53 protein-coding genes, 1 tRNA gene, 1 rRNA gene, 1 pseudogene and 2 other annotated features (1 of these 58 running past the window's edge) are annotated in these 57,671 nt (G+C 26.6%); of the genes and pseudogenes, 12 read left to right on the top strand and 44 right to left on the bottom strand.

The genetic code is table 11. The features are described from left to right. The 4 genes from ACYUDJ_RS03590 to ileS all read right to left on the bottom strand — a co-directional run. Window positions 1-911, bottom strand: the 5' portion of a protein-coding gene (locus tag ACYUDJ_RS03590) for a mannose-1-phosphate guanylyltransferase (RefSeq protein ID WP_042385966.1). Its footprint begins 157 nt before the window's first position; only the first 911 of its 1,068 coding nucleotides appear in the window; it begins with the start codon at window positions 909-911; its stop codon lies off the left edge, out of view. 76 nt (window positions 912-987) lie between these two features. Continuing rightward, window positions 988-5,040 (bottom strand): AAA domain-containing protein, encoded by a 4,053-nt coding sequence (locus tag ACYUDJ_RS03585; RefSeq protein WP_460289524.1) that lies wholly within the window; start codon window positions 5,038-5,040, stop codon window positions 988-990. Window positions 5,041-5,255: 215 nt separating this feature from the next. After that, window positions 5,256-6,254 carry a LacI family DNA-binding transcriptional regulator gene (locus ACYUDJ_RS03580; protein ID WP_043030907.1) on the bottom strand — a complete coding sequence of 333 codons (999 nt, stop codon included), beginning with the start codon at window positions 6,252-6,254 and terminating at the stop codon, window positions 5,256-5,258. A gap of 149 nt (window positions 6,255-6,403) precedes the next feature. After that, on the bottom strand, window positions 6,404-9,520 hold the full coding sequence (gene ileS, locus ACYUDJ_RS03575; protein WP_003487958.1) for an isoleucine--tRNA ligase: 3,117 nt from the start codon (window positions 9,518-9,520) through the stop codon (window positions 6,404-6,406). Between the two features lie 65 nt (window positions 9,521-9,585). Then, window positions 9,586-9,829 (bottom strand) — a binding site (T-box leader). 138 nt (window positions 9,830-9,967) lie between these two features. Here ileS and ACYUDJ_RS03570 point away from each other — a divergent pair. The 4 genes from ACYUDJ_RS03570 (at window position 9,968) to ACYUDJ_RS03555 (ending at window position 13,062) form a co-directional block, all read left to right on the top strand. Next, a complete protein-coding gene (locus tag ACYUDJ_RS03570) occupies window positions 9,968-10,603 on the top strand; it encodes an MBL fold metallo-hydrolase (RefSeq protein WP_043030905.1) in 636 nt (211 codons plus the stop codon). 346 nt (window positions 10,604-10,949) lie between these two features. After that, window positions 10,950-11,294, top strand: a complete 345-nt coding sequence (locus tag ACYUDJ_RS03565) for a PadR family transcriptional regulator (RefSeq protein ID WP_003487962.1) — start codon at window positions 10,950-10,952, stop codon at window positions 11,292-11,294. Further along, window positions 11,291-11,968, top strand: coding sequence for a DUF1048 domain-containing protein (locus tag ACYUDJ_RS03560; RefSeq protein ID WP_043030903.1), 678 nt, complete (start codon window positions 11,291-11,293; stop codon window positions 11,966-11,968). Before ACYUDJ_RS03565 ends, ACYUDJ_RS03560 begins: the two co-directional genes overlap by 4 nt. A 575-nt stretch (window positions 11,969-12,543) precedes the next feature. Then, window positions 12,544-13,062, top strand: coding sequence for a hypothetical protein (locus tag ACYUDJ_RS03555; RefSeq protein WP_275477946.1), 519 nt, complete (start codon window positions 12,544-12,546; stop codon window positions 13,060-13,062). 229 nt (window positions 13,063-13,291) lie between these two features. On the opposite strand, the gene nrdG is transcribed toward ACYUDJ_RS03555, so the two are convergent. The 4 genes from nrdG to ACYUDJ_RS03535 form a co-directional block, all read right to left on the bottom strand. Further along, on the bottom strand, window positions 13,292-13,807 hold the full coding sequence (nrdG, locus tag ACYUDJ_RS03550; RefSeq protein WP_003487969.1) for an anaerobic ribonucleoside-triphosphate reductase activating protein: 516 nt from the start codon (window positions 13,805-13,807) through the stop codon (window positions 13,292-13,294). A gap of 18 nt (window positions 13,808-13,825) precedes the next feature. Next, the gene (locus ACYUDJ_RS03545) at window positions 13,826-15,967 is read right to left on the bottom strand and encodes an anaerobic ribonucleoside triphosphate reductase (protein ID WP_003487971.1); all 2,142 of its coding nucleotides are present in this window, start codon (window positions 15,965-15,967) and stop codon (window positions 13,826-13,828) included. Between the two features lie 289 nt (window positions 15,968-16,256). Next, window positions 16,257-16,985, bottom strand: a complete 729-nt coding sequence (locus ACYUDJ_RS03540) for an MgtC/SapB family protein (protein ID WP_042385969.1) — start codon at window positions 16,983-16,985, stop codon at window positions 16,257-16,259. 56 nt (window positions 16,986-17,041) lie between these two features. Then, window positions 17,042-18,112, bottom strand: coding sequence for a sensor domain-containing diguanylate cyclase (locus ACYUDJ_RS03535; RefSeq protein WP_003487974.1), 1,071 nt, complete (start codon window positions 18,110-18,112; stop codon window positions 17,042-17,044). A gap of 77 nt (window positions 18,113-18,189) precedes the next feature. Between ACYUDJ_RS03535 and ACYUDJ_RS03530 the strand changes: the two genes are divergently transcribed. After that, window positions 18,190-18,366, top strand: coding sequence for a hypothetical protein (locus tag ACYUDJ_RS03530; protein ID WP_003487975.1), 177 nt, complete (start codon window positions 18,190-18,192; stop codon window positions 18,364-18,366). 393 nt (window positions 18,367-18,759) lie between these two features. Here ACYUDJ_RS03530 and ACYUDJ_RS03525 read toward each other — a convergent pair whose 3' ends face one another. From ACYUDJ_RS03525 to ACYUDJ_RS03450, 16 genes and pseudogenes are all read right to left on the bottom strand, one after another. Beyond that, complete coding sequence (locus ACYUDJ_RS03525) at window positions 18,760-18,951, bottom strand: ferredoxin (protein WP_003487977.1); 192 nt, start codon at window positions 18,949-18,951, stop codon at window positions 18,760-18,762. A 136-nt stretch (window positions 18,952-19,087) separates the two neighbouring features. Beyond that, window positions 19,088-19,930 (bottom strand): Mrp/NBP35 family ATP-binding protein, encoded by an 843-nt coding sequence (locus tag ACYUDJ_RS03520; protein ID WP_003487979.1) that lies wholly within the window; start codon window positions 19,928-19,930, stop codon window positions 19,088-19,090. Between the two features lie 82 nt (window positions 19,931-20,012). Then, window positions 20,013-21,221 carry an ABC transporter permease gene (locus ACYUDJ_RS03515; protein ID WP_043030900.1) on the bottom strand — a complete coding sequence of 403 codons (1,209 nt, stop codon included), beginning with the start codon at window positions 21,219-21,221 and terminating at the stop codon, window positions 20,013-20,015. Further along, window positions 21,218-21,913 (bottom strand): ABC transporter ATP-binding protein, encoded by a 696-nt coding sequence (locus ACYUDJ_RS03510; RefSeq protein WP_003487983.1) that lies wholly within the window; start codon window positions 21,911-21,913, stop codon window positions 21,218-21,220. Before ACYUDJ_RS03510 ends, ACYUDJ_RS03515 begins: the two co-directional genes overlap by 4 nt. Window positions 21,914-21,923: 10 nt before the next feature. Then, window positions 21,924-22,985, bottom strand: coding sequence for an efflux RND transporter periplasmic adaptor subunit (locus ACYUDJ_RS03505; protein ID WP_003487985.1), 1,062 nt, complete (start codon window positions 22,983-22,985; stop codon window positions 21,924-21,926). Window positions 22,986-23,152: 167 nt separating this feature from the next. Continuing rightward, complete coding sequence (locus ACYUDJ_RS03500; RefSeq protein WP_042385972.1) at window positions 23,153-23,986, bottom strand: hypothetical protein; 834 nt, start codon at window positions 23,984-23,986, stop codon at window positions 23,153-23,155. 167 nt (window positions 23,987-24,153) lie between these two features. Continuing rightward, window positions 24,154-24,741 (bottom strand): hypothetical protein, encoded by a 588-nt coding sequence (locus ACYUDJ_RS03495; protein WP_003487991.1) that lies wholly within the window; start codon window positions 24,739-24,741, stop codon window positions 24,154-24,156. A gap of 161 nt (window positions 24,742-24,902) precedes the next feature. Further along, on the bottom strand, window positions 24,903-26,195 hold the full coding sequence (locus ACYUDJ_RS03490) for a hypothetical protein (RefSeq protein WP_003487993.1): 1,293 nt from the start codon (window positions 26,193-26,195) through the stop codon (window positions 24,903-24,905). A 78-nt stretch (window positions 26,196-26,273) separates the two neighbouring features. Next, complete coding sequence (gene rsmA / locus ACYUDJ_RS03485) at window positions 26,274-27,101, bottom strand: 16S rRNA (adenine(1518)-N(6)/adenine(1519)-N(6))-dimethyltransferase RsmA (RefSeq protein WP_162266804.1); 828 nt, start codon at window positions 27,099-27,101, stop codon at window positions 26,274-26,276. Window position 27,102: 1 nt separating this feature from the next. Beyond that, the gene (gene rnmV, locus ACYUDJ_RS03480) at window positions 27,103-27,648 is read right to left on the bottom strand and encodes a ribonuclease M5 (protein WP_003356126.1); all 546 of its coding nucleotides are present in this window, start codon (window positions 27,646-27,648) and stop codon (window positions 27,103-27,105) included. Between the two features lie 72 nt (window positions 27,649-27,720). Continuing rightward, the gene (locus ACYUDJ_RS03475; RefSeq protein WP_003487998.1) at window positions 27,721-28,779 is read right to left on the bottom strand and encodes a 3D domain-containing protein; all 1,059 of its coding nucleotides are present in this window, start codon (window positions 28,777-28,779) and stop codon (window positions 27,721-27,723) included. Window positions 28,780-29,006: 227 nt separating this feature from the next. After that, entirely contained in the window at window positions 29,007-29,801 is a 795-nt protein-coding gene (locus ACYUDJ_RS03470; RefSeq protein WP_003487999.1) for a TatD family hydrolase, read from the bottom strand. A 150-nt stretch (window positions 29,802-29,951) separates the two neighbouring features. Next, entirely contained in the window at window positions 29,952-31,457 is a 1,506-nt protein-coding gene (locus ACYUDJ_RS03465) for a DUF445 family protein (RefSeq protein WP_003488000.1), read from the bottom strand. A 164-nt stretch (window positions 31,458-31,621) separates the two neighbouring features. Continuing rightward, a pseudogene (metG, locus tag ACYUDJ_RS03460) lies at window positions 31,622-33,571 on the bottom strand (methionine--tRNA ligase); the annotation flags it as partial. 46 nt (window positions 33,572-33,617) lie between these two features. Continuing rightward, window positions 33,618-33,860 (bottom strand) — a binding site (T-box leader). A 78-nt stretch (window positions 33,861-33,938) separates the two neighbouring features. Continuing rightward, window positions 33,939-34,373 (bottom strand): MarR family winged helix-turn-helix transcriptional regulator, encoded by a 435-nt coding sequence (locus ACYUDJ_RS03455; protein ID WP_003488002.1) that lies wholly within the window; start codon window positions 34,371-34,373, stop codon window positions 33,939-33,941. A 28-nt stretch (window positions 34,374-34,401) separates the two neighbouring features. Further along, window positions 34,402-34,974, bottom strand: a complete 573-nt coding sequence (locus ACYUDJ_RS03450) for a uracil-DNA glycosylase (RefSeq protein WP_042385976.1) — start codon at window positions 34,972-34,974, stop codon at window positions 34,402-34,404. A gap of 136 nt (window positions 34,975-35,110) precedes the next feature. On the opposite strand from ACYUDJ_RS03450, the gene ACYUDJ_RS03445 reads away from it, so the two are divergent. Further along, window positions 35,111-36,448 (top strand): MATE family efflux transporter, encoded by a 1,338-nt coding sequence (locus ACYUDJ_RS03445; protein ID WP_042385978.1) that lies wholly within the window; start codon window positions 35,111-35,113, stop codon window positions 36,446-36,448. An 89-nt stretch (window positions 36,449-36,537) separates the two neighbouring features. On the opposite strand, the gene ACYUDJ_RS03440 is transcribed toward ACYUDJ_RS03445, so the two are convergent. Continuing rightward, entirely contained in the window at window positions 36,538-37,056 is a 519-nt protein-coding gene (locus tag ACYUDJ_RS03440; protein ID WP_043030892.1) for a spore maturation protein, read from the bottom strand. 12 nt (window positions 37,057-37,068) lie between these two features. After that, complete coding sequence (locus ACYUDJ_RS03435; RefSeq protein WP_003488006.1) at window positions 37,069-37,644, bottom strand: nucleoside recognition domain-containing protein; 576 nt, start codon at window positions 37,642-37,644, stop codon at window positions 37,069-37,071. 119 nt (window positions 37,645-37,763) lie between these two features. Between ACYUDJ_RS03435 and ACYUDJ_RS03430 the strand changes: the two genes are divergently transcribed. Further along, entirely contained in the window at window positions 37,764-38,006 is a 243-nt protein-coding gene (locus ACYUDJ_RS03430) for a hypothetical protein (protein WP_003488007.1), read from the top strand. 276 nt (window positions 38,007-38,282) lie between these two features. On the opposite strand, the gene ACYUDJ_RS03425 is transcribed toward ACYUDJ_RS03430, so the two are convergent. Further along, on the bottom strand, window positions 38,283-39,152 hold the full coding sequence (locus ACYUDJ_RS03425; RefSeq protein WP_080333471.1) for a polysaccharide deacetylase family protein: 870 nt from the start codon (window positions 39,150-39,152) through the stop codon (window positions 38,283-38,285). A 735-nt stretch (window positions 39,153-39,887) separates the two neighbouring features. On the opposite strand from ACYUDJ_RS03425, the gene ispF reads away from it, so the two are divergent. Then, entirely contained in the window at window positions 39,888-40,355 is a 468-nt protein-coding gene (gene ispF / locus ACYUDJ_RS03420) for a 2-C-methyl-D-erythritol 2,4-cyclodiphosphate synthase (RefSeq protein WP_043030890.1), read from the top strand. Between the two features lie 85 nt (window positions 40,356-40,440). Here ispF and arcA read toward each other — a convergent pair whose 3' ends face one another. Then, window positions 40,441-41,652 (bottom strand): arginine deiminase, encoded by a 1,212-nt coding sequence (arcA, locus tag ACYUDJ_RS03415; protein ID WP_043030888.1) that lies wholly within the window; start codon window positions 41,650-41,652, stop codon window positions 40,441-40,443. A 443-nt stretch (window positions 41,653-42,095) separates the two neighbouring features. Next, window positions 42,096-42,719 (bottom strand): DUF1836 domain-containing protein, encoded by a 624-nt coding sequence (locus ACYUDJ_RS03410; protein ID WP_042386447.1) that lies wholly within the window; start codon window positions 42,717-42,719, stop codon window positions 42,096-42,098. Between the two features lie 823 nt (window positions 42,720-43,542). Between ACYUDJ_RS03410 and ACYUDJ_RS03405 the strand changes: the two genes are divergently transcribed. Beyond that, a complete protein-coding gene (locus ACYUDJ_RS03405; RefSeq protein WP_003388120.1) occupies window positions 43,543-43,788 on the top strand; it encodes an AbrB/MazE/SpoVT family DNA-binding domain-containing protein in 246 nt (81 codons plus the stop codon). 90 nt (window positions 43,789-43,878) lie between these two features. On the opposite strand, the gene ACYUDJ_RS03400 is transcribed toward ACYUDJ_RS03405, so the two are convergent. From ACYUDJ_RS03400 to ACYUDJ_RS03350, 11 genes are all read right to left on the bottom strand, one after another. Continuing rightward, on the bottom strand, window positions 43,879-44,970 hold the full coding sequence (locus ACYUDJ_RS03400; RefSeq protein WP_043030886.1) for a C40 family peptidase: 1,092 nt from the start codon (window positions 44,968-44,970) through the stop codon (window positions 43,879-43,881). A gap of 155 nt (window positions 44,971-45,125) precedes the next feature. Then, complete coding sequence (rsmI, locus tag ACYUDJ_RS03395) at window positions 45,126-45,980, bottom strand: 16S rRNA (cytidine(1402)-2'-O)-methyltransferase (protein WP_003488014.1); 855 nt, start codon at window positions 45,978-45,980, stop codon at window positions 45,126-45,128. A gap of 19 nt (window positions 45,981-45,999) precedes the next feature. Further along, complete coding sequence (locus ACYUDJ_RS03390; RefSeq protein WP_003488015.1) at window positions 46,000-46,740, bottom strand: tRNA1(Val) (adenine(37)-N6)-methyltransferase; 741 nt, start codon at window positions 46,738-46,740, stop codon at window positions 46,000-46,002. 119 nt (window positions 46,741-46,859) lie between these two features. Continuing rightward, on the bottom strand, window positions 46,860-47,030 hold the full coding sequence (locus ACYUDJ_RS03385; protein WP_003363046.1) for a DUF362 domain-containing protein: 171 nt from the start codon (window positions 47,028-47,030) through the stop codon (window positions 46,860-46,862). 81 nt (window positions 47,031-47,111) lie between these two features. After that, window positions 47,112-47,315, bottom strand: coding sequence for a heavy-metal-associated domain-containing protein (locus ACYUDJ_RS03380; RefSeq protein ID WP_003488016.1), 204 nt, complete (start codon window positions 47,313-47,315; stop codon window positions 47,112-47,114). 11 nt (window positions 47,316-47,326) lie between these two features. Continuing rightward, complete coding sequence (locus ACYUDJ_RS03375; protein ID WP_003488017.1) at window positions 47,327-48,241, bottom strand: PSP1 domain-containing protein; 915 nt, start codon at window positions 48,239-48,241, stop codon at window positions 47,327-47,329. 1 nt (window position 48,242) lies between these two features. Further along, complete coding sequence (locus ACYUDJ_RS03370) at window positions 48,243-49,187, bottom strand: DNA polymerase III subunit delta' (RefSeq protein ID WP_003488018.1); 945 nt, start codon at window positions 49,185-49,187, stop codon at window positions 48,243-48,245. A 15-nt stretch (window positions 49,188-49,202) separates the two neighbouring features. Continuing rightward, on the bottom strand, window positions 49,203-49,532 hold the full coding sequence (locus tag ACYUDJ_RS03365; RefSeq protein ID WP_003488019.1) for a cyclic-di-AMP receptor: 330 nt from the start codon (window positions 49,530-49,532) through the stop codon (window positions 49,203-49,205). A gap of 80 nt (window positions 49,533-49,612) precedes the next feature. Continuing rightward, window positions 49,613-50,308, bottom strand: a complete 696-nt coding sequence (locus tag ACYUDJ_RS03360; RefSeq protein WP_042385983.1) for a dTMP kinase — start codon at window positions 50,306-50,308, stop codon at window positions 49,613-49,615. A 23-nt stretch (window positions 50,309-50,331) separates the two neighbouring features. Continuing rightward, the gene (locus tag ACYUDJ_RS03355; protein ID WP_460289523.1) at window positions 50,332-51,777 is read right to left on the bottom strand and encodes an aminotransferase class I/II-fold pyridoxal phosphate-dependent enzyme; all 1,446 of its coding nucleotides are present in this window, start codon (window positions 51,775-51,777) and stop codon (window positions 50,332-50,334) included. Further along, entirely contained in the window at window positions 51,756-51,968 is a 213-nt protein-coding gene (locus tag ACYUDJ_RS03350; RefSeq protein ID WP_003491739.1) for a sigma factor G inhibitor Gin, read from the bottom strand. The genes ACYUDJ_RS03355 and ACYUDJ_RS03350 overlap by 22 nt, the downstream gene beginning before the upstream one ends. A gap of 558 nt (window positions 51,969-52,526) precedes the next feature. Here ACYUDJ_RS03350 and ACYUDJ_RS03345 point away from each other — a divergent pair. After that, a complete protein-coding gene (locus ACYUDJ_RS03345) occupies window positions 52,527-53,687 on the top strand; it encodes a zinc-binding metallopeptidase family protein (RefSeq protein WP_003488023.1) in 1,161 nt (386 codons plus the stop codon). Window positions 53,688-53,691: 4 nt separating this feature from the next. On the opposite strand, the gene ACYUDJ_RS03340 is transcribed toward ACYUDJ_RS03345, so the two are convergent. Then, on the bottom strand, window positions 53,692-54,195 hold the full coding sequence (locus tag ACYUDJ_RS03340) for a hypothetical protein (protein WP_003488024.1): 504 nt from the start codon (window positions 54,193-54,195) through the stop codon (window positions 53,692-53,694). A gap of 353 nt (window positions 54,196-54,548) precedes the next feature. Between ACYUDJ_RS03340 and ACYUDJ_RS03335 the strand changes: the two genes are divergently transcribed. Both ACYUDJ_RS03335 and ACYUDJ_RS03330 read left to right on the top strand, forming a co-directional pair. After that, on the top strand, window positions 54,549-55,490 hold the full coding sequence (locus ACYUDJ_RS03335; RefSeq protein ID WP_042385986.1) for a magnesium transporter CorA family protein: 942 nt from the start codon (window positions 54,549-54,551) through the stop codon (window positions 55,488-55,490). 36 nt (window positions 55,491-55,526) lie between these two features. Next, window positions 55,527-56,435, top strand: coding sequence for a S66 peptidase family protein (locus tag ACYUDJ_RS03330; protein WP_003488027.1), 909 nt, complete (start codon window positions 55,527-55,529; stop codon window positions 56,433-56,435). 30 nt (window positions 56,436-56,465) lie between these two features. On the opposite strand, the gene ACYUDJ_RS03325 is transcribed toward ACYUDJ_RS03330, so the two are convergent. From ACYUDJ_RS03325 to rrf, 3 genes are all read right to left on the bottom strand, one after another. After that, window positions 56,466-56,539, bottom strand: a tRNA-Cys gene (locus tag ACYUDJ_RS03325). An 81-nt stretch (window positions 56,540-56,620) separates the two neighbouring features. Next, on the bottom strand, window positions 56,621-57,364 hold the full coding sequence (locus ACYUDJ_RS03320; RefSeq protein ID WP_043030879.1) for an NAD-dependent protein deacylase: 744 nt from the start codon (window positions 57,362-57,364) through the stop codon (window positions 56,621-56,623). 145 nt (window positions 57,365-57,509) lie between these two features. Continuing rightward, window positions 57,510-57,626 (bottom strand): 5S ribosomal RNA (rrf, locus tag ACYUDJ_RS03315). Window positions 57,627-57,671: the final 45 nt, after the last annotated feature.

The raw sequence follows: 57,671 nt of genomic DNA, 5'->3' as shown, positions 1-57,671 counted from the left end.
ATTACAGAACAATTTTCACTTTCCTTTAAATAACTATTCCCACATATACTATTATTTCTACAGCTATTTAAAAATCTACTAAGAGCAGTGAAGCTTCCCATATCATCCCATTTAAAATTACTTTTTATAACATATGCTTTTCTGGTCTTTTGCATAATACCAAAATCTACAGAAATTCCTTCTATTACTTCATATTCTTCTCTAATTACTTTTTGTTCTTTATCTGTATCTATATTAGTATATATTCTCATCATGCTTTTATATATTTTAGGTAAATATTTTTCCATTTCCCTTAAATAAACGTCTGCTCTCCAGATAAACATTCCACTATTCCATAAATATTCTTCACTAGATACTAAATCTCTTGCTATTTCTAAATTAGGCTTTTCTAAGAATCTTTCTACTTTATAAGTAAAGCTTTGGCTATTGACCTTATCACCCATTTTTATATATCCGTATCCGGTTTCTGGTCTTAAAGGCTTTATACCTATAGTTACTAATCCCCTTCTTTTTTCTACTATATCTACCCCTTGTTTTATCACATCAGTAAATTCTTTTTCATTTTCTATATAATGATCCGAAGGTAACACTATCATAGATGCATCTTTATCTTTTTTTAAAAGTTTTACCGCTGAGAGACCTATACAGGTAGCAGTTTCTCTATTATAGGGTTCTGCAAATATATTTTCCTTTTTTATTTCTGGTAATTCTTCGTATATTTTGTCCATATATTCTTCATTAGTTACTATATATATATTATCATTATTTACTAATGGTTTTATTCTATCTACGGTCGCCCTTAAAAAACTTTTATTATTTATTAACTTTAAAAACTGCTTTGGGTTTTCTGATCGTGATAATGGGTATAGCCTTGTTCCTTTTCCACCTGCAAGTATTAATGCATATAACACAGAATCCTCTCCCAATAATGCTATATTCATATATTATGTATAAAATATAGCATTGGTGAAAAAAGATTATATATATTTAAACTACTAACAAATTATTTTTTAATATTTCTTTAGGATCATCTTTATATAACCCACTTTCCATTAAGAATTTATGGAGTTTTTCAATTTCCACTTCTGGATTTCTATAAAATTTACTACCTCTTATTTTATAAAAAGCCCATCCTAATCTAGTTAAATCCATTTCCAAATCCAAAACTTTTTCTACATTGTTATTTTCATATAAATTTCCATCATCACATATTATGGCTATTCTATTATGTTTACCTTCTAGTATAAAATCTATAATATACTTTCCTAATTTAATATTTGATTTTATATCACCCTTTAAATTCCTAATATTGTTATATATATCCTTCTGAAATTTAGTTTGCATAACATAATTTATATTGGGTAATTTGCTTTTATAATTTTTATAATTATTGCAATAATCTATTAACTTATATCTTACACAATTATTATTTATATTTTTGTAATCTATGGAGTAAAAAAGAAATATTTGATTTCTAGCTCTGCTTACTGCTACATTAAATCTTTTTATATCTGTTTCCTTTGTCAATGCAGTATATTTCATATTATCTCCAACTACCATAGATAAAAATATTATATCCCTTTCATCGCCTTGAAAAGAATAGGCATCTCCGCAAATTAATTTTCTTCTTTTTATTTCTTCTTTACTTAAATTATTTCTTAATAAATTTTCTATAAATTCACTCTGAGCATCTCCTAATAACGATATAACTCCCATTGTCATTCCATTATATTTGCTATCTCTACAACATTCTAGTAATTTATTTACTAGTGCTTCCGCCTCATTAATATTTATTTGCTTACTTTTTTCTCTATATCCATCTTCAACTTTTATACATTTAATAGGTGAATTAAACGCCTCTCTTATTTTTGGATATCTAAGAGGTACTATTAAGTCTCCATAACAAAGTTTATTACTAAACTGAACTATTTCTGGCACACATCTAAAATGCTCCTTAAGCATTATTCTATCTTTAAAAGTTCTAAGAGCTGTATCATATAAGCTTGTCTGCAAATCAAACCATTGATTATGAGGTATACCATCAAGATATTTGTCAATAAAATTATTTATCATACCTTGATCCATTCCCACTACTTCTGGACTAATCTGTTTGTCATCTCCAACTATTATTGCCTTCTTAGCTCTCATTAGTGCAGATATTGCAAATATATTACTTTGACTACTTTCATCAAATATTACTACATCAAACTGATTTTTAGATGGTTTTATATTCTCTATTACCTTTTCTAAAGGCATAATCCAAACTGGAATTATAGACTTACATTTTTCCATTTCTTCTTTTGCTATATTGCTATACTGTAATACAAACTTCCCCCTTCCCTTTCCAATTCGTTTAACAGCTTGTACCCATGAAAATAGGCTTCTTTTTTGCTCTTCATTAATATTTAATATTATATTCTTCCATGCTTTTTTGCTAATTATTTGATTTATTATTTGCTTTTCCTTATTTTTTTCTTCTATTAATTGCCCTTGCAGTTTCTTTTCATCTATCTTTTCTAATTTTTCAAATAAATTATTATATTGTGCCCATTTCCATGCATTTTCCCAATTATTAAATTTATAATTCTCTTTATAATTTTCCAATATAAATTCTAATGTTCTAGGACAACTTTCTTCCAGCTTTTTATACACATAATTTATTTCATCTATATCGGATTTCATTGACATAATTTTTTCTATATAACTATAAGCTTCTTTTATATAATCTATATTTTCTTTATCTATACCCTTTATTATAGAATTTAAACTTTCAAAATTTCTAACCTGTTTTTTTATTATTTCCATAAAAGCTTTTAAATCATTATACTCATTTATTGCTTTTATACATTCTATACACTGTATAAAATATTCATATGTGTTTATTTCATACCAATTTATATTAATAGGTATTCTTATTCGTCCTAACAGTTTTATTATTTTATCTCTGTATTCTCTATTCCAATTCATTATAGTATCTATATTATTACTTATGTGCTCTATTGAAATTAAATTATCTATATTATAATTAAAATCCTCTTGTATATAACTATTTATTATATTTTCCCATAACCTATTTAAAAAATTATATATATTTTTTTCTTCTATATAGTCATTTATAATATTTAATTGCTCTATGCTTTTTATATTTTCTCCATTTATATAACAATTTTTAAAAATATAATCATATTTGCTATTAAAAACTTTAAATATTTTGCTAACTTTCTTTTTTCCCCTAATTTTTGAATATACTCTTTTATAATCCTTTATAAAAACATCCATATCTTTTATTTCTTTTATCTCTATAGAATATTGGTTTATATTTCTTCTTATTTCTATTAATTTCTCTTTAGAACTATTTAAATTAAGTAAAAAATTATTTATTGAATCTCTAAAAATTTCGCTTGAATAATATAGTTTAAACATTTTTCCTAGGATAGGTTCTTGTATTATACTCTTCATTTTTTCAAGGCAATTGTATAAAAAATCTAACAAAATATCATAATTGCATTTACATTCTGCAGGTATATACCATCCCTTTATTTTATTTTTATAGAAATTTAAATTACTTTCTAAATATATCATTCTATCTAACTTATTTTCTACTTCCTTATATGATGGAATCTTATTACATATAAAAATCAACTCATTAATATTCTCTATATATTCTTTCCCGTTGTTTTTTAATACTGATATTAATTTATTAAATTGTTCTTCATTAACAGGTTTTATATCTTCATACCTTATATTATCTTTTATCCAGCCATATTTATATTGGTTTTCATTTAACCATGATCCTATATGAATTAATTTATAATAGTTTCCTTTGCAATGTATTTTTTTATTTTCCATAAATTCAATTTCTTTTAATTTATTATATAGAACCTGCTGATTTTTCTTACATTCCTTTCTTTCATTATTTAAAATATATATATCATCTATTATCTCACTTGGATTTTTGCATAAATTATCAGATATATTTTTAATACATTGTTCTAATTCATACTCTCCATTACTATCATCTAATAAATTTACGCATAAGGGTTTTATATCTTCAGGTATTTTATTTATTAATACTCTTAATGCCCTACTGGTTTCACTAGTAACCAATACCTTTTTACCATGAGCTAAAAAATGGCATATAAGATTTGCTATAGTATGACTTTTTCCTGTCCCTGGCGGTCCTTGAACTAATATAGCTTCATTTTCACAAATTTTCTTTGCTATGGAAATTTGCTCCTCATTAGCCTCTAAAGGAAATAATATATCATCTTTACATTCCTTCCATTGATTTTTATGAATACAATCATCTTCTATTTCCTTTTCCTCTACTAAAGCTTCAATAGTTTTAGGTATATCATAGCCATTATCTATTTCTTCTACCATTGATTCAATTTCTTTACTCCATAAACTATTATCCCTTTTTCTTATTATAAGTATAGGACAATTATATATAATAGGTTTTTCTGTTAGTTGTACTCTATTTAAATCCCCTATGTCTTTAAATACTATTTCCGAATCATCATTTAATAATAATTGTATTTTATTTTTTATATTATCATAATCCATTATATCTATTTTTTCTTTTTCCAAACTATTTTTTTGAGACATTATTTTTTTAAACAAATTTTTATTTAAAAAATCACAAATCTCTATTTCTAATTTTATTTTACTAGGAATTTTTAAACTTAATATATTTTCCTTATCTATAAAATCTACTTTAACCTTTGAAGTTATCATAGGATGAATTATATTTTTATTTGTTTTCAATCCTAATATAGCTTGTCCTAATATTATTTCATTTTCATTCTCTCCATCTAGGTATTGTTTATAAATCTCATCATATATTTTCCCAGCTTCCCTGGATATTTTTATATTTACATTATCCTCCTTATCTCTACTTACATTACAATAATTATTTTTAAGTATATCTTTTTTAGTATATAGGGCTTCATATGTTCTAACATCACTTGAGCATTTATTCATTTTCTTTATTCTCAAAAGATAATAAAATATATTTTTTATCTTCTCTGAACACTTCATATGTACACCTCCACTAATTTAAAAGAATAATATATTAACTTTTATGTTAAATTATACCATTTATTATTGGTATATTCAAAAAAATCGTAGTACAAATTACTATTAAAAATTCTTTAATTTTGTTGTTTCCTTTAAGCTTTTAACCATTTTGATAAAATAAAAAAAGATGTGCTATTTATCTACACATCTTTTTTATAAAATATATTAATAACTATCTATTTTTTACATGAATCTCTTTCTACTATTTTGTGCTGCAATACATAATCATCCTTCTCTAATTCTTCTTTGTTTATTATTTTTATAAGCATTCTCATTCCCACAGAACCCATATCATACATTGGCTGACCTACAGTTGTTAATTTAGGATAAAAAACATTAGAGGAATATATGTTGTTAAAGCCCATAACATCTATATTATCTGGAACTTTTATATTTTTATCCCTTAATGCATTTATTGCTCCCATAGCTATTTCATCATCAGCACAGAAAATAGCATCTACTTTTTCCTTTTCTATTATTTTATTTATCCCCTCATAACCATCTCTAACTTTCATGCCTCCTAAATAAACCAAGTTTTTATTTTCTTTAATATTATTTTTTCTTAATGCTAATTTATATCCTTCATATCTTAAAGCAGCTGCATTTGCCATATCTTCATGCAATCCTATGTAAGCTATATTATTATTACCTTTATTAATTAAATATTCTGTAGCATCTAAAGATGCTTTTAAATTATCTATAGTTACACTTGGTAGCTTTTCTTCACTATCTTTTGTTTCTACTAAAACCACTGGCAATTGTAAACTTTTAATTAGTTCTAATATATTTTTTTCTAAAGAATTACTCATATATAAAACACCATCTGCCATTTTTTCTCTTAAAACTCTTAGGTATTCCATTTCTTTTTCTGGATCTAAATCTGTATTACACAGCATTATATTGTAATCATATATGTTAGCTACATCTTCAGCTCCCCTTACTATTTCTGGATAAAATTGATTTGATATATCTGGTATTATTATGCCTATAGTTTTAGATTTTTGTGTTTTTAGACTTCTAGCCACTATATTAGGTCTATATCCTAATTTGTCTATTGCATCTAATACCTTCTTTTTAGTATCTTCATTTACAACATCTATATTATTTAATACTCTTGAAACAGTAGCTATAGAAACCTGTGCCTCTTTAGCTACATCTTTAATGGAAATCGCCATTTAAATCACTCCCTATTATTTATTGAAATCTAACATATTTATCTCTATGAAATTTCCTCTTGTTTAGTAGTTTTCCCTTATTATACTTATTATAATAAAAAATGTGCATAGAATAAACAATTTTTATTCTATGCACAAAATTATATGTGCTATTTAACAACTTCCATTGCTATATTGTAATCTTCTCCGTTTATTTTACATTCAATATAATCTCTATTTTCATCATAACTAACTTTTACTGATAAAGTTTCTGCTTTTATTTCATCTTCATATTTTTTAACTATAGCATTTAAAGTATTGTTTCCTGATACATATAAATTAATTTTATCTGCTACTTCAAAGCCACTTTCTTTTCTCATATTTTGAACTTTACTAAGTATTTCTCTTAAGAAACCTTCTTCTTTTAATTCTTCTGTAATATGTGTATCTAATACTACGCCTATTTCTCCTTCGCCAGCAAAAGCAAATCCCTCTAGTCCTTGCATTGTTACAAGTAAATTTTCTGCTGTAAGTTCTATTTGATCTTCAAAACCTTCAACATTTATGAATACGGATTTACCATTGTTTATACTTTGAGCTAATTCCATTTGATTCATAGCACTTATTTCTTTTCTGATAGCAGGTATAAATCTTCCATATTTTTTACCTAGTACAGGTAAATTAGGCTTTATTTCAAAGTTAACATAGTTAGAAAGATCTGCTCCAGATAAAATTTCTTTTGTATTAAGTTCTTCTCTTATTATATCCTCATAGTATTCTGGAAGCTCTCTTGTACTAACTAACATTTTTTGAAGAGGCTGTCTGTTCTTTATATTTACTGAATTTCTAGCACTACGTCCTAACTTAACTATTTTATAAGCTAAGTCCATTTTTTCTTCTAAGTCTTTATCCATAGTACTCTCATTGTAAGATGGCCATTTACATAAATGAATACTTTCTTTTGCATCTTTATTTAAATTTACAACTAAATTTTGATACATTTCTTCTGTAACAAATGGTACAAATGGTGCTGCTACTTTTATTACTGTAGTTAAAACTCTATATAATGTTGTATATGCTCCAATTTTATCATCTGTAAGTTCTGTACTCCAAAATCTTGATCTATTACGTCTTACATACCAATTTGAAAGTTCATCTACAAATTCTTCAAGTTCCAATGCAGCTTGAGTTATTCTATAATTATCTAAATGTTCTTCTACATTCTTAATTAAAGAATTAAGTTTAGATAATATCCATTTATCCATTACATGCTCTGATTTAAATTCCTTATATTCTAATGGATTAAAATTGTCTAGATCTGCATATAAAACATAGAATGAATATACGTTCCATAATGTACTTAAGAATTTCCTTTGAGTTTCTTTTACATCTTCTTCTGAAAATCTTGTTGGTAACCATGGTGCACTAGCTGTGTAAAAATGCCATCTTGTAGCATCTGCTCCTTCATTTTCTAATACATCAAATGGCTCAACTACATTTCCTTTTGATTTTGACATTTTAACTCCATGTTTATCTAGTACGTGGCCTAAAACTATACAGTTTTCATAAGAGCTCTTTCCAAATAATGCTGTAGATATAGCAAGTAATGTATAAAACCATCCCCTAGTTTGGTCTACAGCTTCTGATATAAATTGAGCTGGAAATGTATTTTCAAATACTTCTTTATTTTCAAATGGATAATGATGTTGTGCAAAAGGCATAGAACCTGAATCAAACCAACAGTCTATAACTTCATTTGTTCTAGTCATTTCCTTTCCACAGTGTGGACAATTTAATTTAACTGCATCTATATATGGCTTATGAAGCTCTATATTCTCTGGAACATTTATTCCTTTTTCTTTTAATTCTTTTATGCTTCCTATACATTCTCTGTGACCACATTCACATTCCCATATTGGAAGAGGTGTACCCCAATATCTATCTCTAGAAATACCCCAATCTATTACATTCTCTACGAATTTTCCAAATCTACCTGTTCTTATATTGTCTGGATACCAATGTATAGTATTATTATTTTTCACTAAATCATCTCTTAAAGATGTCATTCTCACAAACCAACTATCCTTTGGATAATATAAGAGTGGCGTATTACATCTCCAACAATGTGGATAAGAATGTGTGAATTTTTCTGATTTATAAAGCATACCATTTTCTTTTAAGTATTCTAATATTTTAGGATCAGCTTTTTTTACAAACATTCCTTTCCAAGGCTCTACTAAATCTACAAATTTACCTTCACTATCAACTAAGTTTATTAAAGGTAAATCGTATTTTTTACCCGTTTTACTATCGTCATCTCCATATGCTGGAGCTGTATGAACTATTCCAGTACCATCTGTAAGAGTTACATAATCCGCATGTACTACATAAAAAGCTTTCTTTTCAGGAACTTCAAATTTAAATAGTTGTTCATATTCAACTCCTACTATTTCTTCCCCTTTAAATTCCTTAACTATCTCATATTCGCCTTCTAATACTTTTTCTAAAAGTTCTTTAGCTAGTATATAGTACTCTCCATTACTTAATATTTCTACATAGTCATAGGATTTATTTATTGCTAAAGCTACATTACTTGGTAATGTCCAAGGAGTTGTAGTCCAAGCAAGAAAATATTTATTTTCTTCTCCTTTAATTCTAAATTTTACAAAAGCTGTTGCCTCTTTTACATCCTTATATCCTTGAGCAACTTCGTGAGAAGATAATGCAGTTCCACATCTTGGACAATATGGTGTTACTCTATGACCCTTATATAAAAGTTCTTTTTTCCACATTTGTTTTAATGCCCACCATACAGATTCTATATAGTTATTATCATAAGTTATATATGGATTATCCATATCCACCCAGAATCCTAATTTTTCAGACATTTGTTTCCAAAGACTTGTATATTTAAATACGCTATCTTTACATTCTGTAACAAATTTTTCTATACCGTATTCCTCTATTTGTGGTTTACCTGAGATACCTAATTTTTTTTCTATTTCAAGTTCTACTGGAAGACCATGTGTGTCCCACCCAGCTTTTCTTAAAACCTTATATCCTTTCATAACCTTATATCTTGGAATAAGGTCTTTCATTACTCTTGTAAGAACGTGTCCTACGTGTGGCTTTCCATTAGCTGTTGGTGGTCCATCATAAAATGTGAAATGTTCCCCATCTTCATTTAAATTAAAACTTTTTTCTATTACGCCTTTATTTTCCCAAAAATTAGCTATATCTTTTTCTCTTTGTACAAAACTTTTATTGGAGTCTATTTTCTTGTACATAACCTTTTTCTCCTTTCTATTCTATAAATAATACTTTTTTATATTAAACAAAAAAACTTCATCCATAATAGGACGAAGTTACATTCGCTATACCACCTATAAAACTTTAAATAATTTTCAAGTACAATATAATCTTAAAATTATATTAGACTCTATTCTTTAACGCAGAAATACGAGAGAACTTACTTGCAAATCTTTCAGCCTCCAGCTCCCAGGGGATTTTCTCTAAATCTATTCTGTAAACTCTCACCAACTGTTTACTCTCTGTAAGAAATCAATCTAAATACTCTTCCTGTTCACCGCTTTTAAGCTATTATAGTATACAAATTTTTTATTGTCAATTACTTTATTTATAAAAAATTAAAAATATTATAATTAATTTTGAATACAATCTATTTATCTACTAAAACTAACTTTAAATATTTTATTTATGTTTAGGAGGTAAAAATGAAAATTAAATGGCTAGGTCATTCTTGTTTTATTTTAGAAAGTAATTCTAAAACAACTATAATAACCGACCCTTACGAGCCTAGTATAGGTATTCATAGGATAAATTATGCTTCAGATATATGCACTATAAGTCATAATCATTTTGACCATAATTTTAAGGGTGATCTAAACAAAAATTGTATAATTTTAGATACTCCCATTCAATATGAACATAAAGATTTGAAAATAAAGGGATTTAAAAGTTATCATGATAAACTAAATGGACTTAAAAGAGGGAATAATATAATATTTAAATTTAATATAGATGGATTCAATATATGCCATTTAGGTGATCTGGGGCACCTATTATCCAAAGACTTTATTTATAGCTTAGGTCCTATAGATCTATTATTAATACCTATTGGAGGAAATTATACACTTAATGGAAAGGAAGCTGCTAAATTATGCAAAAATATAAATAGTCATATAATAATCCCAATGCATTTCGGGTTAGACAATATAAAAATTAAACTAGATGGCCTAGAAGATTTCTTAATTCATATGGATAAAAACTTAGAAATTGGATCTAATATCATAACACTAGAAAATAATATAAAAAATTATAATAACATGGTTTATATACTAAAAACTTAATTTTAACACCTCTAATATAAATCCCATATATAACCTATCTCATTTTACTAAGAAGTTCTCCATCTGGCTACATTAAAAATTTTTTACCTAATGGAGACTCCTTCCTTAACTTCACTATGAGCTCATCACACACTGTAACAAATTAGGCCGAATTTTAATTTCCCCAGATTAAAAACTACTAAAGCTTATTAATAGTTTATTACGTATATTTTTTTATAATTCCTATATTAAAATTAAATCCATCTTAAGAAAACCTGTTTTATAAGAAATTATTTACATAAGCACTACCTTGTGCTACAATATAGTTGCAGTACCTTGTACAGCATAATAGTGAGGTGATTTAAACTTGAATGATAAGTCTCAACTTTTAAGAGGAACCTTAGAAGGATGTATTCTTAAAATAATTAATGATAAAGAAACTTATGGATATGAAATAGCTGAAAATCTTAAATTATATGGATTTAAAAATATAAGTGAGGGCACAATTTATCCACTGCTTATAAGATTAGAAAAAAACAATTTCTTAAACTCTACAAAAAAACCTTCTCCTTATGGTCCTAAAAGAAAATATTATACCCTTTCAGAAAAAGGTGTAGAAGAATTAAATTATTTTTACACTAATTGGTTGGAACTTAAAAATAATGTAGATAAAATATTTTTAGATTATTCAAAGGAGGGAACCGTAAAATGAATAATATTAAAGAATTAGTAAAACTAACTAATAAATTAAGTGAAACTCTAAATGATACAAATGATGAAACTTTTACTAATATAGCTTGTTATTTAAGAGCTAGTTCTTTATCTGAAAGACAATGTGAAGAATCTATACATGAAATATTAGATATGTTTTTAACCGCAGAAAATAATAAAGAATCTATAGAAAATATTATAGGCAATGATCCAAAAGAATTTTGTGATGAAATAATTCAATCTTATGCTACTAAAAAATTTTCTAAAGAAAATGTTATAGTTAACTTAAAAATTATACTTAATAGTTTTTTTATCCTATGGACAATAAATATAGTTTTCGATTATATTCCTAATATGATAAAATCTAAAAGCTTACTTTTAAATTATAATTTTTCTTTACCTTTTATTATAAATACCTTATTAATTACTATTTTATCCTTTGGAATTTTTAACTATATAGGGAAAACTGCCTTTAAACAAGATGACTCTAATTTAAACTTTGATATAAAATTTATTCTATTGTATATTATTTTCATGATTATTAGTGTGCTTATGTGGCGTAAATTCAACAAAATAATTTTATTTACTGCAAAAATACACTATATATTAATTTTTGTAGCAATATCTTATTTAATATTATTTTTATTATCCAAATATACTTATAAGCAAAAATAACTAATATTTCAGAGCAAAGATACCTGAAAAAACACAAAAACTCAATTTTGAATTTTTTCTTCCTAAACCAAGTATATCTTTAAGTTTTCATATAATTTCCCTAATTAAAGGTGATAAATCTTCATTCTCAAATCATCCCGATACCAAAAATTAAAATCAACCATATTATATAGTAATGCTATTTTACAAGATTTCTTATTATCATACTGAAATCATATTATAAAAACAGAAGGTGATTTTATTGAATAATAGATGTAAAACGCTATGTATACCCATTTGTGGTAGATGTACCTGCCCTCGTGGTATAACTGGGCCTACTGGCCCTCAAGGCGTTACTGGCCCTACTGGATTTCAAGGCATAACTGGGCCTACTGGACTTCAAGGTGTTACTGGATCCACCGGACCTCAGGGTGTTACCGGTGCTACTGGACTTCAAGGCATAACTGGTTCTACTGGTCCTCAAGGTATTACTGGCCCCACTGGTCCTCAAGGTATTACTGGCCCCACCGGCCCTCAAGGTGTTACCGGTTCTACTGGACTTCAAGGCATAACTGGGTCTACTGGCCCTCAGGGTATTGCTGGGCCTACTGGCCCCTATTGGCCCTCAAGGCCAAGCAGGAGCCACAGGACTTCAAGGCCCAACTGGACCAGGAGTTACTCCATCATATTTTAACGCTGTCACCAATGGAGGATCACAGGATGTTCCTCCAGAAGGTGAAGTAACATTCATTGTTGCCCTTCAATCTGGTGATTTTAATTTTACACCAAATACTTCTACAATTACAGTAAATACAGCCGGGATTTATCAAATTAACTATGTAGTGACTGTTCGACCAACTGGCGGTCTGATTAATGTTGCGTATGCAGTTGCCATTAACGGAGCAGAGCACCCTCTTTCTTTTTTCGGAATGTATTCTGATGGGTTGAATGACACAGAAAGAGCTGAATTGACTGGCATGTTTCTGGCATCCATTCCAGCAGGAGCAACCGTTACGCTCAAAAATAAATCAACTACTGAAGATACTCTTGCCGGTACAGGTGTAGATAACCAAGCGATAAATAGGTCAGCTATCATCTTGCAAAGAATAGCCTAAATCGTAAGATAGAAAGCTATAACTTGCTTCCTATACTTTTTCCGCTTCACCCGATGCATTTAACAGCTTCTTTAGTATTATTTAAAGATTAATTCTTAAAAACTTTTAAGTTATGCTGTTATGCATAGAAGATATTTTTCTTTGTAAACAATAAAAGGATGTAAAACTTTATTTTAAAGTTTTACATCCTTTTATTAAATGATTATCTAACCTAATATATCTATATATTTTACAAGTCTAAAATAATAACCTCATTTTTATTCAAACTTTTTTTCACATCAATTATTCTTTGATTAAATGATCCTCTATATTTTAAAATTCCATCTTTTTTTGACTCATCATATTTACCATCTACCAAAACATCTACTAAATTCATTAATTTATTTAATTCAGGATTTTGAACCATCTCTTTTTTAATATATTCAAAAGTATACCCTGTATAACACCATATATTTAACCCTAAGTTTTTTATTTTTTCAGCTAAAATCCTTAGTTCTTCTATATGTTCTAGTGGTTCTCCTCCACTAAATGTTATACCCTTTATTAAAGGCATATTGCTTTCTATTCTTTTTAATATATCTTTTAGTGATATATTATCTCCATAACAAAAGGATTGCATTTCCTTGTTTTGGCACCCTTCACAATTATGCTTACAACCTGATACAAATATTACTGATCTTAAGCCTACTCCATTAACTAAGGAATTATCTAAAAAACCTGCTACTTGTAAATATTTATTCTCCATAGTTAAACACCTCAATTATTATACAGTATAGATTCTTCTATGGTTAGAATTATTTGATGTTCTATCAGCTCTTTCTGCTACTTTACCAGAACCAAATCTTTCATCTAAGCTTAAATATCCTGTTACTCTAGATATACCTTGTATATTTGTGCTTCCACAATTATTACAAACTTCTTCTGCTACTCCAAGGTATGTTCCACACTCTCTACAGTATTTTATATGAAAATTTATTCCCATATAAGATATATTAGTATTTCTATATGAATATTGAATTATATCCATAATTACATCTTCTGATGGATAATCATCTAATTCAATGTAACTTATATGTCCACCATTACATATTTTATGATAAGGAGCTTCTATATTTATTTTTTCTTTAATTGATATTGGGAAACCTACTGGTATATGATAGCTATTAGTATAGTAGTTTTTATCTGTAACACCCTTTATTTCTCCGAAAACTTTCTTATCTTGAAGAATAAACTTACCACTTAAACCCTCTGCAGGTGTAGCATAACAACTCCAATTTAATTTATCTATTTCTTTATATTTATCACAGAACTCTCTTATATGAGAAACTATTTTTACTCCTAATTCTTTAGCCTCTTCTGTTTCTCCATGATGATTTCCTATAAGAGCCGTCAATGTTTCTGCAACACCTATAAATCCTATAGCCCAAGATCCTTCTCTTAAAATAGGCTCAATAGAATCATCTGGTGATAAATTTTCTGACCCCTTCATTAAGCCTTCTCCTACAACGAAAGGTAAATCCTTAACTCTTAATTTTTTTAATACACCATATCTATGCAATAAGGATTCTCTTGCTAATTCTAATCTATTATCTAATAGATTAAAAAATTTGTTTAGATCTTTTTTAGCTAATATTCCAACTCTTGGAAGATTTATAGTAGTTGGAGCTATATTACCTCTGCCAGCTGGTCCTTCCTCACCATTTATATTAGAGCATACATAGGTTCTACATCCCATAGTAGCTGGTATTATTCCTTTATCATAATATTCCTTGTTAAAGTCTGAATCCATATTCATAAAGGTAGGATTCATTCTTTTACCTGCTATTCTAGCAGCTAATTTAAATAAGTAATAGTAAGGATCCTTCTCTTCTCTATTTACTCCATCTTTTACTCTAAATATTATATTAGGGAATATTGGTTGTTCACCTTTACCTAATCCCCTTTCATATTCCTTTAGAAATATTTCACATATTAAAGCTGCATCTTTATTTTTAGGTATTCCTATATTTATAGAACTAAAAGGTACTTGGGATCCTGCTCTAGAATGCATAGTATTCAGATTATAAACTATTCCTTGCATAGCTTGATGTATGCGTAGTTTTAATCTATCTTCTACTAATTCATCTATTTTTTCCTCATTTAAGCCTTCTTCTTGTACCCCCAATCCCTTTAAATTTTCCAATATTTCTTTTCTTATTTCAGATCTAGTATTAGGAATAAATAAAGCCATGTCATTATCAAAATTTACATGTGCTTGACCTCCAAACATATCATTCTGAGTAGATTGAAGTAATATACAACTTAATTCTGCGGCACTTTCAATTCTCTTTGGAGCATTAATTGTACCGTAACCTGTATTAAATCCTCTTTGTAATATTTTCCCTGTATCTATATTTAAACAATTTACTGTTAAATTATAACTATCTAAATCGTGATAATATATATCTCCATTTTCATGTAGTTTAGCCAAATGCTTTGGCATAACACCTAAATTATACCATTTATTAGATTCACTAGCTATTCTTAAAAGTTTAGAACTGAAATTATTACCTACATTAGCATTATCTCTATCTGTTTCTACTCCTATTTTTTCTATAGCTGTCATCAATTCAGATTTTATTTCTCTTATTTTTGTTCTCTCTCTTCTATAATTTGAATAGGCATATCCTATTTCTTTAAATCCGCTATCAATTAAAACATGCTCAACTAAATTTTGTATATCTTCTACTGATATTTCCTTTTTATTAGAATCCTCGATCTTTTTTATTACCCTTTGAGTTAAACTTATATTTTCACTTTCCTTCATATCAAAGGCAATTTCTTCTGCTGCACCTTTAATAGCATTTGATATTTTTACAACATCAAACTCTACTTTTCTACCATCTCTTTTCACAACATATAGCATACTATATTCCTCCTACCTACAACATATTGTGTATATGTACTTTGAACATTATACTATCTTAAATTTTTTTCAGCAATTTTATATTTAAATAAATATACCGATTAAGTTTAATTAATGTAATTTATCTAACTTTTATATTAAATTTTATACAATATATATACTTGATATTTATATATATTTATACTCCAATGTAAAATGCTATAAATGCTCGAATTAATATACCTTTTCCTACAAAAAATAACAAGAACATATATTTTATTTTAAAAATACATGTTCTTTTTATATTCCATTATAATATTCTATTTTTGATTCTATTAATTCTTAATATATTTATATCATATATATTTTTATTACTTTGTAAATTTTGTATTACAGATAAAAAATTTAATCTATTTTTTGTACTTATAATTAATTTTATTTTTATTGTTTCATCTTCATTAATATTTTTGTCAAAAACTCTTATACTTTTTATTGTTATTTGATTTTTTAATAATTCATCTATAATATATTCCATTACATTATTCTTAGGTAAATATTCTATGATAATATTATATTCTTTGTTTTTGTCAATTACTGAACTTTCTATGTTTTCAAAAACAATTAAGGATACTATTAAACCTAAAAAACCTACCAAGCTTAAAAAATAGAACCCTAATCCTACTGAAATTCCTATACAAGCAACTACCCAAATACTTGCTGCGGTTGTTAATCCTTTTACGGAGCCCTTATCTCTTATAATGGTACCAGCACCTAAAAATCCTACACCTGTAATAACTTGAGATGCCATTCTAGATATATCTGCACTTAATAAATACCTAAACTCCCCATCTATCCGTATCATTTCTTTCATATATTGTATTATATATAATTGTATCATTACGGCTATACAAGACCCTATACAAACTAATATATGAGTTCTAAATCCTGCTGGTCGATTCTTTCTTTCTCTTTCAAATCCTATAGCTCCACCCACTACTATAGATAAAAATATTCTAAATATCACCTGTTTCCTATCCAATATATTCACCTCTATATCTATGAATATATGCTATTAGCTTTAACAGGTTACTATTTTTATACTATAATTTTCTTATTCTTATTAATATACATATTTTTATCAGCTAAATTTATTATATCCTCATAATTTTCCATATTATAATTTTTAAATTTACTTATACCATAGCTAAAATCCACATGTATTCCTTTAATTTTATCTTTATTAATTTTTTCTCTAATATTCTCCATAAAATCTATAACACCTTTATCATCTAAATCATTAAATAATACTATAAATTCATCTCCTCCAAATCTAAAAAATAAATCTTTGTCTCTTAAATATGTTTTTATTAAGTTAGCAAAAACTCTTAAAATAAAATCTCCAGTATTGTGTCCATAAATGTCATTTATAGTTTTAAAATTGTCAATATCAATTAATACTAAAGTCTTATTACTTTCTTTTATTTCATTTTTCATTATTTCATTAAAATATCTTCTATTAAAAATTTTTGTCAATTCATCATAATTAGCTTTATGTATTAACTCTTCTTTTACCATAAAAGATTTTATTATTAATTGTAATTCATCTTTTATATGATCCATTAACTCTAAATCTTCTTTTTTAAATTTATAGTTTTCCTTTGTACAATCTATATTAATTTGTCCAAATAATTTATTATCTATATATATTGGGGCTGAAATTATACAACTTATATTTAATGCTTCTAATTGTTTAAATTTGTTTATTTTTTCTTTGTTTAAAATTTTTTCATCTAATTTTATAGGATTTTCAATTATGGCCGCTTCCTTAAATCTATTTATTTTATATAAATAAACTTCTTTTTTATTTAGTTTTATATTTTTTAACTTATAATCATATCCTAGTATTGCTGCATAATTAAAATTTTCTTCCTTGTCCATTATCAAAATACTGCCTTGAGTTGCTTTTGGTATTATATCTATAGCTGTTTTTAACATTATTTCATATACTTTGTCTATTGTCTTTTGTTTATTAATATTTTTTGTCATATTATACATCATGTTCTTAGAATATTCTAATTTCTTTATATCTTTTCTTAGATTAATTATTATGATATTTTCATATATTATCATAATAAAAAATAATGCAATTATAAAAACATATAACATATTAACCCCCAATTAATTTATTTAATTAATGAATAATATATGTCTTTTATAAAAAAATATATAAAGGAGGTGCTACTATGTTAGGTGAAATTATAGACATAAATGAAAACAACATTATAGTTGAATTTAGCAATGGCTTAAGTTTAGCTGTAGATATTGAAGATATTGAAGACAATGCTAAAATAGGTGACAAAATAAATATAAACCCGTGTACAGAGCAAACCCCTTATAATAAAATTATAAATTTTTTCTAATAATTTTTAAGTGTATAATTTTCTTACTTTATATCTATATTACCTATATATTTCACTTTATACTTAATATTAGTATGGAATAATTATATTTAAATATAAAAAATATTTGAGTAGGATATATATTTATGTCCTACCGTAATATATTTTATAAGACAAGCTATATTAATACAGTTCCAAATTATAATGAAATAAATACATATTTTATACAACTTGTCCTATTGCTGAAAAGCTATATCAATAGTTATATATTAGAAATCCATAACTATTGATTCCTTTAAGATTTTACTAAAATCATGCATAACTTTATTAACACATTCATTATACCAAATATTTCAAATTTAGTAAATCTATCGAATATATTGATTTTATTCAATAGTAATACAATAAATACATCTATATTATAGTTCTTATAGCATTGACAGGACAAACGTATTCTCCTTCTTTACCATATTGCTCTTTCATAATTGGTACTGGATCTATTGTTAATTCTGCCTTACCATCTTCCCCTATTTTAAATAATCCATCTCCTATATCTCGGCATAGACCACATCCTATACATTTATCCTTATCAATTTCTATCTTCATCCTAAAACTCTCCCTTCTATATAAATTCCTATACAATTATATTGAACTTTTATAGTTTTTTTATTCCTAAAATAATATAATTATATTTTAAATATAATTAATAAGGCTTCAATGAATATTCATTGAAGCCTTATTATTATTTATATAAATTCTTAAAGTTATTATATAACTGAGTATATTCTTTATTATTTGTAATAAACGCCTCTACTTCTCCCTTTTCCATCTTTTCAGATAAATCAAGATTTATAGGCATATCCGCTATTAGTGGTATATTTAGATAATCTGCTTGTTCTTTTGCTGATTTTTTACTAAATACATTTAGCTTTTCTCCACAGCTTCCACATTTTATGTAAGACATGTTTTCTACTACTCCTAGAACCTCTATTCCCATTTTTTCTATCATTATAACTACTTTCTTAACTATCATAGAAACCATATCTTGAGGTGTAGAAACAACCACCATCTTTGTAACAGGTAAACTTTGCATTACAGTTAATGCTATATCACCAGTTCCAGGAGGCATATCTATAAGTAAGTAATCTAGTTCACCCCACTCAGTGTCAGTATACATTTGAGTCAAAACTCCGGTTATTACAGGTCCTCTCCATATAACAGGAGCTTCTTCTTGTTCTGTTAATAAATTTAAAGACATTACTTTTATTCCTGTTTTAGTTTCTACAGGTATTATTTTAACTTCTTCCTTTTCTCCTGTTGGAATTATAGCTGCTCTCTTATCACTAATACCAAAAAATCTTGGCATAGATGGTCCTGTTATATCACCATCTAACACCCCTACTTTATAGCCTTCTTCTCTTAATTTAGTAGCTAATATTCCTGTTATTGTTGATTTTCCTACTCCACCTTTTCCACTAATTACACCTATAATATTTTTTGCATTCCCATATTTAAAAGTTTCCTTGGAACAGCTTTCCTCACTGTTGCATGTTCCTTTACTAGCACAGCTATCACAATTACTCATTAAAAAAACCTCCTATATATTTCAAAGTAAATTTATAGTGTAATTATATCACTTATAAAGTTATAAGCAAATGCCCTAAACTTTATTCATATCTTAATGCATCTATTGGATTTAGCTTTGCTGCTTTTTGGGCTGGGTATATACCAAAAAATATTCCTACAGAAGAAGAAAATAATATAGCTATGAGTATAGCTGCTATAGATACTGATGGAGATATCTTTACAAACTTTCCTATAATTTCTGCAAATACTATACCTAATATCATACCTATAAGCCCACCTATTAAAGATATTATTACTGATTCTGTTAGGAACTGTACTAATATATTTTTCGTAGTGGCACCTAATGATTTTCTTATACCTATTTCTCTAGTTCTTTCCGTAACAGATACTAGCATTATATTCATAACGCCTATACCACCGACTAATAAGGATATAGCTGCTACTGCTCCAATAAATGTAGTAAATATTCCTATAACTTTATTTACTTCATCTAATTGTTTTAACATGTTTTCAACTTTATACATATCTTTTCCTTTATTATGATGTCTATTTTCTAATATATTTTTAGCCATAACTCCAGCTTCTTCAGTATCATTTTTATCTGTTGCTATAACATATAGATTACCTATAGTAAAATCCTCAGGATATAAATCTTTTAAAAAATTTATAGGACACGTTAAAAATATAGGACTATCCTCACCGCCCCCAGAAAAAGGTCCTGACTCTGATTTACTAACACCTATAACAGTAGCCTGTTTACTAGATGTTTTAGCATTTATTTTTAGTTTTCTTCCAACTACATCCTCTGTTCCAAAAATATTTCTTGCTGATCTTTCATCTATTATAACTACAGGTTTACCTTCTACATGTTCTCCCTCATTGAAAAACCTTCCATAAACCATTTCAGCATTAGTAACATACTGTACATCTGGAGTTGAACCATCTATATATAATTTTTTATTTTTTGTTCCTTCTGTTACAGATCCAGGTCTTGAAACTATTGGTGCAACATATTTAACCTTTTCTACTTTATCCCTTATTATATCAACATCTTCTTGCTTTATATAATCATTACTGCTTGCCTTTGATTCATCTACTTTTATACTTACTGTAGCAGATCCTATTTTTTCAAATTCGCCAGTTATAGTATTTTGTCCACCTTTTCCTAAAGATACTATGGTTATAACAGAGCTTATTCCTATAATTATGCCTAGCATAGTTAAAAAAGATCGCATTTTATTTGATTTTATGCTATCTAAAGCCATTTTCAAATTTTCTAAAAATTTCATTCTACTATCTCCCTATTTAAAACTTTTTCATCTGATACTATATGGCCATCTCTAAATTTAACTACTCTTTTAGTGTATTTAGCAATATCCGGTTCATGAGTTACCATTATTATAGTAGAACCTTCTTCATTTAGATTTTGAAAAATCCTCATTATATCTAATGATGACTTTGTATCCAAATTTCCTGTAGGTTCATCCGCCATTATAACAGATGGATTGTTTACTATAGCTCTAGCTATAGCAACCCTTTGTTTTTGACCACCAGATATTTCATTAGGTCTATGATTTATTCTATCTATAAGTCCCACTCTCTCTAAAGCGCTTAATGCACGCTCTTTTCTTTCTTTCAATGGTACTCCAGCATAAACCATTGGTAATTCCACGTTATCTAATATTGTCATCCTAGGTAATAAATTAAATGCCTGAAAAACAAACCCTATTTCTTTATTTCTAACATAAGCTAAATCGTTTTCTGTTAAATCCGTTACATCTTTACCATTTAATATGTATTCACCCTTGTCCATTTTATCTAGACATCCTAATATATTCATGAATGTAGATTTACCAGAACCAGATGGACCCATTATAGATGTAAATTCTCCTTTTTCTATTTTTAAAGATATTCCCTTTAAAGCTTTAAAACTTATTTCTCCTGTATTATAAGTTTTTTCTATATCTTTAACTGTTAACAATTTTTATCACCTACTTTTCTTGTACACTAACACCTGTTTTAATTGAAGTATTAGGATTTAATATAACCTTTTCTCCTGATTTTAATCCACTTATAATTTCAGCTTCCATATCTGACTGTGTTCCTAACTGTACTGGTTTTTCTTTAACTTTTCCTTCTTCTACAACATATACATGTGATTTATTATATTTATCTGTTTTTATACTTTCTAATGGTATTTTTAATACATTTTTTGATTCTCCTAATAGTATATCTACATCTACGTCAAAACCAACTCTTAAGTCCTTAGAATTATTTTTAGAAAGATATATTTCGCAATCTAATGTAGTGTCATTTCCGCCCCCTGCTTCCTTAATAGTCTTTTTCGCTGTAGGGGCTATAAAATCTACTTTTGCTTCATACTTTTTGTCATCATTTTTAACAAACACTTTCATTCCTTTTTTAACCTTTGTAGAATCATATTTACCTAAAGATACGGCTACTTTTAAGTCATCTACATTTTCAACTACTACTAAAGGTTGTCCTTGTCCTGCACTTATTCCGCCTGCCTGTGCATTAACCTCTGTTACTATACCATCAATATCAGCAATGGTTTCTTCACTTTCATTTATTTTATCATTAACAGATTCTAATTTTAATTCAGCTAATCGAACAGAATTTTCTACTTGTTCAATTTGGCTACTTGTTATAGAATTCATTTTATTTTGCTCAGAATTTTTTTGAGACTTTAATGCCTTCTTTTGTGAAATAGCATTGTCATATTCCATTTGAGCCACTTGTCTGTCATTTTCTAATTCAGACATATCAAAGTTTAATAAAGATTGTCCTTTTTTTACTTTATCTCCAACTTTAACATTAACTTTCTTAATCTTTGCTTGTCCACCTAAGTATTCTTTTTTATTTTTGGACACTACATCACCTGTTGTTGATAGATATGATTCTACATTTCCTTTAGTTACTTTAATAGTCTTTACACTTATGTTACTATTTTTTTTGCTTTTAAAAACTCCTAAAATTAAAAACAAGCCAATTACTAATATTGCCCCGGTAATTATTATAGTCTTCTTTTTCATATTTGCCTCCTATAAAAATATTATATATTTATTTAATTATAATTTATAAACTTTATTTATTAAATACATAAAAGGGAAAAATAAGATAATTTTAAAAATTAATCCCAAAATTAATTAAATTTTTACAAAACCCCATGCATTGCATGGGGTCTGGGAAGAATCTTTTATCAAAAATTCTCCGGTTTTTCATTATATATATTTATATTCCATCTGTTATTCTTATACTCATCTACAATATAGTATTTCTTTTCTGTTCTTTTCTTCTTATTACTAATTTTAATTACTGCTTTATACATAGTAGATTTGTAACCTTCTGTATCCACATTAACTTCTATGTCATGATTGACATTATTATCTTTAATAAGTTCTACATTATTAAAATTATTTTTTAATTCAATTTTAAACTCTTCTAAATCAGTAGATAATATGAATTTAGCAATATCTACATCATCTTTAATATTTATACCTACCTTATTTTTATTACTTTTATTTATATTTTCCTTTTTTAGTACTTCTACTATAGAATTGTAATATACATATTTGAAATCTTTAGGTTTTCTTATAGTCCAAAAACTTTTTATTATATCATTATCTATTCTTTTAGATACTATGTAAATTTTATCTTGACTATATAGGTTTCCTGCTTCCTTTTTATCTAATCCAGCTATGTAATTAAACTTATAAGCTTTATTCCCTGCCTCATCCATTTCAAATATATAATCTGGCTCTAAAGAAGATTTTGTATTTACTGGCTTAGCTGATGATAAAATATCATACAATTCTTTTATAGCCTTTTTATCTGTAATTACAAATCTAAAACCTTTATCTCTAGTATTTTGTATTATTATTTTCTGAACTTTATTTTCTTTTATATATTCAAAATCATTATTTTTAAGACCTAATTTTAACTTCATTTTATCTATACTATTACATCCTGTAATAGAAAAAGATAAAACAAAAATTACAAATAATAAAATAAATTTTTTCTTATTATAGAGCAATTAATTATACCTCCATACAACTTTATTAAAATACAACAACATTATAACATACTTTTCTTCTGATGTGTATTTAGTTCTTATATGTACAAAAATGCTTCCCTTGGCGATAACAGATTTTTAATCTGTCTACCTTAAGGGGAGCATATCAATTTTAATATAATTAGTTTTTAATGTTTGTAAACAATATTTTTCAATATAGTATTAAATACAGTTTCTATACTCTCTTGATGATATTTTTCTGGTACAAAAAATGAAACTCTAATAAATCTTTCTTCCAATTTTAAAAAATATTCATAAGCTACATATTCTTCATTTTCTTTTAATATAGAATATTGAGCTAAATATCCTTTTATATTATTAATGTCTATGGGTACAAGACTATATTTTGTATAATCTATTTGTTGTTTCTCTGATACTTCTTTACTATGTTTAATGAATGTTTTTAAATCACCTTTATAATTCCATAGTTGTATAAATCCCTGCATATTATTTTTTTTATCCATAAAAGAATTGCTATAAATTATATCTTCTCCATTAATAATCTCTTCATTTATTTCCCAGTTAGAAGGAAGTTTATATGAAATCTTCCCATTTAATATATTATACTCTTTAAAAGAAGATACATTGTTATGAATTAAAGCTGCTATTTTTAGTCTACTATCAAAGTTTTTTTCTAACCCAAAAAGTATTAGCATTAATCCAATTATTATCATTGTTACACCAAATCTTTTCTTATTTATAATTAATACCTTCATATAAATCACTTATATTATATAATTAAGTGACTCTTCACCTCCATATGGCTACTTATATATCATATATATGCTTTAAAAATAATTTTATTATTACTTCTTAAAATATTAATATATTATAAAAAATAACATAAATAAAAACAGAGACATGTATTAACATGCCTCTATTTAACAGGTATTAATATATTATTAGTTTTATAGTCATAAAACATTAGCCAATATCCTAAATTATTTTCTTTGCTTTCAATCCAAGTCACAAATCCTGATTTACCTTTAAATGGTTGGTCTTTTCTAGTTTTGTCTCCGGGGATTCCATATACTAAGTATTTCATATTACCTGAACTATCGCACTTATAACCTAAAATATAATGTCCATGTTTTTTTATATAAGAATAATATCCTAACATAGGATTATATAAAACCATAAACTTATCATAATTACAGGTATTTCTCATATCATCTTCATCTTTAGCATCTATTTTATACCAAATACAATTCTTTATTTCATCAGTTATATTATCTACACTATCTAAGTCCTCTACTAAAGATCTGAAATACTTACCCTCTAACCCAATAGGAGTATTTTGCTTATTTCTTTTTTTATATTCATTTTTTCCTATAGGTTTCTTTGTTTTTTCTAAATCTTTTTCATTAGATTTTTCTATATCTTTACCTTTTTCTCTGTCTTCACTATCTAAATCTTTTTCATCAGATTCTTTTATATTTTTATCTTTTTCTCTGTCTTCACTATCTAAATCTTTTCCATTAGATTCTTTTATATCTCTACCTTTTTCTCTATCTTCACTATCTAAATCTTTTCCATTAGATTCTTTTATATCTTTACCTTTTTCTCTATTTTCGCTGTGTAAATTTTTTTCTTTATGTTCCTGTACTGATTTTACTTTATTATCTCCATCCTTATTGGTATTATTATCTTTAGTTTTTATTTCTTCTATAGTTTCCTCATATTTATCAAATATTGTTTTATTAACCTTTTCTTCTTTTATATCTTCCTTTTTTCTCTCCTTACTTTCTATAATACTAAATGACTTCCATGCTGGTATGTCCGTTGTTGAGAATCCGCTCATAACAGATATTATATTTGAATCTAAAAATTTTACTATTGCTGCTCCTGATATTTTATCTGCATTTATTCCACAATTTCCTATGTTGTCTACTGGATATTCATAACATATGTCTGCTCTTCCATATTCATCTATGTTCATTTCCCCTATTTTTATTATATCTTTGCTTCCTTTTTTATTGCATATTAAAACCATGTGGTAAGGTGAAGATTGTTTTTTTATATTTTGAACATAATAAGATATTTTGCACTTGCCATTTTTATTTTCTAATTTTACATATCCTGATGCGGATTTATCAACACCTAAAGAGTATCCTTTTTCATCTTCCTCTAATATTATAAAGTATCTACTATAATTCTTTTTCTGTGCCACTTTTTATTGTACCCCCAAATATAATTATTCAATATAATATATGAGTTATCTTACAAAAAGTGAACTTAATTATTTAAATTATAATATATCATATATACAATCTGAAAGTTTTCCAAATTCCTCTATAGATAAAGTCTCTCCCCTTCGCTTTGAATCTATCCCTGCTCTTTCAAAAGCATTTTCCATATTTTCTTTATCTATATTTAAACTTTTTAATGAATTCCATAAAGTTTTTCTTCTCATATTAAATGAACTTCTTACTACATTAAAAAATAATTTTTCACTTTTCACCTTTACTCTTGGTTCTGAAAGTTTATCTAATTTTATAACTATAGAATCTACTTTAGGTCTTGGTATAAAACAATTTGGAGATACTTTTCTTATTATTTTTGTATCGCAATAATATTGTACCAAAACGGTTAATGAACCATACTCCTTGCAGTTAGGTTCAGCATTTATTCTTTCCGCTACTTCCTTTTGAATCATTATGGTTAGTGATTTAAAATCACATTTTTCTGTAAGTAATCTTGATATAATAGGTGTGGTTACATAATAAGGTAAATTGGCTACTAATTTTATGGAATCCTTATTTTCCATCAACCCATTAAAATCAATTTTTAATGCATCTTTATGTATTAGTGTAAAATTATTATACTCCTTTAACTCTTCTTTCAAGATAGGTATTAAATCACCATCTAATTCTATAGAATAAACTTCTTTTGCCTTTTCTAAAAGCTCTTTAGTTAAAGTTCCAACTCCAGGACCTATTTCTATAACAGTATCTTCTTTGCTTATTTCCGCTCCCTCTATTATATCTTCCAATACAGATCCATCTACTAAAAAATTTTGTCCTAAATTTTTATTAAACTTAAATTCATATTTATTAACTATTTCCTTTGTATTCATATTATTCATTCCCCTTATCTAAATCTTTTATAGCCTTTATAAATTCTTCTTTTGTTATACCAAAATTGTTAAGTCTTTTTATAAACTGATTAGTATTGCAATATCCTATTCCTAAAGCCATCCCTAGTTTTTCTCTTCTTTCTTTTGACTCTTCATTTGCTGTTAATTTAAAAAATATCATATCATTCATATCAAATTCTTTTCTCTCTTGCTTAACTTCACATTTAGCTAAATTTAATGCTCTTATTATAGCTTCTGGAGCTGCATTTTCTACTCCTATATCATCTTCCTTGGTTCCTTCTTCCTGTGATATATAAGCATGCTTTACTCCCTTAACCCTATTACATATATATTTTCTTATCTTTTCCCCTGCATAATCAGGATCTGTTAATACTATTACCCCTTGCCTTTTCTGAGCTTCTCTTATTTTTTTTATAACCTTAGAATTTATTCCAAATCCACCCACCGCTATCATCTCTGCATCTACTGCTCTTTTTACTGCTGTAATATCATCTCTTCCCTCTACTACTATAACTTCCTTAATCATAATATCCCTCCAATATAACTATTATATAATATTTTTAATAGAAAAAAATAGGAGCTAACGCTCCTACTTAAATTAATCTAGAATATAAACATTTACCCACCTTGAACCCCAATTTGATACTTCAACATTGGAATCAAAATATAAATCAATAACATTTCCTTTTATTGCTCCGCCAGTATCCTCTGCTATAGCATATCCATACCCTTCAACAAACAGTTTTGTTCCTAAAGGTATTACCCTTGGATCTACTGCTATTGAACTATATCCTCCTGAATTTCTTCTTGCTGTAGTTCCTGTAGCTGTAACTCCAAAATCAGGACTTCCAGGACTCTTACCTGTATCTTCATAACTTGATGTATATGCTGTAGCTCTCATTCTTAATGATCTACCACTTGGTGTACCAGTAACACTTCCTCCTCTAGAAAGAGTGTTAACATTTGTAACCTTAGTTCCCATTGCAACTACCTTAGATACTGGTTGTTTTTTTATGCTTTCTGATACTACTTTTCTTACTTTTTCTTTTCCATCTTCATAAACTACTTTTATTGCTACTTCTTTCTCTCCACTTTGTCCTTCCCTTATGACTTTTTTGTCACCTTTTTCAAGGGAATCATCTTCTTTAACTACTGTTTCATAATCCATATTTTTTTTGCTCTTTACTACTTTTTCTTCTACTCTTGTAACTGTTACTTTCAATCCTTTTTTTATTTTTTCTTCTTTACTTGGGGTTACTTTATCAAGTTTTTTAACTTGTATCCCCTCTTTTTTTAGCATATTTCCTATGTTATTTTCTGCAGATTGAATAGCTAATTTCTTACCATCAACTTCTACATTAACTTTAACTGCTTTCTTTATGCTTAATTTGCTTCCGTCTTTAATTTCAGCCTCTAATTTAGGCTGAACTTTGTCCTTTGGTCCTACTTGTATATTCTTCGACATTAAGGCTTCTGCATATGTTTTTTTAAATGTTGTAATTTTTTGGCTTTCTTTTCCGTCTATTGAAACAATTATTGTTTTTCTCATATTAGTAATTATTATGCTCGATATCATTAAGATTACTACAACAATCAGAATTGCCTTAGGACCATTGGAAAAATGTTCTTTAATTTTCTTCTTTAATTTTTCCACCATAAAAACCTCCTTCGGGCAAGAGCAACATTGCTATTATATTCGGTATATTTAAATCTGTCAAATTTGCTCATGCTTTTTGGTTAGTAATGCAGCCTTTGTGCATATTATCTATATAAAAATTATTATATAATTGCTTTTTAAATAAAGGGTATCGGTGGAATATTTCAAAATAAATTTATTTAAAATATATGAGAAATTCAAAATTATTATTAATATTTCTCATATTTTTAATACTTATTTTTTATAACATCTATACTAAATAAATCTTTTATATTAATTAATATTTGTGAAGTTACTTCTTCAGAACTTATTTCTTTTATTTCTGCTATCTTATCTATCATATATTTTATATACTCAGATCTGTTTCTTTTACCTCTTAAAGGAGTAGGAGCCATATATGGGCAATCAGTTTCAACTAAGATTCTATCCATTGGAACACTTTTTATAACTTCTACTATTTTTTTAGCATTTTTAAAAGTTACCACTCCTGTAACCCCTATATAATATCCTAAATCTACACATTGCTTAGCAAACTCTACACTACCTGAAAAACAATGCACTTCTCCTTTTACATTAGAAAATTGTTTTATAATATCTAATGTATCTTTATGCGCATCTCTATCATGTATCACTACAGGTAAGTTTAATTTTTCTGCTAATTCCATTTGCTTTTTAAAAGCTTTTATTTGAATATCCCGCTTAGGATTTTCTTCATAATAATAGTCTAGTCCTATTTCTCCTATAGCTTTTACTTTCTCATTTTCTGATAGTCTTTCTATTTCCTTTAAGGTTTTTTCATTAATTTCTTCTGCATTTTCTGGATGCACTCCTACTGCTGCATAAAAGAAATTATATTTGTTGCTCAACTCTACTGATGTTTTAGAAGTATCTAAAGAAGAACCACAATTTAATACTCCTAATATGCCGAATTCTTCAAGTTCTTTTATAACTTCACTTCTATCTTCATCAAAAGCTTCATCATCATAATGGGCATGAGCATCAAATATTCTATATTTTTTCATAGAATTGCCTCCAAATCCCAATATTTTATTTTTTCTTTAAACTTTATTAATATATTCTTAATAATTTTTCATTTTCTATATATTATAATTAAAATTTTTAAATTAGTCAAAGCGATTATTTTTAGAAATTAAAATTGACTGGAAAATTAATTATATTTTACTTAATATAGGAGATAAAATTCCTATTAAAGCACCTAATAATCCTCCCAACCAAGTTATTGCTTTTAACTCTTTGCTAGATATTTCCAATATTATTTCTTCAGCCAAATAAACATCAAACTCGTTTATTCTATCTTCTACAATACTAGCTATATCAAGGATTGATATAACCTCTTCTGCTTGGTTTTCTATGAATCTATTATATACATTTTTTACCATTTGGTAACTAGTATTTAATATTCCTTCTTCATTTCCTTGAGTTAATTCGTATATAGGTGTCTTCATAAAGTTTTCAATTATATCACTTATCAAATTATTAATTATAACTTCAAAATTTTCACTATCTATAAATTTATCTATAATACTATTTATAAATTTATATGGATCTATATTTATTTTTTCTATTATGTCATTTAAAGAACTTTTCCCCTGAATATGACTTTCTATTTTTTCTATTATTTCTAAAATCATCTCAGTATTTTGGAATTTTTCGCATAATATATCTACTGTTTCATCCACAATTACATCCTTATTGTTTTCTGGTATATTTTCTATAATATCCTGTAAATCTGTATCTAAGATTTTGTCTATACTTTTATTTACTAAAGATACCATTTCTTCTTTAGTTTCTTCCCTTTGTAAGTATTCTTCTAAAAATACAATTGTTTTATCTGATATAGCATTTATGTCTACAAACATTGACATAAAAGAATTTACATTATTATTTATAACTTCTTTTAATATATTTTTTAATTTATTTATATTTTCTTCTTCTTTAAGCATTTCATTTATGTAATTTGATAAATTATCTTTCTTTCTATAAACATATACTTTTATATTTGAACTAAAGTTACTAGGGATTATATCACCTATTTTTTTATTTAAAACTTCCTCATCCTTTATATTTTCTATGATTAAGCTTTTTAAAACATGTTTAAAATTATCTGACTTTAAATACTCATTTGTATTATTTATTAAACTTGCTTTTATTTGTTTATATATGTGATTATTAGTAATATGGTTACCATTAAGAGATAATATCTTATCTAACTTAATTTTTATAATTTCTTTCATTTTGTCTCTATTCTTTTCATTTTTTAAATTGTTAATAGTTAACTTACTTAAACTTGTTTTTAAAGCAGTTATAAAATACTCATATTTATAATCTAAAAACTCTTTAAATTTATCTTCCAAAGTTTTTTTTGTTGTGATTAAAGAATATACCTTTTGTCTTATCCAAATTTTAAGTCTGTTATTCATATTTTCACTACATAAAGACTTTACGATAATCTCACTAGATAATAAATGCTCTCCTATAGCATTACCTACACTTTTTGCTATTCTAGTTTTTTCTTTTGGAATAAGTCCTGGTGTAAATGGAACCTTCATACCGAATATTTTTTTTTCTTCATAGGGTCTAAATAACATCTTTATAGCTATCCAATTAGTAAGATAACCTATTATTCCACCTATTATTGATGCTATTAAAAATTTCATTTTTTCAAACTCCTCACTTTAATATTTTATGATAATATATTACAAAATAAATTATAAATTGTAAATTTACTACTTTCAATATATTATGTACCGAAAACAAAGCTGCTAACAAACTTTATTTGTCAACAGCTCAGTTCTTAATTTGATATAATTAGCTTTAATCCTTACCTTACTATATTTCCTTCTTCAATGTCTCCATCTATAGATGCTACAAATAACTCACTATCATCTTCTGTTGATGCTGCTAAAATCATTCCTTGTGACAATTCTCCTCTTAGCTTAACAGGCTTTAAATTAGCTACTAATACTACTTTTTTACCTATTAAATCTTCTGGTTTATAATATTTAGCTATTCCTGAAACTACCTGTCTTTCTTCTCCACCTAAGCTAACTTTTAATTTTAATAATTTTTTAGCTCCTTTTATAGGCTCACAGTCTAAAACTTTAGCTACTCTTAAATCTATTTTTTCAAAATCATCTATAGTTATTTCTTCTTTTATAGGTGCTATATTTTTAGCTTTGTTTTGTCTTAATTGTTCTTCTTTAAGTTTATTTAATTCATCTATTTTCTTTTCTATATCTATTCTTGGGAATATAGCTTCTCCTTTTTTAACCTTTGTACCTACTTTAGTTCCGTTAAATTCACTTAAACTATCCCAATTTAAGATGTCTGTATTTATCTGTTCATTTATTTTTATACTTGTTTCCGGTATAAATGCTGATATACATACTGATATTATTCTTAAACTTTCTACTAAATTATATAATACTGTGCCTAATCTTTCTTTTTTAGACTCGTCTTTTGCAAGAATCCATGGTGTTGTTTCATCTATATATTTATTAGCTCTTCCTATAAATGTCCATATTTCTTCTAACGCTTCTGGAATTCTTAGTTTTTCCATATTTTCTTCTACTTTTCTTGGAGTTTCAAGGGCTAATTTTATTAAATCTTCATCTATATCTTCTTTACAATTTCCCTCTGGTATTTCTCCATCAAAATATTTTTCTATCATAGCTACTGTTCTAGATAATAGATTTCCTAAATCATTTGCTAAATCTGAATTTATTTTTTTTATAAAAATCTCATTATTAAACATTCCGTCTGCGCCAAAAGGTATTTCTCGAAGAAGATAGTATCTTACAGGATCTGTGCCAAAATGATTTACTAAAACCACTGGATCCACCACATTACCTTTAGATTTTGACATTTTACCACCATCTACTAAAAGCCATCCATGACCAAATACTTGCTTTGGAAGAGGTATATCTAATGCCATAAGCATAATTGGCCAGTATATAGTATGAAATCTTAATATATCCTTACCAACTAAATGCACATCTGCTGGCCAATATCTTTTATATAATTCATCCTTTTCTGTATTATATCCTAATGCTGTTATATAATTAGCTAGTGCATCTATCCAAACATATATTACATGCTTTTCATCAAAAGTCACTGGTATTCCCCAATCAAAAGATGTTCTAGATACACATAAATCTTGAAGACCAGGTTTTAAAAAATTATTTATCATTTCATTTTTTCTTGATTCCGGTTGTATAAAATCTGGATGAGATTCTATATATTCTATAAGTTTTGGAGCATATTTTGACATTTTAAAGAAATAAGCTTCTTCCTTTGCTTTTTCTACAGGTCTTCCGCAATCTGGACATTTTCCTTCTACTAATTGAGTTTCTGTCCAAAAGGATTCACAAGGTGTGCAATACCATCCTTCATATTCACTTTTGTATATATCTCCCTTATCATACAATGTTTTAAATATTTTCTGTACTAATTCTACATGATAATCATCTGTTGTTCTTATAAATTTATCATAATCTATATTCATCATTTTCCATAGGTCTTTTATTCCCGCTACTATTTCATCTACATAAGCCTTAGGTGTAACCCCTTTAGCCTCTGCTAATCTTTGTATTTTTTGTCCGTGTTCATCTGTACCTGTTAAAAACATTACATCATAACCTGTAAGTCTTTTAAATCTAGCTAAGGTATCCGCAGCTACTGTTGTATAGGTATTTCCTATATGAAGTTTAGCTGATGGATAGTATATAGGTGTTGTTACATAATAAGTTCCCTTTGACATTCTTAGTCCTCCTTCATCTTTATAATATAAAAACCTCTATATAAAACTCTTAGTTTTATATAGAGGCGTAAATTTCGCTGTACCACTCTAATTCACCTTTACTTCACAGTAAAAGTCTTAATAAGTGACTTCATATATATGTTATCACTTTACAATATAACGGTTGTTACCGTGTTATCCTACTATACTTCAGACAACCTGCTCTGGAGCCATATTCGTAAGTTTCCATATCATCGGCTTTCACCTTATCCGACTCTCTTTAGATATCTTCACTTATTACTCTTTCCTTCATAGCATTTAGTATAATCATAGGGTATAAATAAGTTTCTGTCAATATATTCATTATATTTATATATTATTATTTCTATAATACACAAAATTATTCTAATATATCAATAATTTCTTCTATATCTTTCATAGCTTCATATAACTTTTCCTTTTGCTCCAAAGATAAATTCATTATTTTTTCTTCTATATTATCTACTTTACCTTTTATTTCTTTATCTATCAAATTTATTCCTTTTTCTGTTAAACTATAAAAAGTATTTCTCCTGTCTCTCTCATCCACTTCTCTATAAACCAATTCCTCTTCCATCATTCTAGTTAACATTATACATAAACTAGATGTAGACACACATATATATGTACTTAACTTTTTTAATGTTATTTTTTTATTCTTTTTTAAAATAAATAATGTTACAAACTGTTGCTCTGTTAATTTTAATGTAAAATTTAAATTTAAATATTCCCTAGTTTGTTTTTTCATAGTAATCATAAATTTTATGAGTTCTTTTGATAATTCCGTATTATCCATTTGTATCCTCTTTCACTTTATATTAGCTTTAAATTATGTTATTTTTGATTAATTCATCATATTTTACCTTAATAGATTTTAAGTCCTGCCAAAATAATTTTTTCTTAGACTCATCTCTAAATAAAGCTGCTGGATGAAAAGTTGCCATAATATGATATCCTTTTCTTTCTATCCATTTTCCCCTATCTCTTGTTATTCTAAATTGCTCTCCAATAATATATTTCAAAGGAGTTGCTCCTAAACAAACTATAATTTTAGGTTTTACTAATGCCACTTGATTCCTTAGAAAGGGTAAACACTCCCTAGCTTCTTCTTCTTTAGGTGTTCTATTATTTTCTGGTCTACATTTGCAAACATTACATATATAATAATGTTCATCTCTTTTAAATTCTAATGCTAACAATGCTTTAGTAAGTAACTGCCCAGCTTTTCCCACAAAAGGTTTTCCTGTTCTATCCTCATCTGCTCCTGGAGCTTCTCCTATAAAAATAATAGGTGCATTTATATATCCTTCTCCAAATACCATATTAGTTCTATCTTTAACTAAAGGGCATTTGTTACAATTAATACATTCATTATATAACTGAGACCACTTTAGCACTTTTCTCACCTCTATTTCTATACATTATATTTTAGTTTAATTTTATCATATAAATATATCTTTATTAACTATATTGCTTTATTTCATAGTATAAGTTACTATTAAATTGCCAATATTTTCGAGTGGGGGAATTTTATTGAAAATTAATAAAGAAAATATAAAAACTGTACTATCTTTAGCTCTCCCTGCGGTTGGAGAGATGATTCTATATATGATGATATGGGTTCTTGATACTATGATGGTTGGACAATATGGCGGCCAAATTGCTGTAAGTACTGTAGGATTAAGTTCTGAAATAATATATACTTTTACAAATATATTTATAGCTGTTGGATTATCTATTGGTATAACTTCTATAGTAGCTAGAAGCTATGGAAGTAAAGATTTACCCTTAGCTGAAGAGTATGCCTCTATAGGATTATTTATAGGAATGTTAATAGCCTTTTGTATTTCCATTATACTATTTATTTTTCCTAAAGCCATTCTTAGCCTTTCTAATGCTAAAGAAGCTGTATTGATAAATGGAACAATATATATGAAAATAGTTTCTCTAGGAATATTTTTTAGTATGCTAACTAGCCTAATGAATTCTATAGTTAGGGGATATGGCAATACCAAAACCCCTTTATTTATATCCATATTAATTAACATAGTAAATTTAACTTTAGATTATGGACTTATATTTGGCAAATTAGGATTGCCCGAATTAGGAATAAAAGGTGCTGCTATAGCAACTTCTATAGCTAACCTATCTGGTTTTATATTTGGTATATACTATTTATTTACTAAATCTAAAATTAAACCTAAAATAAAGTATATTAAAAATATTAATATAAACCGTTTAAAATACTTAATAGGATTATCTATTCCATCATCACTTCAAGAGGCTTCATTAAGTGTAAGTAAATTAATTAATACTTTTATGATAATGCATTTAGGAACTGTAGCTTTTGCATCTAATCAAATAGCTCTTACTGTAGAATCTATATCCTTTATGCCTGGTTGGGGTTTTGCTGTAGCAGCAACTACATTAACTGGTCATAAAATAGGCGAAAAAAATATTGAAAAAGCTAAAGACTATTCACATACTTGCGCATTATTAGGGATTTGTATAATGGGAATAACCGGTCTTATTTTTCTTATATTCCCATCATTTATAATAAAATTATTTATAACAAGTTCTGAGAAACAAGTTATCGCTTTAGGTAGCCGTTGTCTTATGATTGCTTCTTTAGAACAAATTCCTATGGCTATATCAATGATTTTAGGTGGATCATTAAAAGGATTTGGAGATACTAAAACACCATTTTTAGTTTCCTTTATTTCCAGTTGGCTTCTTAGACTCCCTTTAATGTTCTATTTTATATATATAGTTAAATCTTCTGTAACCTATATTTGGTGGATAACTTCTATTCAATGGATATTTGAAGCTGTATGCTTAACTATATTTTTCAGAAAAAAATTTAATAAATAAAAATTTACAAAAACACTTTGAATTGAAGTACATATCAAATCTTAGCTTTTATATAATGATTTAGATACACTCCAAAATTCAGAGTGTTTTTATAATATTATATTAGTAACTAATACGGCCATTATTATAGCTACCATATCTGCAAAAATAGCAGCCCATAATGTATGTCTTATTTTTTTTATTCCAACAGCTCCAAAATAAACTGTTATTGTATAAAAAATAGTTTCTGTAGATCCCATTATAATAGATGCCATTTTACCCACATCGCTATCTGGACCAAACTGTTTTAATATATCTGCAAATACCCCTAAAGCACCACTTCCTGATAAAGGTTTTATTAAAACTAAAGGTACTAATTCTCCTGGCAATCCTATTAAATTTGATACTGGTCTTAAAACATTGATCAAACAATCTAAAGCTTTAGACTCCCTAAAAACAGCTATGGCCACCATCATGGCAAGAAGATATGGAAATATTCTAATGCATATACTTACACCATCCTTAGCTCCCTCGACAAAGCATTCATATACTTTAACCTTCTTAACCATTCCATAGGCTATGATTAAAAGTATAATAATAGGAATTATGGCTTTAACTATATAATTCACAAACTTCCTCCTTTAAAAATACTTTTGTAATACTTTACAAAAAATCACTCCACAAAAGGCTGCTGTGGATGTAACTATTATAGCTGGTATTATTATTTCACCTGGGTTTTTAGACCCCATGGCTGCTCTTATAGATATAACAGTAGTTGGCACTAGCTGTATGCAAGCAGCATTCAAAACCAAAAATAATGCCATATCATTACTAGCTTCCTCTTCTCTTACATTTAATCTTTTAAGTTCCTTCATAGCTTTTATTCCAAAAGGAGTTGCAGCATTAGAAAGTCCCATCATATTAGCTGTTAAATTCATTGTTATAGCACCTAAGGCTTTATTGTCATTCTTACTATCTTTAAATATAAGCTTTAAAATAGGTTTTATAAATTTAGCTATTTTATCTGTTAACCCACTTTCTTCTGCTATTTTCATAATTCCGCACCATAGGCTCATAACCCCTACCAATCCTATAACTAACTTTACAGTTGAATTTGTAGATTCTATTATAGATTTTGATAATTGTTCTCCGTTACCTGAAAACACTCCAAAAATTATTCCTACTAAAAATATAATTCCCCATATAATATTTACCATAATACCTCCTTTTAAAAACAAAAATATATTTAATATATATGATATATTTGTTTAAATAATAATTGTTTTGTTATATCATTAAATTATTATATTAACAAAAATAGTTTAGGAGGCTTTTCATGACTTTAAGAGAAATTATGAAATATATAGAAAGCGAATTTTCTATTATAAATAAAACCCCTTGTGATATATGTGGTGGCAACTATTTAACCAAGGATTTATCTATTAACTTACTAGATTCTATTCCTTATGATATTTGTGATTGTATTTGTTCTAATTGTGGTCACGAAAAAATTTTTAAATTTTATGCTCCATTTATAGATGAATCTAAAAAAGAAAATTATTCAAAAATAATAAATTAAATATTTATAAAAAGATTATTATCAGAAAATTATATTACCTGGGAAATATAAACTATTATATTATTTTACTAATAATTATCCATAACCAAGAAACTTTTTAACAGAAAATTTTCCCAATTAATTTGAAATTAAACAATACAAATAAAAGCTATGAAATATAGGGCTTATATAATGTGCCCTATATTTCATAGCCTTGTGTATTTGAAATAAACTTTATTATTTATAAAATTTTATAAACTATATTCCCAATAAAATCCAAAAATTCAAAAGTAAATATTAACTTTTATTATAATTAGGATTAGTTATTCTATCTTTAAAATTATCAATACCCTTTAAAGAACTAATATAAACCCTATTTAAAGTATAGATACCATCTTGTTTATTAGACCATCCTCCCTGAGTAGTAAATGCCATTTTATACCCAGCATCTTTAGCCGCTTTTATAGATTCTTCATTCCACTTACCATAGGGATAAGCTATAAAATCTACTTTATGATTTAATATTTTTTCTAAATCATCCTTAGATTTTTTCATAGTTTGTAACTGCTTTTCATATGGTAAATCATCTAGCTTATCATGATTATATGTATGGCTAGCTATTTGTATACCCGCTTCATCCATTTCTTTAATTTGTTCTGAAGTTAAAGTACGTTTATCCTTATCTATATTACTAGTTACAACAAATACAGTAGCATTAAGTCCTAATTCTTTTAATATTGGGTATGCATTAGTATAGTTATCAACGTATCCGTCATCTAGTGTTATAACTATAGATTTCTCTGGAATAGGTTTGTTTTTTTCTAAGAAATTATATAACTCATTTAATGTTAATGTAGTATATCCATTATCTTTTAAATACTTCATTTGCTCTTTAAATTGTTCTTTAGGTAGTCTTAATTCATTTCCCTTTTCATAATCAATAGAATGATACATAAGCACAGGTATAGATTTGTTATTATATATAAGTGGCCCATTAGTAAATGTTCTTATATCACTTTCTTTAACAGATTTTTCTTGTTTTTTTGATTGTGCTTTATTTTTATCAATATTATTAGTATCTACATTGCTATTCTTTCTGCATCCACCAAACAATACTGCTATAATCATAATAAAAGCAAAAAGAATTAAACTTTTCTTGTTCTTCAAAAACTCACCCTCTTATAAGAATATTTGGTAATTTTAATTATATCATATATGTTGTTAATTATTAAGATTTAAAACTTTGTGGATATATTCTTAATTTAAAAGTGAATACTTTTTTAAAAGTATATATTATATTATAATCTTATACATTATATATATAGTTATCAACATTATCCACAGATAGCCTGTATATAACTTGTGTTTTTATTGTTGATTCAGTTGATATTTATAAATTTACTTATAAATATCATCCAATCACTGATTTTTATTACTATTTTTGTAAGTTTATATTTTTATAAATTTAAACTTCATTAATATTATCCACATATTGTGCGTAATTTGTGGACAACTTATACTATTCTGAATATAATATTATTAAATAAGAATATAAAATTTGAAATTGTTTCAATTTTCTTAACATTTGTTAAATTTTATGTTATTATAATAATGAGGATATTTATGAAAGGTCGTGTATATATGGGTAAAAAAATTATTTATGTAAATTTCAAAAAAAGAGTAGTATCCAATAGCTATAAAAGGCCTTTCTTGTTATTTATGCATAATTCTTTACGTAAAAAGCTTTTATTTTTTTACAATAAACATCTTAACAAATCAATAAAATTAATATACCATAAGAAAAATGATAATAAAAATATATCTTAAGGTGCAACTTTGTTGCACTTTTTTTTAAAGTATATATTATTATATATATAATATTAAGTTATTGGAGGTTTTTTAATGAGAATAGGATTGGGATACGATGTACATAAACTAGTTGAAAATAGGCCACTAATAATAGGTGGTGTTACCATCCCCCATGATAAAGGTTTACTAGGTCATTCTGATGCAGATGTATTAATTCACGCAATTATGGACGCCTTATTAGGAGCTGCAGCATTAGGTGATATAGGTAAGCACTTCCCTGATTCCGATAAAAATTTTAAAAATATATCAAGTCTCTTACTTTTACCTAAAGTTAAAAATTTAATAGACAAAGAAGGTTATAAAATTGTAAATATAGACTGTACTATAATAGCTCAAAAACCTAAAATGCTTTATCATATAGATTCTATGAAAAAAAATATTTGTAAGTGTTTACAATTAGATAATAATATGTTAAATATAAAAGCTACTACAGAAGAGGGGTTAGGTTTTACAGGTAAAGAGGACGGAATCTCTGCTAATGCTATTTGTCTTTTAGATTAAGACTATAAATTTAAAAATATTAAATTTACTAAAAATATAAGAGTTCACCTTAACTTATAAGTGAACTCTTATTTAAATTTATATTCTATCTAAGGTCTTTTCTAAATAAAGGCATAGACATACATCTTGGCCCGCCCCTTCCTCTGGATAATTCAGATGACGGTATAGTTAGAACCTCTACATTATTTTTATCTAATATTTCATTGGTTACATAATTTCTTTCATAAGTTATAACCTTACCTGGTGAAATAGCTAAAGTATTTGAGCCATCATTCCATTGCTCTCTAGCAGATATAATTTTATCTCCACCACCACAACGAATAACTTTTATATCTCTTTTTAAATATTTAGATAAAATTCCCTCTAAACTATCTATCTCTTCCTTAATTACAAGTTCCTTAGTTTTTTCATCATAAGTTATAGCATTTACTTTAAGTGTTCCTTCTATTTCTCCATGGACTGTGAATTTATTATGATCTAACATAGTAAACACTGTGTCTAAATGCATAAAAGCTCTTATTTTAGGTATATCAAACATTAGTATAACTTTAAAGCGTTCTCCTGCTTCAAATATCTTTTTAGCTAACTCCAAAACTGCTTCGCTATCTGTTCTCTCGCTATGTCCTATAGCTATAACTTCATCAGATAAAACTAGCTCATCTCCACCCTCTATACAATGCTTTCCAGTTCTATCATACCATAATGGTATATCTGAGTCTTTAAATTCTGGATGATATTTAAAGATATATTTTGCAAACATAGTTTCTCTTCTTCTTGTTTTAGTTCTCATAGCATTAATAGTTACACCTTTACCCATGGATGCGAATGGATCTCTTGTAAAATATAAATTAGGCATTGGATACATTAAAAAAGGATATTCTTCCTTTGATTCATCTATTCCTAACTCTTTTTTCCTTAAACCAGCCATGATTCTACAAACTAAGTCTTTTTCTTTCATGGATTCTAAATATTTTTTTATATTTTCTACATATTCTTTATTTTTAGTACCACTTTCTTCTATAGCTTCCTCTATAAACTTTTCTCTAATTTCTTTGTTTTGTATAACCTCTGCTGCTAAATCCTCTAAATATAAAACTTCAACATCATTATTTCTTAATGTATTAGCAAAAATATCGTGTTCTTCTTGTGCTACTTTTAAATAAGGTATGTCATCAAATAATAACGTTTCCATATATGCCGGAATTAAATTTTCAATTTCTTCTCCTGGTCTATGAAGTAACACTGTTTTAAGATCTCCTATTTCTGAATACACATGAATGTTTCTTTTTGCATTCATCTCTTTGTGCCCCTTTCAAGTTGATATTTATACTTACTATTATTTTTGTATTAATTCTTAAATATATGTTAATAATTATTTGATAAACTGTCAATATTATGAATATTCTCTAATAATGTATAAATGATAAATTATACATAGAACATTGAATTACATTTTTTGTCTATATAGCATATTTATAAACTTAAAATCATTTAGATTTATAAATATATACTTATCTACATTTTTTTGCATTATTTGAAAAATATCTATATTTCTAAATAGTATAAATATAAATATTTCTTGTATAAAAGAATAAAAAATTTTTTTTATGAATTAATATACTAATGATAATTATAATCTAATCATTATAATCATTTTTACAAAAATAAATCACTTAAAAAGCTATTATTAAGGATTAATAATGGCTTTTTAAGTGATTTATAAAAATATACAAAAATTATTTATTCTTCATAATCTAATTTATTATCAATTTTATTAGTGTAATCATTTACTATCTTTTTAACTAATTTTTTTATAGCACTAGCTTGACATATTAAAGTCATTACTATTAAAAATATAGTTATTCTACTTTCTTCATCACTATCTAATTCTAGTTTTGTTATTATATCTTTTAATTTATCTTCATCAAAATGCTGTCTAGCTACAAAGTCTTTAAAACTATCTTTTTGTATATCTGAAAATATCTTGTATGCATTTTCCCAAGATATTATATCATCACCTCTATCATTTATTTCATTAAAAGCTAATGTAAACACATTCTTTATTTCCTCAGTAGTAAGTAATGGCCTCATATAACTTAATAACACTAATTGAACTAAATGAAGCTTAGTATATCCTCTCTTCTTACCATCATGCGGTTTTGATATTACCTCATTTTTAATGTAATTTTGAACAATATTATTTGTATAATCTTCCTCTTCAAATTTATCATTCAAATAATCAATTACTTGTGATAAAAACAAATCATATTTAGGAAAATCTTCATAATCTACTATTGTATTATTAGATATTTCTTTTGCAAGCTTGTTTATATACTTTATTTTTTCTAAATTTTCATTTTCCATCTTATTGTTATTTCCCACCTTTAAAGACCTCCAAGCATACTTAAGTTTACCCTAAAGTATATTAAATTAAACTATAAAATTTAATATTATTAGTATAAATTTTTATTCTCTTTTAAATTGTATTTTTATAGATATGTATGTTATCCACATTTTATCAATAGTTGTCCACACATTTTTGTGGATAATTTAACTATTTAAGTTTATATTTTTACCTTAAAATATTTTATTCATTTTATGTTATACATAAATTTGTTATTCTATAATCTAATATACCCCGTTTATTCATTTTTTATATATTATAAATTACATATCCCAACAAGCAACTTCATTTTAATTACCCCCTTATACTTTATTATACCATAATTATATTAAAAATAATTGCAATTAGATTAATATATTTGCTAATGATTTTAAACAAAAATTTACATTTAATATTTAATTTGTTAAAATTATTGTTGTATTATTATATTGTATTGTGGTTTTAATTTATAAAATTACTTTTTATAATAGATTGATTCATTATTCGACACTGTTTTTTATTTATCCATATAATTACTATTTTATTTGTTTTTATTAAATTCTATAATTATTTTATTATTTTTTTTGATTTTGGCTGTATCCATTGATATATATGGTTTTATCATCATATATGACAGTATTTGGTCTATTGACTTTTCCCTTTAATGGTAGTATATTAACTTTAGATGGAAATAGATAATTAATTTGTAAATTAAATATAAAATATGTTGACTTTTAATGTCATATTTGCTATTATTTAATTAAACTATTGTCGAAAATTGATATTATTCGAGGAGGAAAATATATGAAATCAACAGGTGTGGTTAGAAGAGTAGACGAATTAGGAAGAATTGTTATTCCTATAGAATTGAGAAGGACTTTAGATATAGCTGAAAAAGATGCTCTAGAAATATATGTAGATGGTGAACAAATCATATTAAAAAAATATGAACCAGCATGTATATTCTGCGGAGATGCTAGAGATGTTATAAACTATAAAGGTAAAAATATTTGTAAAAACTGTCTTAATGAAATAAAAGACAATAAATAATTTAAAAGCCTCATTTAGAGGCTTTTTTTTATTTATAAATTAAGAGTGGAAACTAATTTTAGTTTCCACTCTTAGCTTATATAAAATTAATTATCTTACTCTTACACCTGCATAAAATTTATATACTGATGAAATTTTTACTACATCCCCTGTGTGAGGAGCATGTATCATTTGTCCTCCACCTATATATATACCTACATGACCTGTATGTGGGAATACTAAATCGCCAGGTTGTAATTGATCTTGTGAAACTCGAGTTCCTGCTCCAATTTGTCCATAAGTATCCCTTGGTAATTCTATACCTGCAGCATTTCTATATACATATTGAACAAAACCTGAACAGTCAAATCCGCTTGGTGATGTACCTCCCCAAACATAAGGGACTCCTTGGAATTGCATAGCATATCCTACTACATCTCCATGTACTGCTGGTGGTGCTGGATTTGATGGTTTACTACTACTGCTAGAAGAACTACTTCCTGATGAAGCTGGAGCTTCTACAGAAACACTACTTCCACCTCTTGATTGAGATACAGAAGATTGTGATTGTGCTGCTTGTCTCTCAGCTGCTTCTCTTTGTGCTGCTTCAGCCGCTTTTCTTTCATTCTCTTTTCTCAAATTAGTAAGTACTAATTCTTGCTTAGATTTTTCTAATTTCATACTAGATAATTTCTTTTCATTTTCTGATTTAAGTTGTACTATTTCTGTACTTTTCTTATCTAAAGCAACTTTCTTTTCTTTAATTTCTTCTTTTTTTGTCTTTAATTCCTTTATAACTCCTTGGTCAAATCCCATAACCTTTTTAACTGTGTCTACTCTAGTTATTAAATCACTTAATCCTTCTGATTCTAATATTATATCTGCATAACTGTCAAAGCCACTTATGTACATAGCTCTTACTCTTTTATTAAATAAATCTTCACGGGATTCTATTTGTTTTTGAGCTTTTTCTATATCTTTTCCTAATTTAGATATGTCTTCTTTATTCTTTTCTATATCTTTATTATTATCTTCTATTTTATACATTAAGCCTTGTATACTATTGTCCATATTTTGTATTTTTTCTTCAAGTTCTAATGTCTTATCATGCGCTTGTCCATTTGATGGTGCTGCCATAACTTTTGCATTAATAGACACTGCTAATGCTAATGCTATTACCGCAGACAAAACTTTCTTATTCACTATTTATCTTCCTCCCATTCCCCTTTTATGATTATAACATAAAACTATTATATCACCATTTCAGTAAAAAACTCAACTTTAACGAGGATTTTTTTTGAAAATGTTAATTTAATTTGTTATATATTATATTTTTATTAAAAAATATAATATATTATTTATATATCTATAGAATACTTGTATACTTCTGACTTAGTTATTTTTCTATCTTTAGCTACTAATTTTATAGACTCTTTTTTGCTATATCCTTCATTTATATACTTTTTTATATGATCTTGTATACTTATACTAGACCACTCCATTTCCTTTTCTTTTTCTATTTCTTCTATGGATTTTCCTTCTAAAACTAAAACATATTCACCTTTAGGTTGATGACTCTCATAATATTTTATAACCTCTTCTAGATTATCTCTTATAATTTCTTCATGTACCTTAGTAAGTTCTCTACATATAGATATATTTCTGTTCCCTAAGGACTCCCTTAAAAATTTTAAACATTCCTTTAATCTATGAGGGGATTCATAAAAAATTAATGTTTCCATTCTATCCTTTATATCCTGTACTAACTTTTGTCTATTTTTATTTTCCCTCGGTATAAAACCCTTAAAAATAAACTTTGTAGTATCCATTCCAGAATAAACTAAGGCTGTAGTAAATGCTGTAGCTCCAGGTAAAACTTCAAATATTATTTGCTCTTCTATACATTTTTTTATGAGCACATATCCTGGATCTGATATTCCTGGCATACCTGCATCAGATACTAATGCTATGTTTTTTCCTTCTTTTAAACTATTTATTATATTTATACTTTTATCTTCTTCATTAAATTTATGGTAACTTATTAATGTTTTTTTTATATTAAAATGATTTAATAATTTTAAAGTTTGTCTTGTGTCCTCTGCTGCTATAATATCAACATTCTTTAATACATCTAATGCTCTTATTGTTATATCTCTTAAATTTCCTATAGGAGTAGGAACTACATATAATTTCCCTTCCTCTATATTAAGCATATAATACTCTCCTTCTTATTTATTCCATTCCATAAATTCTTTTAACCTCATTGGTATATTTATTATTTTCATCATAAATATATAGGGGACTATCCCATTTCAAAAACTTACCACCATTTTTTTGCCCTTCAATTAATATCATAGAAGGAGCCTTGTCTACCGCTGGATGAATAGTCCTTATTAATTTAGGCTCTATGCAATACTTTCTCATTACATTCATTATATCTACTATTCTATCTGGCCTATGTATCATATATAATTTACCTTTATCTTTTAATAAAATTTTAGCTGCCTTTACTACATCATCTAAAGTACAACAAATTTCATGTCTAGATATAGCATTTTTATCATTAATGTTTATAATTCCTGTTCCTTGAGTTTTATAAGGTGGGTTTACTGTAACTACATCTGCCTTTTCTATATCTTTCAAAAGTTTTATATCTTTTAAGTCACCTTCTATAAACTTAACTTTTTCCTGCAAATTATTATACTTTATGCTTCGTTTTGCCATATCAGCGATTTCCTTTTGTATTTCTATACCTATAATATTACTAGCATTAGTTTTACCTGCTAATATAAATGGAATTATACCCGTTCCAGTACATAAATCAACTACTTCATCTCCATTTTTTATTCTAGGAAAATTAGCTAATAATACTGCATCTATTCCGAATCTAAATGCCTGCCTTTTTTGTATAACATGAATTCCCTTTAGCTGAAGATCATCTAATGTTTCATCTTCTTTTATAATTCTATCCATATAATTCACCTTTTATATAATAAATTTTATTCTATATATTCTAAATCAAAACAATATAATAATTCTATAATATATAAAGAATAAAAAGACCGTCTTTTGACGGCCTTTTTAACAATAAATTAGTCTTGAACTGGTGCTCCTACTGGACAAACATTAGCACAGTTTCCGCAATCAATACAAGTATCTGCATCTATATCAAATATAGAGTCTCCTTGACTTATAGCATTAACTGGACATTCTGCAGCACATGCTCCACAGCTTACGCAAGCATCTGTAATTTTGTATGCCATATGTAACACACCTCCTTAAAAATTACACAACTTTATACGATTTATATTTTACCATGTTTTTATTAATTTTTAAAGTAATTTTTATATAACTGTATAACCTATATTTTCTATAGATTCTATTATCTTATCTACATCTACAAAATAATCATCATATATAACACTTACCTCTTTTTTTTCCTTACTTATTTCGCAGGCTACTACACCTTCATTATTAGCTACAGCACTTTTTACTTTATTTATATCCTGTATTGTTCTCATATCGCATACCTTTAATAGTGCCTTCATAACTCTTCCTCCTATTCATCCTTAAGCAACTCTTTTATTATTGTTTCATCTGCATCGTCTATTTCAATATTTATTTCTTCTTCATCTACACTTTCTATATTACCTTCATAGCCACCAGATATAAGTTCTGCTTCCATTATAGGCACTGGCTGTATAAATTCTTCATTATCTTCACTTTTGATCTTGACTTTAACTTCTTCTTTCACCACATTATTATCTACTACCTCTCCTTGTCCATAAGGAGTCTTAACTATTGATCCCACCTTAGGTAATACTTTTCTAATACTTTCATAGGTTTGCTGCTCATAATTTAAACAACACATAAGTCTTCCACATATACCTGAAATTTTGGTAGGATTTAATGATAAATTTTGTTCCTTAGCCATCTTTATTGATACTGGAGCAAAATCTCCTAAAAATATAGAACAACACATAGGTCTGCCACAAGGTCCTAATCCTCCAACCATTTTTGCTTCATCACGTACTCCTATTTGTCTTAATTCTATTCTAGTTCTAAATATTGAAGCTAAATCCTTAACTAATTCTCTAAAATCCACTCTACCATCCGCTGTAAAGTAGAATATAACTTTATTATTATCAAAAGTGTATTCTACATCTATTAGCTTCATATTTAATTTATGTTCCTGTATCTTTTGTAAGCAAATTTCTAATGCGTATTTTTCTTTTTCCTTATTTTCATGATGTTTTTTTATATCTTCTTCTGTTGCTTTTCTAATTACATTTTTTAATGGAGCTACTATTTCGTTTTCATTAATTTGCTTTTTAGCAATAACCGCTTCTCCAAATTCTATCCCTCTTATAGTTTCTACTATAACATATTCTCCCTTATTTATTTCTATATTACTGGGATCAAAATAATATATTTTACCAGCCTTTTTAAATCGAACTCCTACAACTTCTATCATATTATACCTCCTGCATTTTTATAAGCATTGCATCAAATACTAGAGTGGAGTTTATATTCCTATTTAATTTATCTCTTGTATCATTTATTATACTTACCATTTTATCCAAGTTTATATATGAATATTTTTCTGATATATCTTTTATAAACTCTTTCTTATCTACATTTAATAATAACTCTTCATCTCCAGTTTCCTTAAATAACAATGAATCTCTAAGATATGATAAAATACAAGTTAAAATCTCTTCCCAAGTTTCCTTATAATTCATTAAAAAGTTTTCATATTTCATCAAATAATTATAATTACTTAAGTCTTTTGAATCTTTTAATATACCTAAACTCATATCTCTTATATATTTTAGTGACTCATCTTCAATAAATCTTTCAGCTTTACCTGGAATTCCATCACTAAATGCTATTGCTGAATTTATATTGTCTTTTTTTATATCCTTGTATTTATATTTTATAAAATTCTCTATATCATATGGCTTTAGCCTATTTAATTTAAATATTTCGCATCTAGATTTTATAGTATCTAACATATGCTCCATATTTTCACATAACAATATTATATAAACACCTTTAGGTGGCTCCTCTATAGTTTTTAAAAAGGCATTTTGAGCAATTTCTGTTATTAATTCAGATTTATATATTATAATAGCCTTTTTATTTCCTTCTATGGGTTTTTTATTTATCTCTTCTATTAAGTTTCTTATATCATCTATACCTATAGATTTTTTATTAATAGGTTTAAATTCTATTAGGTCTGCATAACTTCTCCGCTGTGATTTTTCTAATATAATCATAGCTATTTCTTTAGCTATTATACTTTTACCGATGCCATCCTCTCCAACAATAATACTGGCATGAGAAAATTTACCTTTAACTATTGAATTTTTAATCCTATTTTTTATATTTTCATGCCCTATTATTGTATATGAATTCAAATGTATCCCTCCTAATTAAACTCTCACAAATTTATCTACATCCACAACAAATATAGTAGCTCCTCCAACCTCTACTTCTATGGGATAAGGTACATACATTCCAGCTGATCCATTTACCGGTGATGGTGATGTTACAATTTGTTTTCTAGTTTTACATATCTCTTCTATTTTTTTAATCAATTTATCTACATCTTTTTCTTCTACACCTATCATAAGAGTAGTATTTCCTGCTTTTAAGAATCCTCCTGTAGTAGCCAACTTTGTTACTCTAAACCCATCTTCTGTTATTTCATCTATTAAATCTGAAGCATCATCATCTTGAACAATAGCAATAACTAATTTCATATTATTACCTCCTTAAAGGATATTATATTGTAGTTTCTTACCTATATTTTATATTTTTTTATACAAGTTTACAATTATAATTAGCTTTGTTCACTAAAATCTATATATTTTGTTATTACTTTAATTATATCATCATTTATTTGGTCTATACTTTTAATCTTATCCTCATTAGTACATTCAATTCTATTCCAACCATATTTTTCTGATATATATTTAGAATTGTTATATGACTCTAATAGATACTCATAATTATTTTCGTGTATATCTTTCTCTTTCTCTCCTGTAAATTTATTATTCCTAGTTTCCATAAGGCTTTTACTACATTTAGGAGGCATATCTAAAAATATAACACAATCTGGTACAGGTAAATTAAACTTTTCAAATTCAAAATCCCATAGCCAATTTAAAAATTTATCTTTAGCTTGTACCTCCTTTATTTTTGCTGCTTGATGTATCATATTAGATGTGGTATATCTATCTGCAATAATAATTCCACCTTTTAAGTAAAACTCTTCCCAATCTTTTTTATAGGATGCAAATCTGTCTACTGCATAAAATGTAGATGAAGCATAAGGATTTACACTATCAGGATTCTTTCCAAATTCACCACTTAAATACATCTTTATTAAAGCAGATGATTCACTTTTATAATTAGGGAATTCCACTTTTTTAACTTTTTTATTTTGTTTTACTAATTTATCATAAAGTTTTTTAGTTTGGGTAGCTTTACCACTTCCATCACTACCTTCTATAACTATTAACCTACCTCTTTTCATTTTATCCTCCACATTTATACTTATTATTTTACTATTTGAATCTTATTATTCTTTAAACCTAGTACATCTATTCCATTATTTTTATAATAACATATAGCATCTATTATTTCTTTATTTATTACCTCTCCTGCCATTATTATTGGAACACCTGGAGGATAGGGAACTATATTATTATAACTTATTTCACCTAAGGAATCCTTATAGTCTATCCATAAATATTCTTTTTCTAAAACCTCATAAGGATACATGTTCATATTAGTTTCTATATAAAGATAATTTAAATTATCTTTATCTTTATTATTATAATTTTTGTCCCACTCATATAAAGACTCATACAATATATCCATAACACCTTCATTATAAAATGGAGATAATATTAAAATTATGTTGTTTCCATCACTCATTTCACATTGTATTCCACATTCTCTTAAATACTTAGATAAATCACTAGCATTTAAATTATTTTTCACATTTATTATATATCTTGTCAAATCTATATCCATCACATCTTTATATTTAAGATTTAAATGTTTTATATCACTATGATTTAATACATAAAAGCTATCTAATAAATTTATTTTTTTTCTATAATAATTTGCTCTATTAATCAATTCATTATAATGCTTCTCTCCATATTTCTCCAAATAAAACCTGCTATAATCCATAGAACATAAAAATAAGTAAGAAGGGCTCGTACTAGAAAAAGCACTTATGTAAAAATCTACCTTATTAATATCAACTATAGAATCTTTGCCTATGTGTAAAAATGCTGTTTGTGTTAAACTAGGAAGGGTTTTATGAGCACTCATTACTACCATGTCTGCTCCTAGCTCTAAGGCACTTTTAGGTAACTTTTCACACACACCAAAATGAGCCCCATGGGCTGAATCTATTAACACTTTCATATTGTATTTTTTAGCCTCTTTTATTATAATTTCTAAATTAGGACAAACCCCATAATAATTAGGATAAGTTATTACTATACCTTTTGCATCTTTATTTTCTTTTATTAAACTTAAAAAATGCTCCAAATCTATTGAAAGTGGAGCATTAAATTGCCTATACACCTTATTTTTTATATATATTGGTTTTAGCTTTCTCATAATTATTCCATTAAATATAGATCTATGGCAATTTCTTTCTACAATGATTTTATCTTCTTCTTTAAAACAAGAAAATATCATAGCTAAGTTTCCACTAGTACTACCATTTACTAAAAAATAAGATTTTTTAGAATTATAAAACCGGCTTAAAAGATAGCCGGACTCTTTTATTATTCCTTCACTATTATGAAGATTATCCAATCCTTCAACTTCTGTTAAATCACATTGAAGTATATTTTCACAAAATTTTTTTCCCTCTTTAGTAAATAAAAATCCCAAGGATCCTTTATGGCCTGGCATAGAAAACAGTATGTTTTTTTCCTCAATATATTTTAAAACTCCATTTAAAATCGGTAATTCTCCCATCTCATTTCCTCATCCTTTATAAAAGTTTGCACTAAATTTTTTCTTATACATTTTTTATAAAACTCATAAAAATCTGTATTCATATCACTATTTACCATTCTTTCTTCGCAAACATCACATATTCCTTTTCTGTTTATAATTATACCACTATTTAGAGGCTTACCACATATAATACAATATTGTTTTTTCATATTTATCCCCCTTACTATATTATTACAACTAAATTCTTGCCCCCTCATATATATTTTATTCATTAAGTAGTTAAATGTTATTTTGTCCACATAAAATTATATAAATTTTTATTATATAATTTTTATAATATACTTTTATAAGCTGAATATATTAAATTTAATGATATTTATAACTTATATATAAAAATAAATCTGGGAAATACTTCATTTTAATTATTCCCCAGATTTATACTATGTTCCTATATTAAATTTTATCTATATTTACCAATGTTCCTTTAGGTATGCTATCTTGAAGCTATTTAGCATCATAGTACGGTAATCTTATGTATCCATGCGAGGGCTTTTACCATAATCTAGCACGGTCTGATTTTACAGCATTACCTGATAAATAATATATAACACTATGGAATATAATTATTATATATAAAATATTACAGTGATATAATGATCTATTCAACATATTTTTCATTTTATTTTAATTAATTAATAACAATAATTTATTCTATTCATATTGGGTATAATAATGTAACCTAGATGTTTTAATTGGAGGTTATATTTATGAAACAAAAAATAGTATCCTACTTAAAATCTATAGAATCAGATTTATTTAATATATCTAAATATCTTTATGATAATCCAGAAACAAGTTTCAATGAATACAAATCTTGTAAATATTTAATAGATATTTTAAAGAAAAATAATTTTAATGTCCAAGAAAACTATTATAATATCCCTACATCATTTTATGCAGAGTTTGGTAAAGGTCACCCTAAAATATGTTTTTTTTGTGAATACGATGCCCCAAATGAACTAGGTCATGTATCAGGGCATAACTTAGTTTCCTCCATATCCCTAGGAGCTGCTTTATCTCTTTCAAAGGTAATAGATAATTTTTGTGGAACTATTATTGTAATGGGAACTCCTGGTGAATCTTTAAGCGGTTCTAAAGTAACTTTAGCTAAACAAGGAGCTTTTAAAGATATCGATGTAGGTCTTATGGTTCATCCTGACAAAGTAACCTGCCAAAGTGGCTCTTCAATGGCTATTCTTCCTTTAAAAATTAAATTTAAAGGAAAGGAAACCTTAAGCTATGAAAATACTGATGTATTTTCATCATTAAATGGTCTTTTATATACATTTAATTCTATAAATCTTTTAAAACAATCTATTAATCAAAACTTTCATATAGATAAATTAGTTATTAATAGTGGTAACGATCCTTATATTTCTTCTAATACTACAGAAGCTAAATTTTATATAAGATCTAAAAGTATATCAACTGCTATTTATGTAGAAAAGCGAATAAGACAAATAGTGGAAAATGTTAATTCTCTTCTAAATTTACATTCAGAAATTTGTTTTTTTGAATTACCTTATAGAGAATTAATAACCAATAAAAGGTTATCTCGATTGTTTTGCCATAATTTAAAGGAGGCTGGTATAATTGATATTTGCGATGAAAAAAATACTGTATCAGGCTTAAGTTTAGGAACAGTAAGTCATTATATTCCTTGTATTCATCCCTATATATCTATATTGGATAAAGATAGCTCTATAAATTACTTTACTGAAGAATTTGCAAATGAAACTTTAAAAGATCATGCTCAACAAAATGCTTTTAAAGCTTGTCAGGCCTTAAGTTTAACTGCATTAGATTTAATCCAAAATGATACACTTTTAAAAGAAGTAAAAAAAGAATTTTTTACTAAAATGGAATAAGAGACTAGCTAGCTAGTCTCTTACTTGATAAATATTTTATCTTTGCAATTAAATTATTGCTCGGCTCAAAATAAAACTTCTTAGTATTATTTCCATCTTTATAAACACAGCAATAAGTATCTCTATTTAATAAAGAACATGTATATTTTTTAGATTTACTTATATTTATTTTTGATCTTAATCCAGCACATTTACCAAAATAAATTATATCTTTTAACTTTATATTTTCTACTACTTTATCATAATTTCCTTTTATCTTATGAATTATGAACTGATCTGCTATTATAAAATATGAATACTTTATCTTACATTTAAATACTTCAAAAAAACTTACCAATATAACTATACATAACAAAAAAATATTTAGCATTTCATCTAATCTATAACTAGATAATTTAATATTTTTTAAAAATTCCACTAAAAATAAAATTCCTACTAATAAAATAAGCATAAAAAATAAAACCGGAACTCTTCTTCTAGCCACAGTCTCTTTATACATATTTCCCATTTTATAAACCCTCCAAAATAATATCAAATAATTTTAAAATTCCTTTACGCTCAAGATTATACTAAGCTTTTAAACATTAATCCACCGTAATATTTGCCGTTTAGCTCGTTTTAAAGCTCTTCCTGCTAATTAGGATATGCCTTGCTTTATATATCTCTATTTTACTATAAATTTATCTAAATAACTTTAGCTATAGTTAAAATTTAAACAATGTTTTTTATTTTATTTTTAAACTATTAAAATATATTAAATTTATAAATAAATATACGGGTCTATGCTGTATAATATATATTATTAGTTCTTATAATTATAAGTTAAAACATTAATAAATTTTATATATGGAGGTGATTTTTATGATTTCAATTTATAAAAACACTGAAGAAGACAAAACAATAAAAAAATTAGATAACATAGAACCTGGTACTTGGATTAATATAGTAGCACCTTCGGAGCAAGAACTTATTTTTGTATCAAAAAAAACTGGAGTTACTTTAGATTTTTTAAAAGCTCCTTTGGATGAGGAAGAAACTTCACGGATAGACATTGAAGATAATAATATGATAGTAATCTTAGACATACCATTTACAGAAATGGAAGATAATTCATTGACTTATGATACTTATCCTCTAGCTATTATAAATACACCAAATAATATTATTACTGTATGTTTAAAAAATAGCAAAATTTTAACAGACTTTTTTAATAATAAAGTAAAATCTTTTTATACTTTTAAAAGATCTAGATTTATTCTACAAATATTATATAGAATAGCTAGTTATTTTCTTTTATATTTGAGACAAATAGATAAGAAAAGCCTAATGATAGAAAAAAAACTCCATAAATCTATGAAGAATAAAGAACTTATTCTATTATTATCTTTAGAAAAATCTTTAGTTTATTTCTCCACCTCTCTAAAGGCTAATGAGATAACCTTAGAAAAAATGTTAAAGTTAGATATAATACAAAAATATCCTGAAGATCAAGATGTGTTAGAAGATGTTATTATAGAAAATAAACAGGCAATAGAGATGGCCAATATATATAGTAATATTTTGAGTGGAACTATGGATGCCTTCGCATCTGTTATATCTAATAATCTAAACATAGTTATGAAGTTACTAGCATCTATAACTATAGTGATGTCTATACCTAATATAATTTTTGGCTCCTTTGGAATGAACTTAAATGGTATCCCTTTTAGTAAGTCTCCACAGGGGTTTTGGCTTGCTTATGGAGTTACAGCTATGTTGTGTATAGTTTGTATAATAATATTGAAAAAAAAGGACTTATTCTAATAAATTACATAATAATTAATTATTAGGAGTGATTTAATGTTATTAAAACATTTAAATAAAGGAGATACTATAGGAATAGTTTCTCCTGCAAGTCCTATTGAAAAAGATGTTGTTTTAAAAAATATACAGATATTAAAAGACTTAGGTTTTAATATTAAACTAGGCACCCATATATATGATAAATGTGGTTATTTATCCGGCAAAGATATAGATAGAGCTAAAGACTTAATGGATATGTTTATAGATCCATCTATAGATATGATTCTTTGTTCAAGGGGAGGCTATGGCTCTATGAGAATACTTCCCTATTTAGACTTTAATATTATAAAAAATAATCCTAAAATTTTTGGTGGTTTTAGTGATATAACAATTCTATTAAATTATATAACTTCTAAATGTGACTTTACTACTTTTCATTGCCCTATGCTTTCATCAGACTTTAATAATATGTATACTTTGAAAAGTTTTCTAAAGCCATTAATGAATGATTTTCCATCTTATGAAATATCAAATCCTAATTTTGTTCCTTTATTATCTAAAACTAATGATATAGCAGAAGGTGAGCTGGTTGGTGGAAATCTATCTCTTATATGCAGTACCTTAGGTACTCCTTATGAAATTGATACTGTAGATAGTATTCTATTTTTAGAAGAAATTTCAGAGCCGCCTTATAAAATAGATAGGATGTTAACTCAATTAATACTATCTGGAAAAATTAAATCCTGTTCTGGACTTATATTAGGTCAATTTTCAAATTGTAATATAAATAATCGTGGGGAAGGTTTCTCTCTAGATGAAGTTATATTAGATAGATTATTACCTAGTAATAAACCTATTATAGCAAACTTAATGTCAGGGCACTGTGATCCTAATTTAACCTTACCTATAGGATCTAAAGTTAGATTGGATTGCAAAAACAAGTTAATAAAAATTCTAAATTATTAAAAAAAGAGCTTTAGCATACTAAAACTCTTTTGGAGGCGCCACCCAGATTTGAACTGGGGATGAAGGCTTTGCAGGCCTCTGCCTTACCACTTGGCTATAGCGCCATATTCAATTCAACATAATCTATTATATCAGAAATTTTGAACTTGTCAACATTAAAATTAAAAAACTAACCAAATTTTTGGTTAGTTTTTTAAAATTGCTTTTTCTAAAACACTACCTATACCATCATGAATAACTAGATCAGCTCTTTTATCATAAGGTGTTTCTCCTTTATTTATTAAAACTAATTTTTTACCCTTATAATAATTAACTAATCCAGCTGCAGGATATACCACAAGTGATGTACCACCTACTATAAGCACATCTGCATTTTGTACATAATATATAGCTTTATTTATAGTATTCATATCTAATCCTTCTTCGTAAAGCACTACATCTGGTCTAACTATGCCTCCACATTTTTTACAATGTGGTATATCTTTACTACTATTTTCAGTATTCAATATATAATCTAAATTATATTTTTCTCCACAATTAATACAATAATTTCTATGAACACTTCCATGTAACTCTAATACATTCTTAGCTCCTGCTAGCTGATGTAATCCATCAATATTTTGGGTTATTATGGCTTTTAATTTTCCTATTTGTTCTAATTCAGTTAAAGCATAATGAGCTAAATTAGGTTTTGCGTCTTTAAATATCATCTTATTTTTATAAAATCGGAAAAATTCTTCAGTATTATCTTTAAAAAAACTATGACTTAATATTGTTTCTGGTGAATAATTCAATTTATTTTTTGATTTATATAATCCACTATTTGATCTAAAATCCGGAATATTACTTTCCGTAGATACTCCTGCTCCACCTAAAAAAACTATATTTTCACTATTATCTATAATATGTTTTAATTTTTCTAACCTCATATTATCATCTCCTAAATAGGTTATTAATTAATTATTATATACTAATTTATATACGCTGTAAAAATAGCAATTTAAAAAATGTTTTCCCTAAAAATTTATATAAAAAAATAAGAACTCAGTTAAATGAGTTCTTACCTTAATAATCATCTGGCAACGACYTACTCTTCCACAGGGCCTCCCCTGCAGTACCATCAGCGCTTTGAAGCTTAACCTTCGTGTTCGGCATGGGAACGGGTGTTACCTTCAAGCCATAATCACCAGATTATTTTCTTTGAAAGAATGTTCTTTCAAAATTACACAGTGAATT

Source organism: Clostridium sp. CTA-6, assembly GCF_054768115.1.
Note: the sequence above shows the minus strand (reverse complement) of the source record. Positions and strands in the feature narration are given on the sequence as shown.

Bases quoted from the DNA above. Each gene is read 5' to 3' on its own strand.
- ACYUDJ_RS03530 (WP_003487975.1), top strand. From the start codon at position 18,190: ATGTTAGGTGAAATTATAGACATAAATGAAAACAACATTATAGTTGAA.
- ACYUDJ_RS03535 (WP_003487974.1), bottom strand. From the start codon at position 18,112: ATGTTATATGTTTTTATAATTGCATTATTTTTTATTATGATAATATAT.
- ACYUDJ_RS03495 (WP_003487991.1), bottom strand. From the start codon at position 24,741: ATGAAGGTATTAATTATAAATAAGAAAAGATTTGGTGTAACAATGATA.
- ACYUDJ_RS03455 (WP_003488002.1), bottom strand. From the start codon at position 34,373: ATGGATAATACGGAATTATCAAAAGAACTCATAAAATTTATGATTACT.
- nrdG (WP_003487969.1), bottom strand. From the start codon at position 13,807: ATGGAGAATAAATATTTACAAGTAGCAGGTTTTTTAGATAATTCCTTA.
- ACYUDJ_RS03320 (WP_043030879.1), bottom strand. From the start codon at position 57,364: ATGAGGTTAGAAAAATTAAAACATATTATAGATAATAGTGAAAATATA.
- ACYUDJ_RS03505 (WP_003487985.1), bottom strand. From the start codon at position 22,985: ATGAAAAAGAAGACTATAATAATTACCGGGGCAATATTAGTAATTGGC.
- ACYUDJ_RS03470 (WP_003487999.1), bottom strand. From the start codon at position 29,801: ATGAAAAAATATAGAATATTTGATGCTCATGCCCATTATGATGATGAA.
- ACYUDJ_RS03570 (WP_043030905.1), top strand. From the start codon at position 9,968: ATGAAAATTAAATGGCTAGGTCATTCTTGTTTTATTTTAGAAAGTAAT.
- ileS (WP_003487958.1), bottom strand. From the start codon at position 9,520: ATGTACAAGAAAATAGACTCCAATAAAAGTTTTGTACAAAGAGAAAAA.
- arcA (WP_043030888.1), bottom strand. From the start codon at position 41,652: ATGAATGCAAAAAGAAACATTCATGTGTATTCAGAAATAGGAGATCTT.
- ACYUDJ_RS03340 (WP_003488024.1), bottom strand. From the start codon at position 54,195: ATGGGAAATATGTATAAAGAGACTGTGGCTAGAAGAAGAGTTCCGGTT.
- ACYUDJ_RS03430 (WP_003488007.1), top strand. From the start codon at position 37,764: ATGACTTTAAGAGAAATTATGAAATATATAGAAAGCGAATTTTCTATT.
- ACYUDJ_RS03335 (WP_042385986.1), top strand. From the start codon at position 54,549: ATGATTTCAATTTATAAAAACACTGAAGAAGACAAAACAATAAAAAAA.
- ACYUDJ_RS03350 (WP_003491739.1), bottom strand. From the start codon at position 51,968: ATGAAAAAACAATATTGTATTATATGTGGTAAGCCTCTAAATAGTGGT.
- rnmV (WP_003356126.1), bottom strand. From the start codon at position 27,648: ATGATTAAGGAAGTTATAGTAGTAGAGGGAAGAGATGATATTACAGCA.
- ACYUDJ_RS03560 (WP_043030903.1), top strand. From the start codon at position 11,291: ATGAATAATATTAAAGAATTAGTAAAACTAACTAATAAATTAAGTGAA.
- ACYUDJ_RS03580 (WP_043030907.1), bottom strand. From the start codon at position 6,254: ATGGCGATTTCCATTAAAGATGTAGCTAAAGAGGCACAGGTTTCTATA.
- ispF (WP_043030890.1), top strand. From the start codon at position 39,888: ATGAGAATAGGATTGGGATACGATGTACATAAACTAGTTGAAAATAGG.
- ACYUDJ_RS03360 (WP_042385983.1), bottom strand. From the start codon at position 50,308: ATGAAAAGAGGTAGGTTAATAGTTATAGAAGGTAGTGATGGAAGTGGT.
- ACYUDJ_RS03465 (WP_003488000.1), bottom strand. From the start codon at position 31,457: ATGAAATTTTTAATAGCATCAATAATAGGTGGAATAATAGGTTATCTT.
- ACYUDJ_RS03435 (WP_003488006.1), bottom strand. From the start codon at position 37,644: ATGGTAAATATTATATGGGGAATTATATTTTTAGTAGGAATAATTTTT.
- ACYUDJ_RS03545 (WP_003487971.1), bottom strand. From the start codon at position 15,967: ATGCTATATGTTGTGAAAAGAGATGGTAGAAAAGTAGAGTTTGATGTT.
- ACYUDJ_RS03475 (WP_003487998.1), bottom strand. From the start codon at position 28,779: ATGGTGGAAAAATTAAAGAAGAAAATTAAAGAACATTTTTCCAATGGT.
- ACYUDJ_RS03585 (WP_460289524.1), bottom strand. From the start codon at position 5,040: ATGAAGTGTTCAGAGAAGATAAAAAATATATTTTATTATCTTTTGAGA.
- ACYUDJ_RS03345 (WP_003488023.1), top strand. From the start codon at position 52,527: ATGAAACAAAAAATAGTATCCTACTTAAAATCTATAGAATCAGATTTA.
- ACYUDJ_RS03410 (WP_042386447.1), bottom strand. From the start codon at position 42,719: ATGGAAAATGAAAATTTAGAAAAAATAAAGTATATAAACAAGCTTGCA.
- ACYUDJ_RS03380 (WP_003488016.1), bottom strand. From the start codon at position 47,315: ATGAAGGCACTATTAAAGGTATGCGATATGAGAACAATACAGGATATA.
- ACYUDJ_RS03385 (WP_003363046.1), bottom strand. From the start codon at position 47,030: ATGGCATACAAAATTACAGATGCTTGCGTAAGCTGTGGAGCATGTGCT.
- ACYUDJ_RS03520 (WP_003487979.1), bottom strand. From the start codon at position 19,930: ATGAGTAATTGTGATAGCTGTGCTAGTAAAGGAACATGCAACAGTGAG.
- ACYUDJ_RS03390 (WP_003488015.1), bottom strand. From the start codon at position 46,740: ATGGATAGAATTATAAAAGAAGATGAAACATTAGATGATCTTCAGCTA.
- ACYUDJ_RS03405 (WP_003388120.1), top strand. From the start codon at position 43,543: ATGAAATCAACAGGTGTGGTTAGAAGAGTAGACGAATTAGGAAGAATT.
- ACYUDJ_RS03525 (WP_003487977.1), bottom strand. From the start codon at position 18,951: ATGAAGATAGAAATTGATAAGGATAAATGTATAGGATGTGGTCTATGC.
- ACYUDJ_RS03365 (WP_003488019.1), bottom strand. From the start codon at position 49,532: ATGAAATTAGTTATTGCTATTGTTCAAGATGATGATGCTTCAGATTTA.
- ACYUDJ_RS03375 (WP_003488017.1), bottom strand. From the start codon at position 48,241: ATGATAGAAGTTGTAGGAGTTCGATTTAAAAAGGCTGGTAAAATATAT.
- rsmI (WP_003488014.1), bottom strand. From the start codon at position 45,980: ATGCTTAATATAGAGGAAGGGAAATTATATGTAGTTCCTACTCCTATA.
- ACYUDJ_RS03355 (WP_460289523.1), bottom strand. From the start codon at position 51,777: ATGGGAGAATTACCGATTTTAAATGGAGTTTTAAAATATATTGAGGAA.
- rsmA (WP_162266804.1), bottom strand. From the start codon at position 27,101: ATGAATACAAAGGAAATAGTTAATAAATATGAATTTAAGTTTAATAAA.
- ACYUDJ_RS03515 (WP_043030900.1), bottom strand. From the start codon at position 21,221: ATGAAATTTTTAGAAAATTTGAAAATGGCTTTAGATAGCATAAAATCA.
- ACYUDJ_RS03330 (WP_003488027.1), top strand. From the start codon at position 55,527: ATGTTATTAAAACATTTAAATAAAGGAGATACTATAGGAATAGTTTCT.